The 41048-nt window shown below is 59.4% G+C and carries 35 protein-coding genes and 1 other RNA gene (1 of these 36 only partly in view); 12 read left to right on the top strand and 24 right to left on the bottom strand.

Annotation, left to right across the window (positions count from 1 at the left end; genetic code table 11):
* Positions 1–111: 111 nt before the first annotated feature.
* Positions 112–1407 carry a hypothetical protein gene (locus tag JF616_09455; protein ID MBW8887968.1) on the top strand — a complete coding sequence of 432 codons (1296 nt, stop codon included), beginning with the start codon at positions 112–114 and terminating at the stop codon, positions 1405–1407.
* 67 nt (positions 1408–1474) lie between these two features.
* On the opposite strand, the gene JF616_09450 is transcribed toward JF616_09455, so the two are convergent.
* Positions 1475–1951, bottom strand: a complete 477-nt coding sequence (locus JF616_09450) for a flavin reductase family protein (protein MBW8887967.1) — start codon at positions 1949–1951, stop codon at positions 1475–1477.
* Between the two features lie 234 nt (positions 1952–2185).
* Between JF616_09450 and pdhA the strand changes: the two genes are divergently transcribed.
* The 5 genes from pdhA (at position 2186) to JF616_09425 (ending at position 7722) form a co-directional block, all read left to right on the top strand.
* Entirely contained in the window at positions 2186–3187 is a 1002-nt protein-coding gene (gene pdhA, locus JF616_09445; GenBank protein MBW8887966.1) for a pyruvate dehydrogenase (acetyl-transferring) E1 component subunit alpha, read from the top strand.
* A complete protein-coding gene (locus tag JF616_09440) occupies positions 3187–4167 on the top strand; it encodes a pyruvate dehydrogenase complex E1 component subunit beta (GenBank protein MBW8887965.1) in 981 nt (326 codons plus the stop codon). Before pdhA ends, JF616_09440 begins: the two co-directional genes overlap by 1 nt.
* Positions 4168–4187: 20 nt before the next feature.
* On the top strand, positions 4188–5504 hold the full coding sequence (locus JF616_09435; GenBank protein ID MBW8887964.1) for a pyruvate dehydrogenase complex dihydrolipoamide acetyltransferase: 1317 nt from the start codon (positions 4188–4190) through the stop codon (positions 5502–5504).
* Positions 5505–5550: 46 nt separating this feature from the next.
* Positions 5551–6954: a dihydrolipoyl dehydrogenase gene (lpdA, locus tag JF616_09430; protein MBW8887963.1), complete on the top strand. Its 1404-nt coding sequence runs from the start codon at positions 5551–5553 to the stop codon at positions 6952–6954.
* Positions 6955–7035: 81 nt separating this feature from the next.
* Positions 7036–7722: a hypothetical protein gene (locus tag JF616_09425; protein MBW8887962.1), complete on the top strand. Its 687-nt coding sequence runs from the start codon at positions 7036–7038 to the stop codon at positions 7720–7722.
* A gap of 6 nt (positions 7723–7728) precedes the next feature.
* On the opposite strand, the gene JF616_09420 is transcribed toward JF616_09425, so the two are convergent.
* The 20 genes from JF616_09420 to pilB all read right to left on the bottom strand — a co-directional run bounded on the left by JF616_09420 (position 7729) and on the right by pilB (position 28782).
* On the bottom strand, positions 7729–8892 hold the full coding sequence (locus tag JF616_09420; GenBank protein MBW8887961.1) for a DUF4340 domain-containing protein: 1164 nt from the start codon (positions 8890–8892) through the stop codon (positions 7729–7731).
* Positions 8889–10523 carry a GldG family protein gene (locus tag JF616_09415; protein MBW8887960.1) on the bottom strand — a complete coding sequence of 545 codons (1635 nt, stop codon included), beginning with the start codon at positions 10521–10523 and terminating at the stop codon, positions 8889–8891. The genes JF616_09420 and JF616_09415 overlap by 4 nt, the downstream gene beginning before the upstream one ends.
* A 3-nt stretch (positions 10524–10526) precedes the next feature.
* Positions 10527–11249 carry an ABC transporter permease subunit gene (locus tag JF616_09410; protein ID MBW8887959.1) on the bottom strand — a complete coding sequence of 241 codons (723 nt, stop codon included), beginning with the start codon at positions 11247–11249 and terminating at the stop codon, positions 10527–10529.
* Positions 11246–12175, bottom strand: a complete 930-nt coding sequence (locus tag JF616_09405) for an ATP-binding cassette domain-containing protein (GenBank protein MBW8887958.1) — start codon at positions 12173–12175, stop codon at positions 11246–11248. Before JF616_09405 ends, JF616_09410 begins: the two co-directional genes overlap by 4 nt.
* 209 nt (positions 12176–12384) lie before the next feature.
* Positions 12385–13884, bottom strand: coding sequence for a HAMP domain-containing protein (locus JF616_09400; protein MBW8887957.1), 1500 nt, complete (start codon positions 13882–13884; stop codon positions 12385–12387).
* A complete protein-coding gene (locus tag JF616_09395; protein ID MBW8887956.1) occupies positions 13881–14450 on the bottom strand; it encodes a YfiR family protein in 570 nt (189 codons plus the stop codon). Before JF616_09395 ends, JF616_09400 begins: the two co-directional genes overlap by 4 nt.
* Positions 14447–14827, bottom strand: coding sequence for a response regulator (locus JF616_09390; GenBank protein ID MBW8887955.1), 381 nt, complete (start codon positions 14825–14827; stop codon positions 14447–14449). The genes JF616_09395 and JF616_09390 overlap by 4 nt, the downstream gene beginning before the upstream one ends.
* Complete coding sequence (locus JF616_09385) at positions 14824–17148, bottom strand: TonB-dependent receptor plug domain-containing protein (GenBank protein MBW8887954.1); 2325 nt, start codon at positions 17146–17148, stop codon at positions 14824–14826. Before JF616_09385 ends, JF616_09390 begins: the two co-directional genes overlap by 4 nt.
* A 169-nt stretch (positions 17149–17317) precedes the next feature.
* Positions 17318–17684: a transfer-messenger RNA gene (gene ssrA / locus JF616_09380) on the bottom strand.
* A gap of 32 nt (positions 17685–17716) precedes the next feature.
* Complete coding sequence (locus JF616_09375) at positions 17717–18541, bottom strand: flagellin (GenBank protein MBW8887953.1); 825 nt, start codon at positions 18539–18541, stop codon at positions 17717–17719.
* Between the two features lie 177 nt (positions 18542–18718).
* The gene (locus tag JF616_09370) at positions 18719–20251 is read right to left on the bottom strand and encodes a YifB family Mg chelatase-like AAA ATPase (GenBank protein MBW8887952.1); all 1533 of its coding nucleotides are present in this window, start codon (positions 20249–20251) and stop codon (positions 18719–18721) included.
* 37 nt (positions 20252–20288) lie between these two features.
* A complete protein-coding gene (locus JF616_09365) occupies positions 20289–20576 on the bottom strand; it encodes a septation protein SpoVG family protein (protein ID MBW8887951.1) in 288 nt (95 codons plus the stop codon).
* 168 nt (positions 20577–20744) lie between these two features.
* Positions 20745–21029 (bottom strand): SpoVG family protein, encoded by a 285-nt coding sequence (locus tag JF616_09360; protein ID MBW8887950.1) that lies wholly within the window; start codon positions 21027–21029, stop codon positions 20745–20747.
* 234 nt (positions 21030–21263) lie between these two features.
* Positions 21264–22223: a hypothetical protein gene (locus JF616_09355; GenBank protein ID MBW8887949.1), complete on the bottom strand. Its 960-nt coding sequence runs from the start codon at positions 22221–22223 to the stop codon at positions 21264–21266.
* Between the two features lie 47 nt (positions 22224–22270).
* On the bottom strand, positions 22271–22570 hold the full coding sequence (flgM, locus tag JF616_09350) for a flagellar biosynthesis anti-sigma factor FlgM (protein ID MBW8887948.1): 300 nt from the start codon (positions 22568–22570) through the stop codon (positions 22271–22273).
* 100 nt (positions 22571–22670) lie between these two features.
* Positions 22671–22988 (bottom strand): STAS domain-containing protein, encoded by a 318-nt coding sequence (locus tag JF616_09345; protein ID MBW8887947.1) that lies wholly within the window; start codon positions 22986–22988, stop codon positions 22671–22673.
* A 1-nt stretch (position 22989) separates the two neighbouring features.
* Positions 22990–24702 carry a hypothetical protein gene (locus JF616_09340; GenBank protein MBW8887946.1) on the bottom strand — a complete coding sequence of 571 codons (1713 nt, stop codon included), beginning with the start codon at positions 24700–24702 and terminating at the stop codon, positions 22990–22992.
* Positions 24699–25898, bottom strand: coding sequence for a type II secretion system F family protein (locus tag JF616_09335; protein MBW8887945.1), 1200 nt, complete (start codon positions 25896–25898; stop codon positions 24699–24701). The genes JF616_09340 and JF616_09335 overlap by 4 nt, the downstream gene beginning before the upstream one ends.
* Before the next feature lie 82 nt (positions 25899–25980).
* Positions 25981–27048, bottom strand: coding sequence for a type IV pilus twitching motility protein PilT (locus JF616_09330; GenBank protein MBW8887944.1), 1068 nt, complete (start codon positions 27046–27048; stop codon positions 25981–25983).
* A gap of 33 nt (positions 27049–27081) precedes the next feature.
* The gene (pilB, locus tag JF616_09325) at positions 27082–28782 is read right to left on the bottom strand and encodes a type IV-A pilus assembly ATPase PilB (protein MBW8887943.1); all 1701 of its coding nucleotides are present in this window, start codon (positions 28780–28782) and stop codon (positions 27082–27084) included.
* Positions 28783–28864: 82 nt separating this feature from the next.
* Here pilB and JF616_09320 point away from each other — a divergent pair, with 82 nt between their 5' ends.
* The 5 genes from JF616_09320 to JF616_09300 all read left to right on the top strand — a co-directional run bounded on the left by JF616_09320 (position 28865) and on the right by JF616_09300 (position 33741).
* The gene (locus JF616_09320) at positions 28865–29368 is read left to right on the top strand and encodes a TlpA family protein disulfide reductase (GenBank protein MBW8887942.1); all 504 of its coding nucleotides are present in this window, start codon (positions 28865–28867) and stop codon (positions 29366–29368) included.
* 147 nt (positions 29369–29515) lie between these two features.
* Positions 29516–30937 (top strand): 3-isopropylmalate dehydratase large subunit, encoded by a 1422-nt coding sequence (gene leuC, locus JF616_09315; GenBank protein MBW8887941.1) that lies wholly within the window; start codon positions 29516–29518, stop codon positions 30935–30937.
* A gap of 9 nt (positions 30938–30946) precedes the next feature.
* On the top strand, positions 30947–31552 hold the full coding sequence (locus tag JF616_09310) for a 3-isopropylmalate dehydratase small subunit (GenBank protein ID MBW8887940.1): 606 nt from the start codon (positions 30947–30949) through the stop codon (positions 31550–31552).
* Between the two features lie 12 nt (positions 31553–31564).
* Positions 31565–33055, top strand: a complete 1491-nt coding sequence (locus JF616_09305) for an aminopeptidase P N-terminal domain-containing protein (protein MBW8887939.1) — start codon at positions 31565–31567, stop codon at positions 33053–33055.
* 47 nt (positions 33056–33102) lie between these two features.
* The gene (locus tag JF616_09300; GenBank protein MBW8887938.1) at positions 33103–33741 is read left to right on the top strand and encodes a hypothetical protein; all 639 of its coding nucleotides are present in this window, start codon (positions 33103–33105) and stop codon (positions 33739–33741) included.
* Between the two features lie 115 nt (positions 33742–33856).
* On the opposite strand, the gene JF616_09295 is transcribed toward JF616_09300, so the two are convergent.
* From JF616_09295 to JF616_09285, 3 genes are all read right to left on the bottom strand, one after another.
* A complete protein-coding gene (locus JF616_09295; protein ID MBW8887937.1) occupies positions 33857–35236 on the bottom strand; it encodes a tetratricopeptide repeat protein in 1380 nt (459 codons plus the stop codon).
* A gap of 301 nt (positions 35237–35537) precedes the next feature.
* Complete coding sequence (locus JF616_09290) at positions 35538–37382, bottom strand: hypothetical protein (protein ID MBW8887936.1); 1845 nt, start codon at positions 37380–37382, stop codon at positions 35538–35540.
* A gap of 147 nt (positions 37383–37529) precedes the next feature.
* A complete protein-coding gene (locus JF616_09285) occupies positions 37530–39098 on the bottom strand; it encodes a peptide chain release factor 3 (GenBank protein ID MBW8887935.1) in 1569 nt (522 codons plus the stop codon).
* A 200-nt stretch (positions 39099–39298) separates the two neighbouring features.
* On the opposite strand from JF616_09285, the gene JF616_09280 reads away from it, so the two are divergent.
* Positions 39299–41048, top strand: the 5' portion of a protein-coding gene (locus tag JF616_09280; GenBank protein MBW8887934.1) for a M3 family oligoendopeptidase. It continues 44 nt past the right edge of the window; the window shows 1750 of its 1794 coding nt (coding positions 1–1750); the start codon lies at positions 39299–39301; its stop codon lies beyond the right edge, outside the window.

Raw genomic sequence — 41048 nt, 5'->3', positions numbered from 1 at the left:
AACCCCGTCTTTTACCTGGTCGTTAAGGACGCCGATTTTTTTCCGGTGCGGATCCGGGCTATCGAAGCCGCCATCCAAGATGAAACCGGTATCCGCAAACACACGATCCCCGTGGATATTCATCCTACTGAGAATCTCATTTTCCATCCCCTACCCTTGGATTTTACCGGTCTAGGCAAGTCAGTCAGCCTCAATTTCCGCATCCAGGCCGAAGATGCTAAGGGGCGCAAGCGCTCTTTCCTGAACGCCAATTTCCCGGGCATCGCCCCTTCCCCGCTTCGTATCCAATTCCTATCCGCCGCCCTCCCCTATCCCGAGGATTGGCATGCGGGCGAGTTGCATTGCCATTCGGATTATTCCAACGATCCGGTCGAGTACGGTGCGCCGCTGCGAGTCTTGCAAGAGGCGGGGACCGCCTTGGGGTTGGGCTACGTGGTTTGCACCGATCATTCCTACGACTTCTACTACGACCGCCGGCGCTACATGCAACGAGTGGAGCCGGAAGCCAATTTCCAAGAGTACCGTAGGGAGGCCCAATCGCTCAATACCGCCCATCCCCAGGCAACCCTTGTCATTCCCGGCGAAGAGGTGTCCTGCGGGAACCATCTGGGTGAGAACGTGCATCTGCTGGTGGCAGGGCACCAGGAATTCCTTCCGGGCTTGGGTGATGGCGGGCGCCGTTGGCTTCAGAATGAGCCTGATTTACGCATTGCCGAAGTGTTGGAACGGGCGCAGGGAGTTCCCTGTTTCGCCGCACATCCGCGCAGCCGCATCGGCGGCCTCGAGCGCTTCGTCTTCCGTCGGGGTATGTGGCATACGAAGGATCTGCGTCCAGCGGGATCGCCACGCGGAGTTGACGGGCTCCAATTCTGGAACGGGCATCGGGGTTCCGATTATGCCGAAGGACGGGAGTTCTGGATTGGCCGGCTGCTGGCGGGAGAAAGGATCTCCCCCATCGGGTCCAATGATGCCCATGGCGATTTGAATCGCTGCATCGGGGTTAAGACGCCTCTCTTCTCATTGTACCAGAATCATAACCACCTCTATGGCCATGTGCGGACGGTGGTACGGGCGAAGGAGCGTACGGTCGCCGGAATCCAATCCGGCTTGGCCGGCGGGCGATTGTGCTGCACCGATGGGCCTTTCCTCGATCTGGATCTCGGGTCAGATGCCTTCGAGGTGGATGCGCGCACAACCCGCGACTACGGACCGTTTTCAAGAATCACGGTATGGGCGGGCCGCAGAGGGGAAGCCAAGGAAATAGCCGTCAAGACCTGGAGTTGGGATGCAGCGGGGCCAATGCAAGTACGGGAGAAAATATCGCCGCCAGGTGGCGTGGCTTACTTGCGGGCCGAGGCCATCACCACGGAAAAACGGTTCGTCTTGACCGCCCCGACCTATCTATAGGGGCTACCCGACGAAGGGCTACTTAATCCGCTCACCTTGGAATGCGTCTCTCCCCAAAGCGAAGACCTCAATACCCGAGGCCGGATTTCCGGACATGGTGTAGCGGCTTATCGTCCGGCTGCAATACCCGGCCGGCAACGACTTCCACGAAGAGGATTTCGTGATCGCCCGGGGTAGCCGATGAGCGTAGCTCGCATTCTAAAGCGGCCATGGCCGAGCCAAGTACGATATTACCGAGTTCGCTCTGCGACCATTCCAGGCCTGCGAAGGGATCCGTTCCGCTCTCGGGACTCCAGAAAGGTTTCATCAAGCCGCCGTTCTTATGGCCTACGATGTTGATGCATAGGCGCCGGGTGGCATGGATAAGGTCGTAGCATGGACGGCCCGGCCGGATGGCCAGGTTCAGCAGCAACGGGGTGAAGGAGGCCTGCTGGATCCATGAGCCAAGATAGCCCTCTTTCCGGTCGCCGTTAGCGGCGGTGACGATGAACAATCCGGAGGGGATTTTGCCCACGGCGACGGCGGTTTCGGGGACGTCTAGCATGCTTTTTCTTCCTTCTTGGAGGGATAGCGTTTCTTGGGTGGGAGAAAAATATCAACGCGAATGCAAATCCGCGGATTCCAAGGGGGATCAGCAACCCGCTTCTCGCGAACGGGACCAGAAAGGGCTCCGTTTTTACTAAATTACCTCACCTGAGCCGATCTTTAGAAGAAATATTGGATGGCGTCGGACAATCGCCCTTCCCTATCCTTTGGGTTTCAAGCCAGCCGGAGAAACATGGCAAGCACCAAGAATGAGGTATCGTCCCTGACCAAGGAAAAACTGGTCGAAATGCTGGAGAAGATGCTGGTCATCCGCCATTTCGAGGAAGCCAGCATCAAAGCCTACCAGCAGAAGAAAATCGCCGGCTTCCTGCACACCTACATCGGGCAGGAAGCGGTCGGAGTAGGCACCCTCGCCCATAAGCTCCCCCAGGATTCCGTCGTTACGACCTACCGCTGCCACGGCCTTTATCTGGCCCTGGGCGGCAATCCCAAAGCCGGCATGGCCGAACTCTTCGGCCGGATCACGGGCTGCGCCCGCGGCAAGGGGGGATCGATGCACTTCTTCTCCAAGGAGCATAACTTCCTGGGCGGGCACGGCATCGTGGGCGGCCAATTCGGCGTCGGCATCGGCGCGGCCTTCAAGAGCAATTACGATGAAGACAACGCGGTCAGCATGATCTTCTTCGGCGACGGAGCCACGGTCCAGGGGACCTTGCACGAGTCCATGAACCTCGCCGCCCTTTGGGATCTGCCGGCCATCTTCATCTGCGAAGACAATCAGTACGGAATGGGTACCGCCTGCACCCGCGCCATCGCCAATACCGATATCGCCTCCAAGGCCGAGGCGTACGGGATCAAAGGCTACACCCTCAACGGCATGGACCTCCACGAAGTGCATGACCGCATGGGCGAGATCATCAAGGAAGTCCGGGCGACGCGCCGGCCGGTCCTGATCCACATGAAGACCTATCGCTATTTCGGGCATTCGGTTTCCGACGCGGGCCTGTACCGTACCAAGGACGAGGTGGATAGCTGGAAGGCCAAGGATCCGATCCAGGTCATCAGCCGCGGTCTGATCGAGTCCAAAGGGCTGAGCGAGGACGAGTTCAAGAACCTGCAAAAGAAGATCAAGTCGCAAGTCCAGGAAGCCGTGGATTTCGCCGACGAAAGCCCCGAACCCCCAATCGAAGAATTGACGCAGCACGTTTACATGGACGAAGCGGGGAATCCCTGATGGCCGTTATGGAAATGAAAGAGGCCATTAATCAGGCCCTTAAAGAAGAGATGATCCGGGATGAGAAGGTCTTCATCCTTGGCGAAGAAGTGGCCGAGTACAACGGGGCCTACAAGGTCACCAAGGGTCTGCTGGACCATTTCGGGCCCAAGCGCGTGATCGATACCCCTATTTCGGAGACCGGGTTCACCGGTTTGGCGGTGGGAGCGGCCATGATGGGCCTGCGTCCGGTCGTCGAGTTCATGAGCTTCAATTTCTCCTTCGTCGCATTCGATCAGATCATCAGCAATGCCGCCAAGATGTATTACATGTCGGGCGGCCTCTTCAATATCCCGATGGTGATGCGCGGACCCAACGGCGCCGGCCCCCGGGTTTCCTCCCAGCATTCCCATAACGTGGAATCGCTATACGCGCACTTCCCCGGCCTGCGCGTGATGAGCCCTTCCAATCCCGCCGATGCCAAGGGCATGCTCAAATCCGCCATTCGTTGCAATGATCCGGTCATCTTCCTGGAGAACGAGTTGGCCTACAGCCTTAAGGGCGAAGTCCCGGACGGCGATAACCTGGTCCCCATCGGCAAAGGGGATATCAAGCGCGAAGGCACCGACGTGACCATTATCGCCTGGTCCCGGATGATGAGCCTGGCGAAAGCGGCCGCCGAGGAACTGGCCAAGGAAGGCATCCATGCCGAGCTCCTCGATCCCCGCACCTTGAAGCCGCTCGATATGCCGCTCATCGCCGCATCGGTCAAGAAGACGAATCGCGTGGTGGTGGTCGAAGAAGGCCATTACTTCTGCGGGCTCGGCAGCCAGGTGGCCGAATCCATCTATCGCGATCTCTTCGACTATCTCGACGCCCCGATCCAGCGGATCGCCCAAGGCGAGAACCCCATGCCCTACGCGGCCAATCTGGAAGCCGCGACCCTGCCTTCGGTCGAGAAGATCGTAATGGCGGCCAAACAAGCGGCCTATCGGGCCTAAGCTTTAAGGAGTGAAGCGAAATGCCCACTAGCATGTTGATGCCGAGCTTGAGCCCTACCATGGAAGAGGGCGTCGTGGCCAAATGGTTGGTGAAGGAAGGCGATTTCATCAAGCCCGGCACGATGCTGTGCAGCGTGGAGACGGACAAGACCACCGTCGATTACGAGAGCATGGATGAGGGCTTCCTACGGAAGATCGTGGTGCCCGGCGGCTCTCCCGCCAAGGTAAACCAGCTGATAGCGGTTCTCACCGAAGATAAGAACGAAGATATCACCCAGTACCTGGAGAAGGCGCTGAAGAAGGACCAGGAACAACTGGCGGCCAAAGCCGGGCCCAAGCCCGCGCCGACGCCGGCCGCCGCACCGTCAGCGGCGTCCAATGGTTCCGGACCCGCGCGCGCCTCCTATACCCCGGGCCCTGCTCCCCGGGTCGCCGTTGCTCCGGAACCCGTTCCCTCGGCAGGAGGAAGGGTACTCGCCTCTCCCCTCGCCCGCCGTATGGCCGAAGAAGCCGGCATTCCCTTGTCCGGAGTGGCTGGTAGCGGGCCGAACGGCCGCATCATCCGCGCGGACGTCGAGAATTATAAGCCGCCTGCGAAGGGCGCCAAGACGGAAGGCCCGGTACAACGTCCGTTGTACGGCTCCCTGGCGCCCATCGCGCCGACGCAGGACCTGCCTCTCAACATGATGCGCAAGACCATCGGCAAACGCCTGCTGGAATCGACCCAGAGCATGCCGGTGTTCTACGCGACCATGAAGGTGGACATGGGCGCCATCAACGGCCTGCGGGCGCAGTTGAATCGCGCGCCGGGATACAAGGTGAGCGTGAACGATATCGTGGTCAAGGCGACCGCTTTCGCTCTGCGGGAATTCCCCCAAGTGAACTCGTCCTACATGGGCGATTTCATCCGGCAGAACGCCAACATCGACATTTGCGTGGCCGTATCCATCGACGGCGGCTTGATTACCCCCATCGTACGGGACGCGGACCAGAAGGGCCTGGGGCTCATCTCGACCGAGATCAAGGGGCTGGTCGCCAAAGCTAAGGCGGGCAAGCTCGCCCCCGATGAATATCAGGGCGGCACTTTTACCGTTTCCAATCTGGGCATGTACGGCGTGGACGAATTCACCGCTATCATCAATCCCCCGCAAGCAGCCATCCTGGCCGTTGGCGGAATCCAGCCCGAGGTGTACCTGGACAATGGCGTGGCGAAGCAACGCGATGTCATGAAGATGACCTTGAGCTCGGATCACCGCATTATCGACGGGGCGTTGGCGGCGCAATTCCTTTCCGGATTGAAGTCCCTGCTGGAAAATCCCGTCTGGCTGATGCTCTAACGGAATCGTTTCAATCCCGTCTGAACCTTCTTTCCCGGAGACTCCCTTGGATTCTTCTTATGACATCGTGGTAATCGGCAGCGGGCCCGGCGGTTACGTGGCCGCCATCAAGGGGGCCCAAGCCGGCAAGAAGGTGGCTATCGTCGAGAAGGCCGATTTGGGGGGCATCTGCTTGAATTGGGGATGCATCCCGACCAAGGCCCTGCTAAAGAGCGCCGAAGTCGCTCATTACCTGAAGCATGCATCCGAGTACGGGTTGAGCGCGAAGGACGTGTCCGTCGATTATCCCAAGGTCATGGCGCGCTCGCGGGAAGTGGCCAAGCAGAACAGCAACGGCGTCCAGTTCCTGATGAAGAAGAACAAGATCGACGTCATCACGGGAACCGCGAAGCTTGTGGCTAAAGGCCTTCTCGAGGTAAGCGATGCGCAGGGCGGACGCAAGAACATCCAGGCCGGGAGCGTCATCGTCGCTACGGGCGCGTCCCCCCGCATGTTCCCCCAATATCCCATCGATGGAACGAATTTCATCACCTACCGGCATGCCCTTGATTTGAAGGATCAGCCGAAGAAGTTGCTGGTGATCGGCGCGGGCGCCATCGGGGTGGAATTCGCCTACTACTTCAATACCCTGGGCACCGAGGTGCATCTGGTCGAGATGCTGCCCCAGCTGCTTCCCGTGGAAGATGAGGAAATCTCGAAGACCCTTTTGGCTTCATTCAAGAAGCAAGGCATCAACTGCTACGTCGGCGCCAAGGTCAACGAAGTCAAGCTCGCGAAAGCCGGCGTGATCGAAGCCAAGTTGGCGGACTCCGCGGGCAAGGAAATCGCCCTGACCGTGGATCGCGTGCTAGTGGCCGTGGGCATGGTCCCGAACACGAAGGACCTGGGCCTCGAGCAGGTGGGCGTGAAGCTCGACGAGCGCGGATTCATCAAGGTAGATGCCTACCAGGAGACTTCGGTCAAAGGCATTTTCGCCATCGGGGATTGCGCCGGAAAACAACTGTTGGCCCACAAGGCCTCGGCCGAAGGCGAAGTCGCAGTAGCCAAGATCCTGGGTCAGGCCAAGCATGGCTTGGACTACGGGCAAATTCCCGGGTGCACCTATTGCCAGCCGCAGGTGGCTTCGGTGGGACTCACGGAAAAGGCTTGCAAGGAAAAGGGCATCGCGATCAAGATCGGGCGCTTCCCCTTTTCCGCCAGCGGAAAGGCCCGGGCCATCGGGCATACCGAGGGCATGGTCAAGCTTATCTTCGGCGCCAAATACGGGGAATTGTTGGGCGCCCATATCATCGGTAGCGAGGCCACGGAAATGCTGGCCGAACTGGGATTGGCGATGAAGCTGGAATCGACCTATGAGGAAATCATGCATTCGATCCACGCCCACCCTACCCTGTCCGAGGCGGTGATGGAAGCCGCCATGGACAGCCAAGGCAAATCGGTTCACATCTAAACGGCTGCGGGTTAAAGCCATTTACCGAGGCGGCGGCAAGCCGCTCTCCTGCCAATCGGCGATGACGGCCGACGGAATGCAATGACCGATTCCATCCATCCCCTACTCTATGCGGACCATAAAGCCTCCGGGGACGCGACCGGAGAGCGGCTTCTCGATCGTGGCGTACGGCCTTGGGACGCCTGGGTCCCCCCCCGCCCCGCCATCGTGCTGGGGAATTCTCAGACCCCGGAGCGCGAACTCAAGGTAACCGCAGTGTTACGGGACGGGATTCCCGTCCATAAACGCATCAGCGGAGGCGGGGCCGTCCTCCTCACCCCGTGCTGCCTGTGCCTGGCCCTGCGGTTCCGCAAACGGAAAGATTTTTCCATCAAGGATTATTTCGCGTTGGGCTCGTCGCTGATCATAGAGAACGCGCGGACCGGGCTCGGCCTCGATCTCTTCTTACGGGGGATATCGGACTTGGCTTGCGCGACTCCCGACGGGGATAAGAAAGTGGCCGGATCTTCCCTGTATTTACCGCGCGACTTCGCACTTTACCTGGTATCCATCCTCGTCGCTCCGGACCTGGGGCCAATCGAAGAATATCTCTTGCACCCTAGCCAGGAGCCGGACTACCGCTCCGGGCGGGCCCATGGCGAATTCCTGGCAAGCCTTTCCAGCGCATCCGGGCGGCGGCTGGACCCGGAGGAAGTCTTAGGCTGGTTCCGGGAGGTTATCCCGGAACGCTTGGGGGCTGATCTCGATTGGGAGCAGTTCGTCGCTTAAGAAGACTTATTTCGAAGCCGGTTTGGGGCTCTCGGCCTTCAAAGGCTGCGGTGCGGCGGGTTTGACCTGCAGGGACGGGGCCTGGGCCGCGGGTTTGGCTGCCGCTTTGGTCGCGGGTGCCTTTGCCGCGCCGGAAGCGGGCGTCGCGGGTTCGATTTTGATGCCGCCGGATGGCGCGGATCCGGCTGGCCCCGAGGCGGCGCTTTTGCCGCTATCCGCTTTCGGAGGGGGCGGGGCTTCCAGGAGTTCGAACGGCTTCTTCTTGAAGGTATCCAAGCGCCACGCGGAGAGCTTGATGGTATCCGGCCGCGCCGGATGCCTGGCATAGACATACCCTTCCGCCTGTTTCGAAGCCTTTATTTCCTGGGAGGTGCCGTTCTTCAGGCCGATCTTCACGGTAACAAGGGGACTGTCGATCTTGGCCTTCGCAAGATTGGTGTCCTTGGGATTGTAGAACTCATCGATGGACATCTCCGCGAAGCGCGAAGCCATCTCCGAAGCCATCGCGTTCTTCACCCGATTGCTATCCTGCGGGGCCAGCATTTTCCAGGTGGAATCCGTAACGGCTTCGAGCTTATAGGCATAGGCCGTCCCCATGGTGTCTTTCCAGTTCACCTCGATGAACTTGACGTCCTTGGCGACCGCCGAGAACAGCTTACGCTGCTTCCAATCGTCCGGCTTGGTCCCGATATCCCATGAGAAATTGCCGGGGCTACGATAGATCTCAGGCTTGCCTTCCCACTTCCAATAGGTCGAGCTGAAATCCGCTCCCGAGGTTTTCCCGATCACGACGTCCGCCGATTTGCCGGAGGGCTCTTTCACCGCGACATGCTTGGCCTCGGTGCTATCCAACCCGTACTCCGCCAAGCGCTCGGTGGATACCGATACCCGTTCCTTGTCCTGCAACTTGAATACGTAGCCCAGCGCTTTGGCGATCTTTGCCGTGTCCACGGGGAAGCCGCCCGGGGCCACAGCCCACTTGCCGTCTTTCTTTTCCAAGCGCGTGGTATCCGGCTTCTTGATGACGACGAAGGAATTCACGTTCGCCTTCCAGGCGCTATCCAATACGAAGCGGTCCCTTTGCATGGACTTCTCCGTGTTGCTTTTCTTCATCAAGATCAGGCCCAGCACCGCCAGGGCGGCGACCAGGATTATCAAGGTCCTCTTCATGCCATCGACTCCTTCTTCTTCCGGCGCATGCCCATGAAAAAGCCGGCGGCCAGGAGCAGCAAGGGGGCGACCAGCATGTTGAGCAGCAGGATGAACGTTTTCTTCGATTTCTTGGCTTCCAGGATGGGCGCGCTGGCGATTTCGCGGCTACGGATGGTGATGAGATCCGGGTCCAGGGCCAGTTGGTCGAAGCTATTAAGCAAGAGATGCAGGTTGGCGATGACGTTGGTGTAGCCGACGAAGAAGTCGGTCGCGAAGAGGGCGTTGCCGATCACCAGGATGCGGGCCTCTTTCTTAGCCACCTTGAGCAAGCCGGCGGTATCCACCTTTTGGGTGCTATCCCCCGCAGGCAGCGGTCGGTTCTCGTAAAAGGAGTGGAACTTGCCGGATTTGAGGACAGCCAGGGGCATGGAATGCTGATTGACCGGGAGGAATTCCTTCAAGTCCCTCGGCAGCAGGAAGAAGTTGTTGGACTCGGCCCAAGAGCCCTTGGTGCTGCGGGCCAGGACTTCCACCTTGGAAGAATCCTTCCGAGTGGTATCGATCTCGATGGAAGAAGCCCAAGGCAGGCTGACGGCCCCCAGCTTGGAAGTAATAGGACTGCTGGAGCTGAGTCCATCGCCCTGCACCACGATCCAATAAGGATAGGGCGAAGGGAAGAACGAGTTGCCGAAGCGAACGTATTGGAAGTTACGATCCTCCAGAACCACATCCTTCTTCACCGAGAGGCCGTAATGGGTGAGCAGATCCTCGTAATTGTTATGCGATGCGGTTCCGTTGATCCCCATCCCTAGGCTCATGTCCACCCCCGGGCTGAGGAAGATGACCGATTTGCCTTTCATGAGGAATTGGTCCAGGCGGAATTTCTCGTAGTCGGTCAAACGGGCAGGCGCCGCGACCAGGACCAAATCCAAGTTATCGGAGATAGGCGCGTTGAGGGGATCCAACCTCTCAAGTTTGTACAGCTTTTCGGCTTCTTCCTTCAGGGTCGGGAAGTTCTCGTCGAACCCGGTGGTGGTCTTGGGTTGCGGGCCCGGCAAGGTCAATGAGAGCTTCGCTCCTTGCCCGCCCTCGATGATGCCGATGGTCTTTACCGTAGCGGTCAATTTCTTGAGCTTGACGATTAGATCGTATTCGAAGGATTCCAGATTATTCAAAACCGGGATCACCTCCTTCTTGTCGCCATAGGTCATGGCCAGCCCGAAGAAGCCTTTCTTGATCTGCACGCCCTCGGAGCTCTGCTCCTGCAGCTGGACTTCCTGCACGCCCAGCGAAACCGCCTGCTGGCGCTTGGTCTCGTTCTCTCCGGGGTCCTCGAATACCAGGGAAATCTTGCCGTTTGACTGGGCCTCGAATTCGCTCAGGAGGTCGGTGACATGGGTGCGGATTTGGATGAACTGGGTGGGCAGATCCTTGGACATGACCAGTTTGATGGTAACCAGATCCGGCAGGGACCGGATGGTATTCAAGGACGCCCGGCTCAGGGTGAATTGCTTGTCCCGCGTGAGGTCAAGCCGGCGATGGAAGAACATCTCGCTCGTTAGGCCGACCACGGCGAGGATCACCACCAGGGTGACCAGGCCGAGGTAGGCGTTGGCGCGGGAGCTGAGTTTCTTGGAATTCGTGGCCATCAATTATCTCCACTTCCTGGCTTCGATGTTTTTGACGTTCAGGTAGAGGAACAGGACGATCACGGACGCGTAGTACACCACGTCGCGGGAATCGATGACGCCCCGGGTCACGTTGTTGAAGTGGCTGAGCAGGCTCACGTAATCGCAGAAGGATACCAGCGAGCCCACGGCGTTGAGCCAAACGGGCGCGATGCCGACGAGCAACAGCACGAATATGACCGCCAGGGAAATGATGAAGGCCACCACCTGGTTTTCGGTAAGCGAGCTGATATAGAGGCCGATGGCCAGATAGGCCGAACCCAGGAACAGCGCCCCCACGTACGAGCCGACGATGACGCCGAAATCCGGCTTACCCAAGTAGGCCAGGGAGATGGGGACCGTCAGGGTGAAGAGCAAGGCTATCCCTAAGAACGCGAAGGCGGCCAGGAACTTTCCCATCACCACTTCCCATTCCTTAAGCGGCATGGTCAGGAGCAGTTCCACCGTGCCCATCTTCTTCTCTTCGGCCCACAGGCGCATGGAGATGGCCGGGACGAAGAACAGGAAAATCCAGGGCATGGCCGCGAAGAAGCCGCGCATGCTGTCCTGTCCCTGCTTGAAGAAATCCTGTACGAAGAAGAAGAACGCGTTGGAAACCAGCAGGTAGAAGATAATGAATACGTAACCCACGGGCGACGAGAAGTAGCTGCGCAATTCTTTTTTGAAGATGGTCATCGCGTTTTTCATGCTTGGCCCCTCGTAAGTTTGGCGAACACGTCCTCGAGGCTGGCGGTCTCGGCCCTGAGCTCGGATACCAGCCAGTCCTTTTGGACAGCCAGTTTGAATACCTCCAACGAAACGTCGCGGGCTTCGGCGCCCTGGACGGCCAAACGTTGGAACCCGTTCGCCGCTTCCCCGAGGCGCTCGGCCTTCTTGACGAAGGGGGCCGAACCAAGCGCGGCCTGCACGTCCTGCCCTTTGACGGTCAGGAAAACCGTGGTCCCCGAAGAGCGGGCCATCAGCTCCTGGGGAGTGCCTTGGGCCACGATATGGCCATTGTTGATGATCAGCACCCGGTCGCTGGTGGCCTCGACCTCGCCGAGGATGTGGGTGGAATGGATGACGGTCTTCTCGACCCCCAGGGAGTCGATCAGCTTCAGGATGTCCCGGATCTGGTTCGGGTCCAGGCCGGAGGTAGGCTCATCCAGGATGAGGACGGACGGATCATGGATGAGGGCCTGGGCCAGGCCCACGCGCTGCCGATAGCCCTTGGAGAGATGGCCGATGAGTTTCCGGGTCACCTTGCCCAGGTCGCAGTCGGAAATCGCCTTTTCCACCGCGCGTTTGCGCTTGTCCGCCGACACCCCGCGCGCCTCGGCCGCGAACTCCAGGTAGGTCGCGACGTCCATATCATGGTAGAGCGGGCAGCTTTCGGGGAGGTATCCGATCTGTTCCTTCACCTTGAGAGGCTCGTCGAAGGTATCGAAACCGTTGATACTGGCCCGGCCGGCCGTGGCCGAAATGAAACAGGTAAGGATTTTCATGGTCGTGGTTTTGCCGGCGCCGTTCGGCCCCAGCAAGCCCACCACTTCGCCCTGGTTGATGTCGAACGAGATATTGTCTATGGCCAAGGCGGTGCCATAGCGTTTAGTTAAGCCCTCGACATGGATCATGCGCAACCTTTCACTTTTTTCAACGGCAGTCTTGTAGAGCTGCTTTAAAAAGCGGCTAGAAAATTACTATGCCGAATTTGGGAAATCAAGCGGCACAAGGGGGCCGAATTACTTCCAGGGCCCGATCCTTGAAGACGGCCGCGCCTCACCACGGACCGTGGTGAATACTCCAGCGTTGACGGCGATTCCGGCGGACGCCGGCCGGCGGTTTAGGCGAGGGCGGGCAGCCGGACGGTGGCGCGGGTGCCCCGGATAAGGCCCGGGGAAAGCCGAAGGGAGCCGCCGTGGTTCCCAAGGATGCCGACAACCAAGGACAATCCGAGACCGGTGCCCCCCGCTTCCCGTTTGGTCGTGAAGAAGGGATCGGTGACGCGATCCACATGCTCGGGCGGAATCCCCACGCCCGTATCCTCCACTTCGAGGACCACCTGGCCTTCGCCGTCGGCATAGGTCCGAACCGTGACTTGGCCTTCCCCATCGGACAAGGCCTGGCAGGCATTCTCGATGAGGTTGATGGCCACTTGCTCGAGCTCCTGGAAATTGCCCGCTACGCGCGGCAGGTTTTCCCCGCGGTCGAACCGGAAGCTGCGGGTGTACTTACGGATCTTGGCATCCAGGATTTCGACGGCCTTCTCCACCACGGCATTTATCTGCAGGGGATCCTTTTCCTGGCCATGATCCTTACGGTAATAGTCCTTCAAGCGCCGCACGATCGAATCGATGCGCTTGGATCCCTGGTAGACGTTCTCCAAGACGCCCATGAAGCGTTTCAGGGATTGCGCGTCCAGCCCTTCCCCGCCGCCTTCCCTCAATCTGGATTCCATCTCCTTCATCTGCTTGAGCGCTACGGAAGCGTTGAGCATGATGTAGGTATTCGGGTTGTTGATTTCATGGGCGACTCCGGAAACCAAGGTCCCCAGGGTGACCAGCTTGCCGGCCTGGACCAATTGCTCGTGGTGCAGGCGGGATTCGGCTTCGGCTTTCTCCCGTTCCGCGAGGCGCGCCTGCAACTGCCCGAGCATATGGTTGTAACCGGCATAGAGGATGCCTATCTCGTCGCTCCCTTCCCGTTCCACCCTTTGCGAAAGATCCCCCTTGTCGGATACGCGGCGGAAAGCCTCCGCGAGCTGCAGGATGGGACGGGAAATGGCGCCTTGGGCGCGCAGGGCCAACATGTAGGAAACCAGGATCAGAGCAAAGAAGAGGACGCCCAGGGCGGCGGCGTCCCGCGCGGCGGCGCGCTTGAGCGGAGCAGTAGCGGCGTGCAACACGACGGTCCCCAGGTATTGGTTCCGGAACTGCACCTTATGGTAGTACACCAGCGACCCCGGCCGGAATCGGAAACTGTCCTCGTCACCCGAAGGCAGGGTGTCCAACTTGGCGGAAGACCCCCGAGGATATGACGCGAACGACTTCCCTGTCGAATCATAGAGGACCGCGCCTTGGATTCCGGGCAAGGACTGGACGCGCTCCAGCATATTGCCGGCTTCCTGGGCGTCATCGAAGGAGAGGGGGACGACGCAATACTCGCCCAGGAGCCGAGCCGTCATGGCCACTCCGCTCAGCAGCCGCTGGCGGCCTTCGAGGATGGTACGTGCCAGCCCCAAGGCCGCCGAAAGGATCAGGATGGAGGCGCATACCGAAAGGATGAGCAGGACAAGCTTAGTCTTGATGGAGGCGTTACGGAACGCGCCGGCGGGGGCTTTCACCGATCCTCCACTATGCGGGCGACTTTAAGGAGCAAAGAACTGATCTGGAATCCCGAACGCTCCGCGGCCGCGGGATTGATTTCGAAACGGACCTTCGATCCATCGCGATAGAAATTGATGATGACCCCTTGGCCGGCGAATCCGTCTCCATCGCCGATGGTCAGGGCCCCGTTCGCCTCGGCCCAAGCGGAAAGTTTCGCCACCGAACCCTTCTCCGCCGCCCCGATGAAAACCAGCTTGCTGCCGCGGAGATCCCTCACGTCCCGGACTGTCTCCACCCGGACCGGAACGCTGGCGGGCGCCGACTTCCGGAGGGCCGTCTCCAGTTCTTCATGAAAAGGGTTGTCCCCGAAGACCGCGACCCGGAATACCCCGGAATCCGCTCCGCTTGCCCCTTCCCGCGGAGCAGGCCATTTCACGAATGCGACGAACTTGGCGATGAAGGACGCCTTGATGGCGAATTCCTGGGCTATCTGCGCGTGCACGGGCGCGGCTAGCCAGAATGGCGCCAGGATCGCGAGCAAGCGGACAGGTAAGAAACGCAACGCCGGAACGACCAATGTCATCCTTCCAGAGGAAGATTGTCGCGGAGAAAGGTTTCCAGCGCCTCGAAATCGAAGGGTTTGTAAAGCACCCCGCTTACGTCCAACGCGCGGGCCGCTTCCTGGATTTCATGCTCGGCGTTACCGGTGCACAGAAACACGGGGATATCCCGGCGGATCGCGCGTACCCGCGCCAGAAACTCGCCGCAGGACATTTCGGCCATGGTATAGTCCGTCAGGATCGCACGATACCCCTGCGGATCGGCGCGGAACCGATCCAGGGCCTCCCCGGGACGCGAAAAGCCTTCCACCTCATAGCCCGCTAGGCTGGCGGCCAAGACGCATGCTTCGACGATGGCGGGTTCGTCGTCCACGAACAGGATACCCGGGCCTGCGGTCATAGGGAAAGCCCCACCTTGAACCCGAGCGCGCGGTCTTCGCGGAAGAAACGAACGCGCGCGGGCGAAGTCCGATCGTTGCCCACGTCGAAAGCGTAGCGTTCATTGGACGCGGTGCCCAGGAGGTTCAATACGTATGCGGAGACGTTGATTTTCCCGGTGGGTTTATAGACGGCCATCAGGTTGATCCTGCAGTTAGGGCCGTACACCCCCTCCTCCCGGATCCGGGAGATGGCCTGATCGACCTGGGGCTGGATCGAATCCCCTTGGACAGCGGCTTGGATTGCAGCCAATCCGTCCTGCGGGCCCTGGTAATCCCAGAATAATTGACCGTCCGCATGGAGGGTGAAAGCGGTAGATATCGGGAACTCGGCGAAAGCTTTAATCGACTGGTTGGGCCAATTGTTGAGGGATTGGCCGTAGCCCGTTTGCACCAGGGTGGAACCGTGCAGGGTCTGATCGTATTGCGAGTATGAAATGCCGCTCGAAGTCACCCCGGGGGCGAGGCGCCAATCCACCATCTCCATTACGGCATAGCTTACGCCGAAGTGGCCGGCTTCGAGATGCCATTCCGCCTCGGCTTCGCCGCCCGCGGTCTTGAGGTTCCCATCCGGCAGGGACCGATCGGCTTCGGGATCCCATACCAGCAGGTCGGCATCGTTATAAAAGAAGGATATGGCGGTTTCCAACCGCTTCCGCCAATGCATTTGATGGATCAACTCCAGGGAAAGCAGCGATTCATAGGAAGGGGTGGTTCCGTTCTTATGCTCGATATACAACTCCCCGGACTCATTCCGGTGCTCGGAACGTTGGATGATCGCTTTCAAGGTTTGATCCCTCCCGGGCAGCGGGCTAATCAAGGCCAGTCGCGGGGAGAAGAGCCATTGGGATTGCGTGTTCTTATCCACCCGGGCGGAGAGGAGGGCCGTCGGCAGGGACGCAGGAGCGAATTTGGATTCGAAATATCCCGAATAGGTATAGGTGGACCAGCCTGTACCGGCATAAACCGCCCGGGAGGCCGGCATTTCCTTGCCGATGATTGGCGAATCCGGGCCCGAGAGGATAATCCCATCGCCTCCTGTGCGGAAGTCGCCGGGCGCGTCCCACCATCCCGGACCCGTCCATTCCCGCGCGATGTCCGAGCCGATGGCGGTCTCGAACCAAGGGCGAGGGCGATAATCCAATTTCACACCGAAGATGTATTCGGATTCGGAAAAGTTGTACCGGTAATTCTTGGGATCGTCCAAGCCGGGGCCGCGCAAAGCATCGAGATGCCGCTCCACATCGAACAGCATGGTCCCGACCTGCGCCTGCACGTTCAGCTTTTCGGTCGCGTCCTTATGGAAATCAAGCGACCCGGAAAATTGCTTATCCCCGGTCCCTTCCGCATTGATCAGTTTACCCTGGTAGTCGGTCTTCGTCTCGTTACTGGCCCAAGCGGCGCCTTGTTGCGTGTACCTGGCCCATAGGTTCCAGTCTTTGAGGAACCGCAATTGTCCGTATATCTTGGCTTGGGGGATATCCTTGTAATCGGCCAGATAATCAAGCGGTTCCTGGTTCCGCAAGACGTCGCGCCCCACATAGCCTGGTTGGTTGTTGTTCGAACCCAGGTATTGCAATGGCACGGATCCGGTTGTGCGTTGCATGCTCGCGTAAACGTAATAGTCGGCCAACTCCGAGGCCCCGCCCGCGCTCAGACCGGCGCCTGAGGAGCCATATTCCGCCAGGTACCCTGCCGATACCCGGAATCCCGGTCGGGACTTCGCGTCATGGGTGGTAATGCGGATGACTCCCGCCACCGCGCTGGGGCCGTAGGTGACCGACCCCGTACCGCGGATGATGTCCACTTGCTCGATATCGGAGAGATCCCAGAGTTCCAACTCCGATACCCCACCGTAAAGGCTTTTCGAGTTCAGCTCTTTCCCGTTGACGATCAGGAGATACTTGTTGTTCCAACCGGTGATCGACCCCCGGATGCCCACCACCGGCCCTTCTTCAGACGTCATCCAGATAGCGCCCGGGACGTAGATTTCGATCAGATCCATCAGGTTGCGGGCGGGCGTGCGTTCGATATCTTCCGCCGTTAAGGTGGTCAAGGAGGCGGGCGTTTCGAAAAGATCCAGATTCGTCAGCGCCGCCGGCGCGTGAACGCTCACGTTCAACAGGTCCTCGATGGACAGATCCGAAAGCTCTTCCGAAGTGAGTTCCTTTTCCTCGGCGCAGTTTGCGGTGAACACGTAGGCGGAGAAGGTCAGGCAGAAAAGGAAGCGGAATGCCCTGGAAGGGGCGGTGGTGAAAGCTTCCAGGTTGAGCGATTTCGGCATGCAATCCGCTTTGGGAAATTTGAGTCATTTTACACTATTCGTAACCCTCGAATCAATTTATCCTGCCGGTCTTCTGGTTCATCCGATGCGCCATGGGCCGAAACGAGAACGGCTCCCTAGAGGAGGGAGCCGTTCTTCTGCCGACCCGGTTGATGCATCCGGGCGGAAATGGTGGAGGCGGCGGGAATCGAACCCGCGTCCGAAATCAACTTGCCAATCGCTCCTACATGCTTTCTTCCTGATTTGATTCTCGCTCCCCAGAGCACCCAAGGAATCGGTTCTCTGAAGCGCTAGCCCGGATTTTCTCGGCTTCCCCGCCCGGACATCAGGGAGACCCAGCCTCAGAGTATTGCAATTCGACGGCCTTTAAGGCGGCGACCGCCGAACCGTGGTCACCTAACTTTTAATTAGGCAGCCATTGCATAAGAATATGATTCTTCTGCAGTTCTTTTTTTCCGGTTTTTTTACGAGGCCAACCAGAATCCTCGGCATGCGACTGTTAGCTCATCCAATCCCGTCGAAACCTTTGCGCCCCCTCAGGTTATGGAACCTTACGAATGTACCAAATTCACTGGAGAAGCGCGAGCAGTTGGGTACGCGAGATCTGGTTGAATTGGCTCATGGCCGCCTGTTGCGAGTTCTGTAGGAGATCGGAACTGACTTTTTCCGTCAAGCCCTGGGCGTAGTCCAGATCCTGGATATTGGACAGGGCTTGGGCGGTGTTCACCTGCTGGTTCTGCGCATTGGACAGGGCGAAGTCGAAACGATTGGCCGTGGCGCCGTCTGCCGCCCGCGTATCGTTGACGCGCTTCATGGCCGCATCGATGGAACCCATCGCACGCAACGCGGCTGCCGGCGAACTCAAGCTCTGGCCTGCCAAACCCAAGCCATTCTGCGTCAGATCCGCTGCGGATAAGGTAATGGTATCCGAACTTCCGTCCCCCGTTTGCACGGTACCGGTGCCGTTCGCCAGCCCACCGCTGCCGTCCAACAATTGCTGACCGTTGAAATCCGTGGACTTGGATTCGCGATCGATTTCCTGGGAAAGGGATTGGAACTCCTTATCGATGGCGTCGCGCTGATCCTGATTATAAGCCCCATTGGCCGCCTGGACAGCCAGCTCTTGCTGCCGTTGCAGCATGTCCGAGATGTTCGAGGCCCCGCCATCGGCGATGTTCATGGCGCTCATCCCGGCCTGGATGTTCTCCGCGGCATTCTGGTAGGCGCGTACCTGCTTGTCGAATTCGACGGCGACCGCCATCCCGGCCGCATCGTCGGAGGCCCGGTTTATCCGCTTCCCGGTGGCGAGCTGCTCGAGGATTTTCCCCTTATCCTTGGCCCCCTGCGCGTACTTATGCGCTAGCTGATCCTGTATGTGCTTTTCGATCCGCATAGGCCACCCTCCCTGATGGACCGTTCCCCGCATGTCGCGATGGAGCTTCCCCTAGCCTATATATCGGCGCAAAAAGCAAAACCTTTAGTCCCGGCGGTATTTTTTTCGGTATCCACAATCGCGATTTCTTCCAAATCCCCAAGGTAATCCTCACCTGTGCATGCATGGAGTTGCCGATTATCCGTCGTCCCGCAACTCCCGATCTAAGCTGCGATACTGGATCGCCTCGGCCATATGCGCATCGCAAATGCCCGGGCTCATATCCAGATCCGCGATGGTACGCGCTACTTTCAATACCCGATCGAATGCGCGTGCCGAAAGACCAAGGACCTCCACGGCTTCCTTGAGCATCCTCCGCGGGCCGGCCGCCAAGGAACAATGGCGCTTCAGCAATGCGGCGCCCATGTGCGCATTGCAGTAGACGCCCTCGGCGCCGCGGAAGCGTTCGGTTTGGATGCGGCGGGCATTGGAAACCCTATCCCTGATCGCCTCCGAAGGTTCACTGCTTTCACCGTCCACCAACTGCGAGAATTCCAGGCTGGCGAGTTCCAGATGCAAATCGATCCGATCGAGGAGGGGCCCGGAAATTCGCGCGCGATAGCGAAGGATTTCCTCCCTCCGGCATACGCATGGACGGCGGAGGTCCATCATCTTGCCGCAGGGGCAAGGATTCATGGCTGCGACGAGGATCACGCGGCAAGGATAGGTGATGGTTTGCTGCGCGCGCGCAATGGTCACCTTGCCTTCTTCCAAGGGTTGCCGCAGGCTTTCCAACACGTCTCCTTTGAACTCCGGGAATTCATCCAGGAACAAGACTCCGTTGTGGGCCAGGCTGGCCTCGCCAGGTCGCGATCCTGCCGTGCCTCCGATCAGGGCCTGCACGCTGATGGAATGATGCGGCGATCGGAAGGGGCGATGACGCGTAAAGGTCGGCTTGATTCGCTTAAGGCCGGCAGCGCTCCCGATGCGGGTGGTTTCCAAGGCTTCGGCATCGTTCATCGGGGGCAAGATGGACGGCAAGCGCCTGGCCAGCAAAGTCTTGCCGCAGCCCGGGCTCCCCATCAACAAGACGTTATGGCCGCCGGCCGCCGCGACTTCCAGGGCCCGCTTGGCATGGGCCTGGCCCTTCACGTCGGCGAAATCCAGCGCCTGGCAATCGGGAGCGGGATCCCAGGCCGGGAGGGCGCGATCCAAGAACTTCGGTTCCTTTAAGAAGGAGATCGCCTCCAAAAGGTTTTCCGCCCCGCAGGCCCCGATGCCGGTTACCAGCGAGGCCTCTTCCAGGTTGGCTGCGGGCATTAGGATGCCCAATCTTCCGGAATCCTTGGCGTAGGTGGCGGCCGAAAGGACACCGTTCACCGGGCGTAATCTACCATCGAGGGCGAGTTCGCCGAAGATGAGGAACGGATCGAGCGGGCCAGTTTCGACCTGACCGGATGCGAGCAAGATACCGAGGGCCAAGGGAAGATCGAAGGCCGTGCCTTCTTTACGGATTCCTCCGGGGGCCAAGTTCACGGTAATACGTTTGCTGGGGACCGTGAAGCCGGAATTCTTGATGGCGGCGAATACCCGTTCCCGGGCCTCTTTGACCGCCGAGTCCGGCAGGCCGACCATGGTGAATCCCGGCAATCCGGGCGCGATATCGACCTCCACGGTGATGGGAAAGGCATCGATTCCGGAGAGCGCGCAAGACGTGATTATCGATAACATGCTTGGCTTCCCGGTGCATAGCCGCACGCCCCGAAAATCATGTCGCGCAGCCCGCGAAAAGGGAAATCGGCGTGGTCTGGAAATCGTGGTAGGCCGCCAGGACGGCTGTTTGCAATTCCTTCCGGAAGCGCATCGACAAAGTCTCGAAAGCGCGTTGGGGGGATCCCGTTCGCAACCCGGGAAAAGCCAGGAACAAGCCATAGCGGCCGCGGAGGATCTTGATCCCTCGCAGGGTCAGGCTGTCGTTGAGAACCACCTCGGCCGATGCCAGCACTTGGCCATTGGGAAGGTGATGGGGATCGATTTTAATGGCGGAAATTTTCATGCTTCTGTTCTCGTTTAATTCTTTTTGTGGTGAGGAAATGGGCCCCGGCCGCGGTCGAGGCCGGGTCCGGGGCCCGGACCGAATAGGCGGCGCGGGCCGCCTTAGAAATGGCATCCACTTCTATGAGCGCTTCTCGGAATCCGCGCTCAGCTCCGGTCGTTCGGCCGCTTAGGCGGCGGCCGCCAACCGGTATTCGCTCAAGATCTTCTCCGACATGTATTCGTGCAGGGAGCGGGTAATGGGAAAGCAATATCCGTATCCCTTGCCTTTATCCTTGTCGAACTCACGGGGGAAGGACACGAACAATCCGAACTTCCCTTTCACCACGCGAATACTGTTGATCACCAGCTGATCGTTCAGTACCACCCGCACGAAGGCTTCCAACGGGCTGTCGGGCAGCTTGTTCTTTACGGGGTGTACGTTGATCTCGGTGATTTCGATTCCTTTGGACATCTTTTCTCCTTTGGTCCATTTTTGCGGCAGCTTCCTTTCGAAAGCGGCCGGGTTCATTGGCCCTCCAGGCTTATCGCCATTCGGGTCGAAGGGAAGGGAATGCAAAGGCGGTGCCATTCGGAATAACCGCTGCGCGGCCCTTAAAAGGGCCGGAATCACGGGGGAAGGTGAAGAGGTTGGTGAAAAGGAGTGAAAGAAGGTGAAATCAGGTGAAGCCGGATAAGCCGGTGCTCTTCACCAAAGCCGATATTTTTTCCGGGAGATTCCCTTCAGGATCCATTCCGTCCCATCGGAAAGTTCGGCGACGACTACGGCATGCAATCCCGATGCGCCGATCCAGAATTGCATTCGGCGGCCATCGTCCCGATCTACCGTCACGTACCAGGTATCCACGTCCCGGACTCCCATTTCCTTGGCATGCACGGTGATCTCCGCATAGCGGGGAACGGGATGAAAGCTTCCTTCCCTTCCCCAGTCTTGCAGCCAGACCTCTTCATGATATCCCGCATGCTGCGGAATCGCCCGTAGGTAGGTGAATAGCATGGCTTCAGTGTATACGGGCCATCGGGCCAGCAGCGTGTCCCGCGGGGCTTCCCCGCCGCTTGAGGAGACCCGCAGGCGGGGCGGCTGGCTGCGGCAATCCAAGCTTCGGTGCGTGGTCCCGGGCCAGCCTTGCAGGCTCTCTTCTTGGCGGAGCAAGCTGAACTTACCCTTGCGGGTAAATTGGCACACGGTTTCTATCGAGAATGGGACATCGCCTCCTTCCTCTTCCAAAAGCGCCGCGTTCAGGATATCGGTCGCATCCCTTTCCCCGTCCGCGCCATCCGAAGGGCGCAAGGTGGTTCCGTCCGGGCGCAGGAACAGTCGCTCGGTAAGCAAGCGCCCCCTGCCGCGGCTATCACCCTCCGCCCCTGGGCGCTTGACCGCGTATTCGAGGATTTCAGGCTCGGCGGATTCCCATTCCGAAGCCCGGGCGAAGGAAGTATCAGGACGGGACGCCGAGGAAGGCGATCGCCCGCTTTCTTGGTCATGGGATTCGGTAGGTTGGGGCTTGGGTTTTGGCGACGCGGATTTGGCCGTGGCCGCGTTCTGAACGGATTTCTTCGCGTGGGCGGCGGCAGAATCGGCGCGGGAATTTTGCGTGGGTACCGCGGCCGCGTAGGCGGCGAACACCAGGATGGGTAACATGCGCATGACGGGGGGGATTTCGTGAAAACGTGCGGCCGAAGCCGGGAATCCGGTTAGAACCCGAAGTCCTTCATCAACCGGCTCGCGAGTTCTTCATCGAACTGGGGAGTATTGAAATACCCGGAAGCAATCTTCTCCTTGGCATCCTGCACCTTGTCCGCGCGGATGTCGGGAAGCGCGTCGACGTGGCGGGCGATGGATTCGGTAGAGGAGCTGGAAAGCTCCTTGGCCTGCTTGGAGAGGGACACGGAATCCGACTTGGTAGTCTTTTCCGCCTTCTCCGGGCCTTTTCCCGACCCGGAGACCTTCTGCAGGTCCATTCCGAATATCTGGGAGATTCTATCGATTTTCATGGCCATCTTCCTCTATTCCAGATTATCGGATGGGAAGAGGACGAACTTAAACGATTTTCGCAGGAAAAGAACCGGCCAGCCCGGCCTTTCCGCAAAAAACTCAACGTGAGGCGAGTTCTTCTTCATTATCGACGATTTCGAAGAGCCGATCGATGGACGTCATCTCGAAGAGATCATAGATATCGTCCGAAAGGCGCATTAGCACCAAGCGTCCACCAGCGGCCTTGAGATCTTGGTGGCAGGTGATAAGCATGCCCACGCCCGAGCTATCTATGAAACCCACATCCGCCATGTTCGCGACCAGAAAGAGCTTCTTTTCCGAAATGGCCCGCTGGATGGCTGCGCGGAAATGGGACACTTCACTGCCCTTGATGTGCCCGCTGATGTCGAGCACGGTCCATTTGCCGTTGGCACGCATCTTAATTTCCATGCTTTACCGATCCGATCCCGTGCTGATTCTTGGGCAGGTTGATGGCGACGGTGGTGCCCGTCCCTTCCGAAGATTCCAAAGTAATATTTCCTTCCAAGGCCTGCACATAATGGAGGCTGGCGGCCAGTCCCAGCCCGGTCCCGTTGGGCTTGCTGGTATAGAACGGCTCGAAGGCCCTTGCCGCCGCTTCCTTGCCCATGCCGCAACCATCGTCCTTCACTTCCAGGCTCACGTTATCTCCGGCTTGCCGGGCCGAGAATTCCAGCGTGCCCCTGCCTTCCGGCAAGGCCTGGACCGCGTTCAAGGCAACGTTCAACAGGACCTGGACCAATAGGTCCGGATCGCTACGGAAGCGAATGTCCCCATTCTCCACTAATTGCCGCACGATGACAAGTTCCGGACGGAAGCAGGGATCCTTTTCGAGCAAAGAGCGGATTTTCCTGAAAATCTCGGCTACGGACACCTCTCGGAGCGAGGGCGCGCGGTCCCGGGCGTAATCCAGGAGGCCGGATAGGATTCGGTTCAGGCGCGTGGATTCGGTAACGATCAGGCTGACTAACTTGCGATCCGAATCGGAGGCCAAGGGGAGTTCCCCGAGCAGCTGCGCCGAACCGCTGATGGAAGCCAGTGGATTGCGGATCTCATGGGCTATCCGCGCCGACATGGCCCCCAAGGCGGCCATGCGCTCCGAGCGCATCAAGGTGCGGGCCATGCGTCGTTCCTGGGTGAAATCGAAAAGGATGAAAACGCATCCCAGATAACGGCCTTCCCTAGCCAAGATTTTGATTTGGACATGCAGGGGAACGCCTTGGGCCGTTTCCACAGCGAGTTCGCGCATGGGGAAAGCTTCACGCATCGAGTGGATTTCGTCCAACACCCCGTCCCGCAAGAGCCCGCCCATCACTCCCGATAGGCTCATACCGGGTTCCAAAGCCCTTCCGATCCATTCCTCGGCAGGCCGGTTCTTGAGCTTGAGCCCGTCCATGGCATCGAAGAAGAGGAGCCCGGTAGGAAGATCGTTCATGACGCTTTCCGCGCTGAACTGGTAGAGCTCCTGATCGCGACGTCCGGCCGCCAAGGCCTGGCGTGCCGCGGCGAGCCTTCCCGACAAGGAAGAGGAAAGCAGGGCGACCATGAAGAACAAAGTGGCATAAAGGAAGAACCTAACCTGCACGGTTTCGACCATTAAATTGGGTAGATCGATGCCGAAGGGGTCGCGTAGGCCCAAATGCAGCAAACCCGCGTAGCCTAGGAGGGCCGAGGCCAGGGCGGCCATGATCAGCGAGCCGCGGAAGCCGAAGAAAAAGCCGGAACCGAGGATGGTGAGGATGAAAAGCAACCCGTAATCGGAGAGGTATGCCCCGTTGGCATAGAAGATCGCCCCCTCCACGGAGACTTCGACCAGGAACTGGAAGAACAAGAGGAAGCCGATGGGCGAAGCCCCGCGCGAACGGTAGGCGACGATCCAAGTCGCCAGGTAGAGGATGGTGGAGACGCCGTAGATTAGGACAAGCCCGCGGGCCAGGGATTCCTGGCCGAGGGCGAGGACCGTCCAGAACAGGACGCCGAACATGACGACCCGGGATACGACGACCGCCAGGATGTCGAGGCCGACTTCTTCGGACTCGGAGTGGACGTTACTTCCCCTATTGCCTTCCGCGGCCAGCTCCGGTCCCGGAAGGCCGGCTTCCACGTCGTTCAACCGACCGTGTTGGCCATCTCGAACATGGGCAGGTACATGGCCACCAGAACCCCGCCGATGATGGATCCCAAAACCACGATCACCATCGGTTCGATCATGGAGGTAAGGGTTTCCACCGCCGCATCCACTTCGTCATCGTAGAAATCGGAGATCTTGATGAGCATCTCAGAAAGCCCGCCGGTGCGCTCTCCCACCGCGATCATCTGGATGACCATGGGCGGGAATACGCCCGTGGCCTTGAGCGGGTCCGCTATGGTCTGGCCGCCGGAAATGCTTTCCAAGGTCTTGTAGATACCCAATTCGAGCACGCGATTGCCTGCGGTTTTAGCCGTCACTTGCAGCGCATCGATGATGGACACGCCCGAATTGAGCAAGGTGCCCAAGGTGCGCGTGAAGCGCGAGATACATGATTTGCGTTCCAGATCCCCGACGACCGGCGTCTGCAATAGTATGGTATCGAGCTTGAGCCGGCCTTTATCGGTCTTGTAATAGCGGAACAGCGCCACCAGGCCGATCACCAGGCCGGCGAAGATGGCCGGGAACCAACCGCGGATGAAATCGCTTGCCCCCATCACGATGCGCGTGGGCAAAGGCAGCTTGGCATTCCCCTCCGCGAACATGTTGGCGAAGATAGGCACGACGAAGATCATCAGGATGGCGACGGCGGCCACCGCGACCACCGCCACGATGACCGGGTAGGTCATGGCGCCCTTGATTTTACGCCGCAATGCCTCCGCCTTTTCCTGGTATTCCGCCAGGCGCAGCAAGATGGTATCCAGGATGCCGCCCGCCTCGCCGGCCGCGATCATCTGGCAATACAACTCGGAAAAGATCTTCTTGTGCTTGCTCAGGGAATCGGCCAAGGTGGCGCCGCCTTGGATGTCCGTGGCCACCTGCATGATGGATTGCTTCAGGGTTTCGTCTTCGGTCTGTTCGCCCAGGATATCCAGGCACTGGATAAGCGGCAGGCCGGCGGAGGTCATGGCCGAGAACTGCCGGGTGAAGCGCGCCAAGTTCTTCAGGGGCACGCCGCCGCCGAGGCTGAATTTCATGCCCATCGGTTTGCGCTTAACCGAGGTGGCGCGGACGCGCTTCTTACGCAGCAGAATCTCGGCATCGCCCTTATTGGCGGCTTCCAACTCGCCTTGCACTTCCTTGCCGGCGGCGGTCTTGCCCTTATATATCCATTTCGACATGGCGCCTAGCCTCCGGCTTTCCGGTTAGTAAGGCCGGACATCGGTTTAAACATCATCCCCATCTTTTCCTCCGCCCCCTTGCTCAGGTCTTGAAATTGGCCTGCAAGAGCCTCTCGAAATGTTCGGGGTCGGACGAGCGCGACAGCGCGTCAGTGCGTTCGACTTTCCGCGTCTGTACCAACTCGACCAGCTTGGCGTTCATGGTGTTCATGCCGAACTTGGACCCCGACTCGATGGCGCTCTGGATCTGATGCACCTTGTCGTCCCGGATCATGGCCCGGATTCCCGAAGTCATGATCATGACCTCATAAGCCAATATGCGGCCGCCCCCGATTTTGGGGAGCAGGGCCTGGCTGATTACGCCTTGCAGCACGAAGGACAGCTGGGTGCGGATCTGGGCTTTCTCCCCCGCCGGGAAGGCGTCCACGATGCGGTTGATGGTCTGGGCGGCGGAATTCGTATGCAAAGTCGCCAGGGTCAAATGGCCGGTCTCGGCGATGGACAATGCCGCTTCCATCGTTTCCGGATCGCGCATTTCGCCGATGAGCACCACGTCGGGATCCTGGCGCAGCGCCACCCGCAGGGCCGATGCGAACGATTCCGTATCCGACTTCACCTCGCGTTGGTTGACGATGCATTTCTTGTGCTTGTGCACGAATTCGATGGGATCCTCGACGGTGAGGATATGGCCTTCGAGCTCGGCATTGAGCCTATCCAACATGGCGGCCAAGGTGGTCGATTTGCCCGAGCCGGTAGGCCCGGTCACCAGCACCAATCCGGAAGGCCGATCGATGATGTCGGAAAAAATGCGGGGCAGCCCGAGTTGCTCCAAGGTCAGGATCTCGTAAGGGATGAGGCGCACCGCCATGGAAACGCAACCCCGCTGCAGGTATACGTTGGCCCGGAAGCGGGCCAGGTTGGCTACCCCGAAGGAGAAATCGTATTCCTTCTTATTCTCGAAATTCTTGCGCTGGTTCTCGTTCATCACGCCATAAGCCAGCCGCAGGCAGTCTTCCGGGGACAAAGGATCGGTCAACATCGGACGCAAGTTGCCATGCACGCGGAACAAAGGCGGTTTGCTTGCCGTTATGTGCAGATCGGAGGCCGTCATCTCCACCATCTTGCTCAACAGCTCTTGTATGCTTACCATTCGGCGATCCCCAAATTTCTCAAGGCAATAATATCATAATTTCGTGGTCTTAATCACCTCTTGCGCCGTGGTGATGCCCGCCTTGAGCTTTTCCAGCGCGGACATACGCAGGTTGGTGACGCCTTCGGCGATGGAAACCTTTTCGATCTCGTCCGGAGTGGCGCGGTCCACGATCAGCTTTTTGATGGCTTCGGACACCGGCAACACCTGATGGATGGCCACGCGGCCTTTGAACCCCGTTCCCGCGCACGTGGTGCAACCCGTACCTTTGTAGAACTTCATGCCTTTGGCTTCCGCATCGGAGATTTCCAACAGGCGCAATTCCTCGGTCGACGGCGTGTCCTCGGTTTTACACTCTTTACAGATCTTCCTCATCAAGCGCTGCGCGATCACCAGGCGCACGGAAGTGGCGATCAGGAACGGTTCGATGCCCATGTCGGCCAAGCGGGTTATGGTGCTCGGCGCATCGTTGGTGTGCAGCGTGGATAACACGAGATGGCCGGTGAGCGCGGCCTTGGTCGCGATCTGCGCCGTCTCCAGATCGCGTACCTCGCCTACCATGATGATGTCCGGATCCTGACGCAAGAAGGATTTGAGCGCTGCCGCGAAAGTGAGGCCGATATCGGTGTTGACGTTGACCTGGTTGATGCCTTCCAGGTTGTATTCCACCGGATCCTCGGCGGTCATGATGTTGGTGTCCGGGTTGTTCACCGCGGAGAGGGCTGAATACAAGGTGGTGGACTTGCCCGAACCCGTGGGACCGGTTACCAGGATCATCCCGAACGGCGAGTTCAAGGCTTCCTGGAAGTCCCGCAGGCCCCGTTCCGAAAAGCCCATCGTGCTTAAGTCCAGGTTCAGGTTGGACTGATCGAGGATACGCATTACCACCTTTTCGCCGTGGATGGTGGGCAAGACGCTTACGCGCAGATCGATCTTCTTGTTGCCGATGGCCAGTTTGATGCGTCCGTCCTGGGGAAGCCGCCGCTCGGCGATATCGAGGTTGGCCATGATCTTGATACGGGAGACTATGGCGCCCTTCAGGCGATATGGCAAGGTGGTCTGCTCGACGAGGGTGCCGTCCATGCGGTAGCGGACGCGTACGGTCTTTTCGTAAGCCTCCACGTGTATGTCCGAGGCCCTGATCTTAACGGCATCGGAGAGCACCTTGTTCACCAGCCGGACCAGCGGCGCCTCCATGACGTTGTAGTCCGCGTCCGCGCCGTCATCGTGCCCCGTTTCCTGGACTACTTCCGGGTCTTGATCCTCGACATCCTGGATGATGTTCTCGAACCCGGTGGTCGAAACGGAATGGACGTAATACTTATCCACGGCCTTTTTGATCTGGGATTCGGGCGCCATCCATACCCGCACATTGCAGCCGGTGAGGAACTTGATGGCGTCAACCACCGAGGTATTGCGGGGATCGCCGATGACCACGTGGATGAGGCGTTCCTCCTTCTGCACGGGAATCACGCCGTACTTGATGGCCATTTCCTCGGGAACGAGGGACAGGATTTCCTGGGGCGGCTCCATCTCGGCCAGGTTCACGACCTGGGTATTGATTTGCGCCGCCAACTGCCAAACGATATCGTCGACCGATGCGATCGCCCCGATGGCCACCAGGTTCTCGCCCAGGCTTTTGCCTTTTTCCAATTGCAGCTGTAACGCGGCTTGCAATTGCTCCCGGCTAACGACGCCGTCTCTTAAGAGAATTTCACCCAATTTCTCGGACAAGGATGACTCCGAACCCCGTATTTTCCGCGGTTTTTTGATATATTCTAGGACACATCCACGTCCATAATCCACCGGGAATCCATTGCCCACCTCGCTTTACCGGTACCTGACCCTCGCCTTCCTGGCAACAAGCTTACTGCTCACGGCGGGTTGCAGCGATAAACGAGCAATCAGCGGTAAGGCACCGAGCCTAGCGCTCAAGACTTATTCCGGCGAGACTTTTACCATGACCGGAAACGATCAGAGCGTGACCCTGCTGGTGTTCTGGGCCACGTGGTGCCGTCCCTGCCTCATGGAAGTTCCCACCTTGGTGAAACTCCATGAGAAGTATCGCGACAAGAACTTCCGCGTCGTCGCCATCAACGTGGATGATCAGGAAGGCAAAAAAGTCAAATCCATCGTCAAAGAATTCGGCATCATCTATCCGGTCCTCATCGGTAACGATGAAGTCATGCATCAATTCGGCGGGGTGGAAGCCCTACCGACCTCCTTCCTCATCGGCCGGGACGGGCGCATCCGCGAAAAGTTGCAAGGATTGTATCCGGAAGAACACCTGGACGGCCTGGTGGCGGCGGCGGTGGAGTGACCGCGAGACGCTAACTGCGTTTACTATAATTACAAGAAGGGTAAAGGGTTAAGGGTACAGGGTAAAGTGAAATACATAACGCTCTTGACCCTGTACCCTTTACCCTAAACCCTTAACCCTGTATTCCATAACAACGGACTCTGATCAATGGGCAAGAATCTCTTCCACAAGGTCTTCGACAAGCATACGGTCGGCAAACTGTCCTCGGGCCAGTACCAGCTATTCATCGGCCTCCACCTGATCCATGAGGTCACCTCCCCCCAGGCCTTCTCCATGTTGCGCCAGCGCGGGCTCAAGGTGAAATACCCCCAGCGCACCTTCGCGACGGTGGACCACATCATCCCGACCGAAGGCGCGGAGCGCAAACGCCCCCTGCGGGACGCCTTGGCGGAAGAAATGCTCGTGGCCATCGAGCAGAACACCAAGGAAGCCGGCATTACCTTCTTCGATGAGGGGACGGGCAACCAGGGCGTGGTCCACATCATCGGCCCGGAGATGGGATTGACCCAGCCGGGCCAGACCATCGCCTGCGGGGATAGCCACACATCTACCCATGGGGCCTTCGGATCCCTGGCTTTCGGGATCGGCACCAGCCAGGTCGCCGAAATCCTCGCGACCCAGACCATGAGCATGTCCAAGCTCAAGGTGCGCCGCATCAACGTAACCGGGAAGTTACGTCCGGGCGTTTACGCCAAGGACGTGATCCTGGCCATCATCAATAAGCTGGGAGTGAACGGCGGCGTAGGCTACGCCTACGAGTACGCCGGGCCGGTCATCTCCGCGATGTCCATGGAAGAGCGCATGACCCTCTGTAATATGAGCATCGAGGGCGGCGCCCGCATCGGCTACGTGAACCCGGACGAAACCACCTACGCCTACCTGAAGGGCCGCCGTTTCGCCCCGGCGGGCGCGGCTTGGGACAAAGCGCTGGCCTATTGGAGGTCCATCGCTTCCGATGCGGACGCCGAGTATGACGACGTATTCACGCTTGACGGTTCGGCGCTCGAACCCTTCGTAACCTGGGGCATCACGCCGGGGCAATCCTTGCCCGTGACCTGGTCCATTCCCGCGGTGGAGACGTTCCCCTCGGACGAACGGCCCCTGCTCAAGGAGGCCTTGGAGTACATGTCCCTCGAGGAAGGCCAGCCCATCGCCGGCGTGCCCATCGACGTGGTTTTCATCGGCTCTTGCACCAACGGCCGCCTGTCCGATTTGGAAGAAGTGGCGCGCCTGGTAAAGGGCCGCAAGGTGAATCCCAAGGTCAAGGCCCTGATCGTGCCGGGATCCCAGGACGTCCAGCGCCAAGCCGAAGCCAAAGGGCTCAAGGAGATATTCCTCGCCGCCGGATTCCAATGGCGCGAGCCGGGGTGCTCCATGTGCCTGGCTATGAATCCGGACAAGCTGCAGGGGCGCCAGATCTGCGCCTCCACCTCGAACCGTAACTTCAAGGGCCGCCAGGGCTCGGCCTCCGGCCGCACCCTGCTGATGAGCCCGGCCATGGCCGCCGCCGCCGCCATCGAAGGCAAGGTGGCCGATGCCCGCGCCGTTTTCGCGATGGCCGGGGTATAAGGAGTCAAAATGAACGAAGCCGCCATCATATCCAAGGTTTCCGGCCGCGCCGTCCCCGTGCGCGGCAATGACATCGATACCGATCGCATCATTCCCGCGCGCTTCCTGCGCTGCGTGGTCTTCGACGGTCTGGGCCCGCATTCCTTCGAAGACGATCGCTTAGGGCTGAAAGCCAAGGGCCAGACCCATGCTTTCGACGATGCCCGCTACCAAGGCGCCTCCATCCTGTTCGTCAACAAGAACTTCGGGTGCGGTTCCTCGCGGGAGCACGCGCCCCAGGCGCTCCAGCGTTGGGGCATCAAGGCCATCGTGGGCGAATCCTTCGCCGAGATCTTCTTCGGCAATTGCGTGTCCCTAGGCATCCCTTGCCTCACGGCGGATGAAGCCGCGCTCGGCCGTCTCATGGCCGCGGCCGAAAAGGAGCCCCAAGCCCAATGGTCGGTGGATATCGAAGCGGGCAAGGTCACGGGACCGGTCAGCGAGTCCGCGGCCTTACCTTCCGGTCCCCGCTCCCAATTCCTCAGCGGCCGTTGGAACTCGCTCAACGAGCTCTTGGCCAACTTGGCCGGGGTCGAAAATGTCGCCGCGGCCCTTCCCTACGTGGCGGGCTGGTAGGGCGGCCCCGGAATGGCCAAGGCTAAGGTCACTTCCGCTCTCCTCCGCAAGTATTCCCAGGTCTTCCCTGTCGGCTCGGCGGGGATCAAGTACACCGAACGCTTGATCGCCCGCCGCCAGGCGCATCTTAAGGAACTGGACGGCTTCGCCGTCTTCTCCGGGATCGCCCGGGAACCCGGCAGCGAGCATATCTGGATCATGAGCGGTCTGCGCATCTTCCAGGAACCGGCGCTAATCCATCTGACGGGAATCAATCAACCCAAGGTGATCCTGGTCCTGAACCCGAAGGGCAGGAACGGCGTCCCCGGCGAGCCGCGCGAAGTCCTCTTCATCTCTCGCAAAGATGCCACCAAGGAGTTCTGGGATGGCGTGCGGTTCGGTTACCCGAAGGATCCCACTCCCGAGGGCAAAAGCGATCTGGAAGAACTGCGCGCGCTGACCGGCATCCGGGATGTTCGCCCCTTCGAAGACTTTCCGGAGTACTTCCAGAAGTTGGTCAAGAAAGCCCCGAAACCCTACGGTTACGCCTATTACCATTACTACGAGACCCGTTCCGACGGGACCTCCGGCGAGGGCGGCCGCAAAGTCATCCGCACCAAGACGGATTACAACTGGGAGTTCAAAGAAGAACTGCTCAAGCGCATCCGCAAGGCCGGCCGCCAAGGCTTCCAGTTGCGGTCCTGCGTGGATCTCCATTTCCGCCTGCGCCTGCCCCTCGAACCGGAACAGGTGAAGGACTGCGATATCGCTGTGAAGCACACCGGCGACGCTTTCGCCGAGACCTTGCGGGCGATCAAAGGGTTCAAGGACGAGAACGAGCTATCGGCCTTCCTGGAATGGGGCATGCGTAAGCGCAGTCCCTCCGGGCTTTCCTTCCCTAACATCGTCGCCGCGGGTAAGAACGCCACCGTGCTGCATTACTTGAAGAACGACGAACCTATCGTTCCGGGATCGCTGGTGCTGCTCGACTTCGGCGTCCGCTACGGGACCATGCATGCGGACATAACGCGTACCGTTCCCACGGCGGGTGCATACAATCCCCTCCAGGCCCTGCTGTACGGCATCGTCCTCGACGCCAATAAGGAGACCCTGAGGCACGCCCGACCCGGCGAGACCATCCGGAACCTCAACCGTAAAGTGTGGACCTTCCTCGAAGAGCAGTTGCAGCAACGCTTTTTCGCGAAGGGAGGCAAGGCGCGGCGCTCCTACAGCGGCCAGCCGCATGGCCTGTCCCATTTGATGGGCGAGCAAGAGCACGATGGCGATCCTTATCGCATCTACCAGGATTATCCGTTGCGGCCGGGGTGGCAAATCTCCAACGAACCCGGGCTTTACGGGCACTTCGAGGCGACCCTGGGCGGCCGGCGGTACTCCGAGTGGATCGGCATCCGCGTGGAAGACGACCTGTTGATCACCAAGGAAGGCTGCCGCAACCTCAGCGCGGCCATCCCCAAGGAAATACCGGAAATCGAGGCCCTGATCGCGGGAAAATCCCGGCGATGAGGCGGAACATTTATATTTAGCCAATTCCAACCTAGGATCGGGACAGCATGATCGACGATAAGAACAAAGATCCCAAAGCCAAGCCTCCGGCCGGCACCGGCGCGCCTCAGGGCGTGCCCCAGCCCAAGAAGCCGACCCCGCCCAAACCCTCCAAGGAGATTCTGAAGGAATCCGACCTATTCCCCGCCGATGAGGAAGAGGAAGACGAAGCGGATGAGGCCGAGGTCGAAGGGGAAGCGCTTTTCGGCGACGAGAGCGCGGAGGAAGACGGGCCGATCGAGACGGTTCTGGGTACCACGGATACCTCGGAGCGGATCATCCTGGTGGTGGATGAAGAAGGCCAGCGGCGTAATGAGACGGTTGCCATCATCACCCAGATCCTGCCTAATGCGGTCATCGAGGTGGCCAATGATCCCGAAGAAGCATTGGGTATGATGGAGGAGGGCGATTTCGACACCTTCGTCGTGAACTTCCTGATGCCGGGCTACAGTTCCTCGCCCTTCGTGAAGTCCGTAGCGAACCATCCCGAACATCCGCTCCTGATCGGATTCGCGGCGGATAAGATGTCCGATGCCGTGGATCCTAAGAAGGGCCTGAAGATCATCCCCTTGAAGAGGCTTTTCGACCTCGACACCAGTAGCGCCGCCGAGACTCCCGAAGGCGGGGCCGAGCCGGCTGAAGATTAGGCCCCGGCCTTAATCAGAACTCCCCGGATTTTCCGGGTTGCCGAAAACGGAAAACGCTACCTCACAGGTGGCGTTTTCCATTCCGGTAGAATCGGATCGTAAGCGGATGGCGCGTTTATGGCGCGCTCTGCAAAAGCCCGGCCAGACCCGGCACCTCGGGAGAATCCGCGAATGTTTGCCGGGCCAATGCCGCCAAGCCCAAGGTGGCCGGAACCTCGACCTCGGCTTGCCGAACCTGGGTTTGCGCGCCGTTCTTATCCCCCCGGAACATGGCCAGTTTGGCCTTCAGTAAATGCGCCTCGGCGTGGCGATACTTGCCTTGCAGCATGCGATCCAGGACCTTGTCGCAAGCCCCCAGCTTGCCGGTGGCGAAATCCAACTGCGCCTCTTCCCATAAGGCTTCGTTCGCCATGGGCCCGCAGGCCATGCGCTTCAGGCGATCCAGGGACTTCCCCGCGGCCGCGAATTGGCCCAACTTCCGATGCAAGCGTGCCTCGAGCAGACGGTTGCCCGGATGGCCGGGATTCCGCTGCTCGCCGAACTTGAGCACGCGGAGGGCCTTCTCTGGGCGTGCCGTGGCGATATGGAATTCCGCCAGTCGTCCCAGCAGTTCGTAGGAAGCCGGGAATCGGCTGATCCCTTCCAGCCAAACGGCCTCGGCTTCTTCCCAGCGGCGGTCGAGGAACAGGGCTTCTCCCCATTGCAAGTAGACTAACGGCTCCCCTTGTAATTCAGTCCGGCCTTCCGCCAGCATCCGCGCGGCGTCGGCGTAACGGCTATTGGCCATCAGGGCCAAGCCGAGCACGCGGGAATAACGGGGATTGGCAGGATCGGAGCGATGGGCCAGGTCCGCGAAGGCCAGGCTTTCCTTGGATCGGCCCGAGAGTAGGAGGCAGCGTGCATAGGCATAGTCGAGCTCGGGAAAACCGAAGCCCTTTGCCGAATCCTCGCCCCTACCCCGCAGCAACCATTCCAAGTGATACCGCGCGCGTTCGGTTTGGCCGGCTTCCAAATACAGGTTGGCCAGATGGGCCCGTAGATCATCCTGCTCCGGGGTCACCTTCAAGGAATGCTCCAGATAGGCAGCGCCTTTCAGCGACTGGCCGGCGGTGATATAGAATTGGCCCAGCAGGCCGTTGATGTCCTCGTCATCGGGATTCTGGGCTTTGGCTTCCAGCAGGGCTTTTTCGCCCTCTTTCCATTGGCCCGACATCGAATAGCATGATCCGATCAAGGCCAACAGGGAACCGTCCTTGGGAAGAACCGTGCGGATCTTCTCGAACTCCTTGGCGGCGGCGCCGAATTCCTGGATCTGGAACAGGTAATAACCCAAATCCCAACGCGAATTGAGTTCCAATTTTTGATCGCGCCCGAGGCGGGCGACGCTCGCTTCGGAAGCGGGATCGATGGCATGCGTCGAATCAGACGCGGACGAACATACGGGGAGCAGAAGGCCTGCGATCAAGAAGCGGAGGGAAGCATGCGGGGTGGACATATAAGTTCATTCTAGGCGAGGGCGGCAAACCCTGTCGAGATGAAAATATAAAGAGAATGCGGGGACATTCCGCGTCACAATATCTATAATGCGTTTAAATTCAATGGCTTAGGAAATAAATAGTAATCCGAGATAAATTGAAGCAAGCAAGCCCCAAGGGGGCGTTTCCTTATGGAAAAAGTGATGCTAGGGCGGCTGGGGATAGGCGACCGGACGAGCTGTCTAAGTCACTGATTCTAAAAGGAATATCTACTCAAGAAAAAAAGGGGGATAACTTGGGCAATTGACATCCCGCTCTTGTTCAGGCGACCTTGACCGCTTGCGCCGGAGCTTCGCTTGGCATCTTGGCTTGAGCCTTTACCCACAACTCAATCAGTCGTAGGCCCTGGGCATCCATGGTTTCCTGGAGGGAGCCCAAGTTTTCCCCGGGGAATGCCGGCTTCTTAACGAAGCCTTGGTAATAGCCCAACCCGGCTTCGAGATTGGTCTTGAACAGCGCCAGGTAGGCGAATGCCTTGTTATCCCCCGGCGCCAGCTTCTCCACGAGCTTACCGAAGTAATCCACCGACATGACCAGATCCTTGCTGAACATGTGGGGACGATCGGCGGGAGTCAAGGATGGGCCCCTGCCGTAGATATAATCGACCATCTCGCGCAATGAATAGAGCCGATCGAAGTAAGCGATGTTCGGGCCCGGGCAGACGGATACCGGCATCTCGGGCTTCACGACTCCCAAGTCAATCAATGCGCCGTTCCCGAGCTGATCGCAAATGCAATGCTTGGCGTAAACGGTCTGTACCTCGGGCTGAGGCGTATCCGACGGAGGTACCTCTCCGAATCCCATGGCCGTGAGCTTCTGTCCCTGGAATTCCTTGGAAGCGGTGCAGATGGGCTTATCCGTGAACTCGGTATTGCTGACCAGGAATTTCTTCGGGCAGGCTGAACCCGGCTTCCCCGCATCGATCTGTTTCCGCGCCCACTCGTGGGACGAAGAGGTGCGCAGATTGTTGAAGACCACTCCCAAGGGCGACACATCGCTGAGATAGAGATCCTCTTCCTTGGCCTCGGCCAGGAGCTTGCGGGTATGCGCATCCAGGGCCGTGGCCTCGGGGACCAGCAGGAACGGGCTCGCCCAACCGGTGGCGTCGATGCCGTAATCGTCCATCAGGCGCCGTACCTCGGCATGATTTCCGATGCCGCCCTGGGCGGTTACGGGGATTTGGCGGTCCTTCGCTTCGCTCGGGTATTGCCAGCCTTTCTTCTCGTAATAGGCCGCGATAGGCGGTTCGAACATGGTCGGGAAATTGCCGCGGTTGTCCTTGAATTCCTGGAGGATCGGTCCCATCAGGTAACCGTCCGATGCGAAGGCGTGGCCGCCGCAGTTAAGCCCGGATTCGATGCGGAACTCGCGGACCTCGATGCCTTTCTTGGCCAGGAACTTGCCCTGGATGACGCTGGATCGGTAATCGGAAACCTTGAGGATGACGCCCTTCTTGGCAGGGCCTTCCGCCGTGCGATAGAAGTCCGGGAAGTTCTCCATGTAACCGTACAGAGTAGGATTGATGCCGGCGGAAAAAACCATGTCGGCGCGGATTTTCGACTTCGCGAAACCGCGCAGGGCCGCCTTGGCGTCCGCGTGCTCCATGGACATCACGTGGCCTTCCCGATCGTAATTGATCCGGTCCAGCTTGGTCATGATATTGCCGTCGATCTTGCCGGGCAGGATCAGATCGGTGAGTTGTTTTTCGAGCTGGCTTTTCCCGGGTCCGGGCGCAGCGGCCAGGTATTCGAAGTAAAGCTTCTTGGTGGGCGAAGTATCGGGCAGGAGCTCGAAGTATTTGGATTTGTCGTTCCCCGGCTCGAAGGGCATGGCTTTGATCTCGGCCACCTGCAGGTTGACGATATCGTCGACCAGGTCGAGATAGGCGGAGATACGGCGCGCGCGCGGGTCCGGTTGGGAAGCGGTGATAGCCTCGTAGGGGAATCCGTACTTGACCGCGTAATGCTTGCGGATCCTTTCGATGAGCAGATCATCCACCAGCGAAATCACCGAAGAGAGCCCGAATCGGGCCACCCGGATGGGGCAATCGATAGTGAAGCCTGTGCCCATGACTGGGATATGCAGGTAATGATGGGTCTTATACATGTAGGTCCCGGTAAAAAGTCAGTTCTATTTTAAGAATAATGAGGTCCGCTGGACCTAATGAACCTGTAAAATCTTGTCATTCGCCCCGATTTGGCCAAGATCCCGACGCTTTTCGCTTATCAGGAACGGTTTCTTTAGGTGAGGGTTTTATTCCTCAAGATGGAACTTCGAGAAGATCACCTTAGGGTAATTCTTCTCCATGGTGGTCAGCCGGAACTCGTTCGGACATAGATAGACCAGGTTCCCGCGTTTGTCGGTGGCCATGTCGTGGGTGTTCTGCGACCGGAACTCGGCCATCTGCGCCGCGTCCCCGGAAAGCCAACGGACCGCGTAGATGGGAGCGGATTCCAGGCGGCAGCGGGCGTTGTATTCCTCCTCGAGGCGGAATTTGAGCACGTCGAATTGCAGCACGCCGACCACGCCGAGTACCGGGACCGGGCTCGCGAGGGGCGAGAACAATTGGGTAGCGCCTTCTTCCGACAATTGCTTGAGGCCCTGGGTCAATTGCTTGCTGCGCAGGGGATCTTCCAGGTACACGCGGGAGAAATGCTCCGGCGCGAAATCGGGGATGCCCGTGTACTTCAGGAACTCGGACTCCGAAAGCGTATCGCTGATGCCGTACATGCCCGGATCATGGATGCCGATGATGTCGCCGGCGAAAGCTTCGTCCACCACGGTCTTGTCCTGGGCCATGAAGGTGGACGGCGCCGCCAGGCGGACCTGCCGGCCGGACGGGCAATGCAGCACCTTGGCCCCGCGTTCGAAGCGGCCCGAGCATACCCGGACGAAGGCGATGCGATCGCGGTGCTTGGGATCCGTGTTGGCCTGGATCTTGAATACGAAGCCGGTGAAATGGGGCTCGGTGGCTTCCACAACCCGCTGTTCGGCGATGCGCGGCATGGGCGAGGGCGCATTGGCCACGAAGTTATCCAACAGGTGCTTTATGCCGAAATTGTTGATGGCCGATCCGAAAAAAACCGGCGCCAGTTCCCCTTTCAGGTAACGGACCCGGTCGAAGGTCTCCATCGCCCCCCGCACCAAATCGGCCTGATCGCGGAACTCCTTCAGGTACTTGGCGTCGAACCATTCGTCCAGGCGGGGATCGTCCACGCCGTCCACCTTGCGCATCTCCCCTTCCGGCGTCTCGGGGCTGAACACGTGCACCGACTCGTCGATGAAGGAATACACGCCTTGGAACATCTTGCCGCTGCCGATGGGCAGGGTCATGGGCGAGCATTTCAAACCCAGGATACGTTCCACCTCGTCCATAAGGGCCACGGGATCCTGGGCGTCGCGATCCAGCTTGTTCATGAATACGGTGACGGGGGTCTTGCGCAGGCTGCAAACCTCCATCAGCTTGATGGTCTGCGGCTCCACGCCCTTGGCGGCGTCGATGAGGATGAGCGCCGAATCCACGGCGGTGAGTGCCCGGTAGGTATCCTCGCTGAAATCCTGATGGCCGGGGGTGTCCACTAGATTGATCTGGCAACCGCCATAGGGAAAGCTCAGCACGGAGGAGCTGACGGAAATTCCGCGCTGCTGCTCGATCTTCATCCAGTCCGAGGTGGTGAACTTCTTGTTGGCCTTGGCGCGCACGTGCCCGGCTTCGCGGATCACCTTGCCGAACCACAGGAATTTTTCCGTGATGGTGGTCTTGCCGGCGTCCGGATGGCTCACGATGGCGAAGGTGCGGCGCTTGAGGATTTCTTCGGTCATGGACATCCGGAGGGGCCTTTGGTTGGGAGCGGCAAAAATAGCAAAGAGCCTCCCGCGCCATGGGGCCCAATCCCGGAAGGCGAGGAAAACCGTTCACGAAGGTCCCCCCTTTTTTATCTTACCAGTTGTCCCGTAAAGGCTGTTTATCGGACGACATCATGTTTGCGGCGGCCCCGGGGATGGGCCGCGGAGGAGAGGGAATGGGAAAAGCGGGATCGGAACAACAAGCAGCCGTAGCGGCCAGCGTGGTCCCCGCTTGGGTGGCCAAGGTGCCCCGTCCCAGCCCGGAATTCCCGCGTAGTTTCATAGCGGCGGATGCGGACTTATCCGCCTGGGAGGGCATCAAACCCTATCTGGAAGAGCTCAATGCCCGCCCACTTCCCGACCGCGCCGCCCTGCTGAAGTGGATCAGGGACTACGCGGAACTGAGCGATGCCGTGCATGAAGAGGGTTCCCGGCTCTATATCGGCATGACTTGTTTTACCCAGGATTCGGCCAAGCAGAAGGCTTATCTGGATTTCGTGGAGACCGTGGAGCCGGCGATGGCGCCGGTAATCGATGAGCTGAATAAGAAGGCGATCGCCCATCCCGAAGCCAAGCATCTTCCCAAGGAAGAGTACGGGCAGTGGCTGGAATCGCTGCAAATAAGCGTGGAATTGTTCACCGACAGCAATATCCCCCTGCATACCGAAATTTCCAAGTTGTCCCAGGCCTACCAGAAAATCTGCGGCGATATGACCGTGGACTGGGACGGCGAGACCAAGACCTTAAGCCAGTTGGCGCCTTACCTGCAGGGTAACGATCGCTCCATCCGCGAAAAGGCCTGGATGAAGATGGCCGAACGCCGCAGCCGGGAAAAGCAGAGGCTGGACGATCTCTTCGATGAGCTACTGACCCTGCGCAACCAGGTGGCCCGTAACCTGGGGCTTCCGGATTTCGTGGCCTATAGCTTCAAGGCCAACCACCGCACCGACTATACCCCGCAAGACTGTTACGCCTTCCAAGCCAGCGTGGAAAAGGCGGTCGTCCCGCTCTTCCGCAAGAGCCTGGATTACCGGCGCGAGAAGCTGGGCTTAAGCGCCCTGCGCCCTTGGGATTTGAGCTGCGATCCCCTCGGGCGCCCGCCTCTGAATCCGTTCCGGGAAGCCTCACGCTTGGTCGAAGGCGTGAGGACGATCTTCACGCGAATGGATCCGGAACTGGCCGGATTCTACAAGACCATGACGGACAACGGCCTGATGGATCTGGAGAACCGGATCGGCAAAGCGCCGGGCGGCTACCAGTGCAGCCTTAACGAGGTACGCCTGCCCTTCATTTTCATGAACGCCGTGGGCATGAACGAAGACGTGTTCACCCTGCTGCACGAAAGCGGGCACGCCTTCCATCTTTTCTATACCCGCGCGATGCCGCTCGGCTTCAACCGCGGCGCGCCTATGGAGTTCAGCGAAGTGGCTTCCATGTCCATGGAGCGCCTGGGCGCCCGTTACCTCGACGAGTTCTATTCGGAAGAGGAACGCCGCCGCGCCATCCAGACCGAGGACGAGGAAGTGTTCCGCCTCTTGCCCTGGGTCGCCACCGTGGATGCCTTCCAGCATTGGCTATACACGCATCCCGGGCATACGCAATCGGAACGCAAGGCCGCCTGGCTGGGCCTGGACGCGCGCTTCGGATCCAACCTGGATTGGACCGGGCTGGAGGAGTTCCGCGCCCATGCCTGGCATCGTCAGCTGCACATTTTCGAAGTGCCCTTCTACTATATCGAGTACGGCATCGCCCAACTGGGCGCCTTGCAGGTGTGGCTCAAGTCGCTTAAGGACGAGAAGCAGGCCTTGGCGGATTACAAGCGGGGCCTGAGCCTGGGGGGAACCCGCAGGTTACGGGAGCTCTTCGAAGGAGGCGGATTGAAATTCGACATGCGCGAGGAGGCCATCCGGCCGTTGATGGAAAAGG

The sequence above is a fragment of the Fibrobacterota bacterium genome (assembly GCA_019509785.1).
Lineage (GTDB): Bacteria > Fibrobacterota > Fibrobacteria > UBA11236 > UBA11236 > Chersky-265.
This window is presented reverse-complemented; position numbering and strand designations above follow the sequence as displayed.

Coding starts and splice junctions, on each gene's coding strand:
- JF616_09450 (MBW8887967.1), bottom strand. CDS start 1,951: ATGCTAGACGTCCCCGAAACCGCCGTCGCCGTGGGCAAAATCCCCTCC.
- pdhA (MBW8887966.1), top strand. CDS start 2,186: ATGGCAAGCACCAAGAATGAGGTATCGTCCCTGACCAAGGAAAAACTG.
- JF616_09440 (MBW8887965.1), top strand. CDS start 3,187: ATGGCCGTTATGGAAATGAAAGAGGCCATTAATCAGGCCCTTAAAGAA.
- JF616_09435 (MBW8887964.1), top strand. CDS start 4,188: ATGCCCACTAGCATGTTGATGCCGAGCTTGAGCCCTACCATGGAAGAG.
- JF616_09425 (MBW8887962.1), top strand. CDS start 7,036: ATGACCGATTCCATCCATCCCCTACTCTATGCGGACCATAAAGCCTCC.
- JF616_09420 (MBW8887961.1), bottom strand. CDS start 8,892: ATGAAGAGGACCTTGATAATCCTGGTCGCCGCCCTGGCGGTGCTGGGC.
- JF616_09415 (MBW8887960.1), bottom strand. CDS start 10,523: ATGGCCACGAATTCCAAGAAACTCAGCTCCCGCGCCAACGCCTACCTC.
- JF616_09410 (MBW8887959.1), bottom strand. CDS start 11,249: ATGAAAAACGCGATGACCATCTTCAAAAAAGAATTGCGCAGCTACTTC.
- JF616_09405 (MBW8887958.1), bottom strand. CDS start 12,175: ATGATCCATGTCGAGGGCTTAACTAAACGCTATGGCACCGCCTTGGCC.
- JF616_09395 (MBW8887956.1), bottom strand. CDS start 14,450: ATGACATTGGTCGTTCCGGCGTTGCGTTTCTTACCTGTCCGCTTGCTC.
- JF616_09390 (MBW8887955.1), bottom strand. CDS start 14,827: ATGACCGCAGGCCCGGGTATCCTGTTCGTGGACGACGAACCCGCCATC.
- JF616_09385 (MBW8887954.1), bottom strand. CDS start 17,148: ATGCCGAAATCGCTCAACCTGGAAGCTTTCACCACCGCCCCTTCCAGG.
- JF616_09375 (MBW8887953.1), bottom strand. CDS start 18,541: ATGCGGATCGAAAAGCACATACAGGATCAGCTAGCGCATAAGTACGCG.
- JF616_09370 (MBW8887952.1), bottom strand. CDS start 20,251: ATGTTATCGATAATCACGTCTTGCGCGCTCTCCGGAATCGATGCCTTT.
- JF616_09365 (MBW8887951.1), bottom strand. CDS start 20,576: ATGAAAATTTCCGCCATTAAAATCGATCCCCATCACCTTCCCAATGGC.
- JF616_09360 (MBW8887950.1), bottom strand. CDS start 21,029: ATGTCCAAAGGAATCGAAATCACCGAGATCAACGTACACCCCGTAAAG.
- JF616_09355 (MBW8887949.1), bottom strand. CDS start 22,223: ATGCGCATGTTACCCATCCTGGTGTTCGCCGCCTACGCGGCCGCGGTA.
- flgM (MBW8887948.1), bottom strand. CDS start 22,570: ATGAAAATCGATAGAATCTCCCAGATATTCGGAATGGACCTGCAGAAG.
- JF616_09345 (MBW8887947.1), bottom strand. CDS start 22,988: ATGCGTGCCAACGGCAAATGGACCGTGCTCGACATCAGCGGGCACATC.
- JF616_09335 (MBW8887945.1), bottom strand. CDS start 25,898: ATGTCGAAATGGATATATAAGGGCAAGACCGCCGCCGGCAAGGAAGTG.
- JF616_09330 (MBW8887944.1), bottom strand. CDS start 27,048: ATGGTAAGCATACAAGAGCTGTTGAGCAAGATGGTGGAGATGACGGCC.
- leuC (MBW8887941.1), top strand. CDS start 29,516: ATGGGCAAGAATCTCTTCCACAAGGTCTTCGACAAGCATACGGTCGGC.
- JF616_09310 (MBW8887940.1), top strand. CDS start 30,947: ATGAACGAAGCCGCCATCATATCCAAGGTTTCCGGCCGCGCCGTCCCC.
- JF616_09305 (MBW8887939.1), top strand. CDS start 31,565: ATGGCCAAGGCTAAGGTCACTTCCGCTCTCCTCCGCAAGTATTCCCAG.
- JF616_09300 (MBW8887938.1), top strand. CDS start 33,103: ATGATCGACGATAAGAACAAAGATCCCAAAGCCAAGCCTCCGGCCGGC.
- JF616_09295 (MBW8887937.1), bottom strand. CDS start 35,236: ATGTCCACCCCGCATGCTTCCCTCCGCTTCTTGATCGCAGGCCTTCTG.
- JF616_09290 (MBW8887936.1), bottom strand. CDS start 37,382: ATGTATAAGACCCATCATTACCTGCATATCCCAGTCATGGGCACAGGC.
- JF616_09285 (MBW8887935.1), bottom strand. CDS start 39,098: ATGACCGAAGAAATCCTCAAGCGCCGCACCTTCGCCATCGTGAGCCAT.